Origin of the sequence: Listeria goaensis (assembly GCF_900186125.1) — a bacterium.
In the GTDB taxonomy this organism is placed as follows: domain Bacteria; phylum Bacillota; class Bacilli; order Lactobacillales; family Listeriaceae; genus Listeria; species Listeria goaensis.
Map to the genome: position 1 here is coordinate 1 of NZ_FYBQ01000016.1, position 47,270 is coordinate 47,270.

Below are 47,270 nucleotides of genomic sequence, written 5' to 3' on the forward strand. Positions count from 1 at the left end.
TTTCGCGAAAATAATACTGGGAAGCTTGAATCGCTTGCCCGTCTAAGAAATAATCCGCCGAATAACGAAAGGCGCTTGCTTGTACGGCTTGAATACGAGCACGCATGGTGGCATTGGCCTTTTGTAAGGCTTCTTGAAAGGCACGTACTTCGGCAATACTAATCCGGCTCATGAGGACAACGCCTTTCGAAGCTCGGCTTGTTGCGCCTCTAGCTCTCGTAAGGTCTGATAAGGTTCCCCGCCGCTTGCCTCCCGTAAGTCGCTGGCATGGGTCCGCAGTTCGCTTTCGCTAATTCGAATTTTAATCATGTTCATCACCTCTTGGTTGTTTTATAAATGCATCCATTTTCATTATAACACGTGGAAGTTATAATTTAGCAAATTGCATTCAAACTCAAAGAAACGAGACTGGGACATAAATGAAAAATAAGAAAAAATCCAGTAAAATCCATTTTCAAAAATGGCATAATTACTGGATTTTTTGCTTGTCTATTTTCCTTTTTTATGGAACAAAGTCTAACTATGCCCCAAACTCGTTTTCTCGCTTCTTTTAATTCTTCGAGCCGCTCAGCGCAATTCCTTCACTAAATTGTTTCTGGAATATTAAGAATGCAATGATGAGTGGAATAATCGCTAGGAATGAACCCGCCATAATGAGTGGATAATTCGTTGCATACTGCCCACTTAATGAAGCAAGTCCGGCGGAAAGCGTCATTTTATCGGTAGATGTGTTGACAATTAATGGCCAAAGTAGCGAATTCCAGCCATATAATAGTGCGAAAATTGCCAAGGACACTAAGGCAGAGCGCGAAAGCGGCAAAATAATGCTAAAGAAAACCCTGATGCGCGAGCAGCCATCAATAATGGCCGCCTCCTCAATTTCTTTTGGAATCGTCATGAAGAACTGCCGGAGTAAAAACGTTCCAAAGGCTGAAAACAATCCGGGAATAAATAGCGCCGGAATGGTGTTGAGTAAGTTCATGTTTTGGATAATCAAATATTGTGGAATAAGGAAAATTTGAGCAGGTACCATTAAAACCGACAAGATTAAAATAAATAGCGCATTTTTAAACGGGAAATTAATTCGCGCGAAGGCGTAGGCGGCCATGGCACAAAGGAAAACTTGGCCGATTGTAATGACTGCGGTCGAAACGAATGTATTTAAATAGAACTTCCCGAACGGAAAAATGACAAAGATGTCTTTATAATTGTGCCATTGCCATTCACTTGGGAAAATGGTCGGCGGAATGGCAATGGATTCTGCCGTCGTCTTTAGTGATGTCATAATCATCCAGAAAAAGGGGAAAACCATCATAAAGGCCCCGAGAATCAACAATAGATGGACAAGCCATTTTTTGGAATAGCGATTTTTAAGCACGTTTTCCACTCCTTTACTGGTAATGAACCCATTTTTTTTGTAGGCCAAAGTTAACTACGGTAATCACTAGCGTTAACATGAGTAGCACGACTGTAATTGCGGCACCATAACCTTTGTCATTCAAAATAAAGGCATTTTTGTAGAAAAGGTAGGCGAGTGATTGCACGTCTTGAAGTGCTGGATTTGTTTGGCTGTACATTAGGAAAATTAAATCATACACCTGAAGGGCTGAAATGAGAGATGTAATTAAATTGAAAAACATCGTTGGTGTTAAAAGCGGCAGTGTAATTTTGAAAAATTTGCGTATTGGTCCTGCCCCGTCCATTTCAGCGGCTTCATAAAATGTTGTTGGCACGCCTTGTAAGCCTGCTAAGTAAATCACGATGGATGTGCCGAGCGAACTCCAAACGCCAACAATGATGAGCGCTATCATCGCGGTATTCGAATCCGTTAGCCAAGCTGGGCCATCTATGCCAAATAGGCCTAGGAATTGGTTGATAATCCCGTATTGTGAATTGAACATCCACTTCCATATCATCGCGACGGCGGACGTCATGGTCACGGCGGGTAAGAAATAGATCATCCGGTAGGCCGTGACGCCTTTAATTTTATTGTTGAGTAGCGTCGCAATGAAAATGGAAATCGCCATTGCAATTGGTACTGTGAAAATAGCATACGTTAGCGTATTCTTTAGCGCTTTCAACACTTCTGGATCGGCAATCATTTTTTTATAATTAGCAAGGCCAGTAAAATTGTAGCCGCCAAACATGCCCCACTCCGTAAAGGAATAAAATACGCTTTGAACCATTGGTATCAAGTAAAAAATGAGTAGCCCCAAAAAAAGCGGACCAACAAAAAATAAGGCAGATAGCATATCTCTTTTCTTATATTTTTTCACAGAAAGTGTTTGTTTTGCCATGCTTATCAGTCCTTATTCATTATTTGTTTAATAGCGCGTTCGCTTTATCTGCGAGTTCTTTGCAGGCGGCTTCAATGCTCTCCTCACCTGTCCATGCTTTCGAGAGAACGTCACTTTCAATTGCGATGGCCGCGGAGCTGTTTTTTGTATTTGGTAGTGGCACCGCATAATCAACCGCTTCTGTGAAAACTTTTAAATTCTTATCCGGATAGGCATTAATCCATGCATCAGCTGCACCTTGGTACGCTGGAATAACAACGCCTGATTCGGCTACTTTTTCACTTGCTTCTTTTGTGGATAAAAATGCGACCCAGCGCTTGGCGGCATCTTCATTTTTTGTCCCTGCTGAAATGACATTCGCGAGTGAGTTGGAAGTTGTCGCGCGCGTCTTCCCTTTTGGAAGCGGAGCTACGTCAATGTTATCTTTTCCATATTTTTCCTTAAAAATAACGGGTACCATGTAAGAACCTTCGACCGACATTGCAACTCGGCCATTAAGGAGCAACTCGGACCCTGTTGTCCCTGCCATATCTTTTAGTGGGGTTGCTGAGCCATTTTTTGTAAAACTGTACCAAAAATCAACGCCATCAATGGTCGCTTGATCTGAAAAGCCTGATTTCTTTCCTTTATCCACAAATGGGCTTCCTTCATTTTGATAAATGGTGTCATAATAGCCGCCTTGCCAAGTGAGTGGCGCTGCTAAGCCATAAATATTCTCATCTGCTTTTGTAAGCTTTTTCGCTGCATCTTGCCACGTTGCCCATGTCCAAGTGTCGTCGGGATAGCTTATTCCTGCATCATCAAACATTTTTTTATTGTAAAAGAGAGCATTTGTATCAAAATCTTTTGGTACGCCGTATAATTTTCCGTCTTTTGAATAAGCTTTTAAGTATTGTTCAGGAATTTTATCTTTATCAAATTTCACATCGTCAACTGGCATTAAAACGCCGTTGTTAATGTAATCTGGCGCTCGTGGGATATTGACCCAAAATACATCTGGCGCATTTTTTCCCGTGATGGCCGTTTCCAGTTTAGTAAAATATTGTGCAAAGGGTGTAATTTCAAATTTCACCTTTACATCTGGATTTTCTTTTTCAAAATCTTTTGCAATTTCTTGATAAACGGGTGCTTGTTCTTTATCCCAAAGTGCATACGTGATGACTTTCTGATCACTTCCGCTGCCGTCGTCACTACTGCTTCCTCCTCCACACGCCACAAGTACTAGGCTTAAAAGTAATACAGCTAAAGCAACTGCCCAACTTTTTCTTTTCATGTTAAAATAACCCCTTTCCTTTTTGTTATGGTTGGTTAATATGTAATCCGCTTCACCTTGCGAAAGATGCGGCGGATAACTTCTCCTTCTAGGGCGTTAATTTACTTGCTCGATGTCCACATTTCCACTGCCATAATTTTTGCCGCCACCTCCGCCGCTGCCCCCACATGCTGCGAGTGTTGAACTTAGAAGCAACATCACTAACACAATTGTCCATCCTTTTCTTTTCATCTCAAAATCGCTCCTCTCATTTTTTATAACAAGCTAATATATAATCCATTGCCTGGCTCGCATCTCTTGAAAGTTGCAATGGGTTCTCCCTATACGGGGTTAATTCACACGTAAGAGGGCCGTCATAACCAATTGTTTGAAGGGACTCCATAAGTTTCGGCCAGTTCATGTCGCCTGCGAGTAAGCCTGTGAAACCATGAATATTGCCAATAACTTTTGAGAAATCTTTAATATGCACTTTTTGAATGCGGCTCCCTAAAATAGCAACCCACTGCTCTGGATAAGCAAATTGCAACACATTTCCAGCATCAAAATATACTTTTACATTCGGATCGCCAATTTCATCAATAAACCGCTTCATTTCCAGCGGACTAAGCAGAAATTTATTCCACACATTTTCCACGCCAATGACAACGCCTTTTTCCTTCGCATACGGGGCCAGTTCAAGGAGCGCTTCTTTTGCTCTCTCGTAGCAAGTCGCATAATCAGCGTCCTCTGTCACAACGCCGGGAACAATTAAAACCGTATCGCCACCTAGAATGTGGCATGCATCAATCATTTTTCTAGCAATCATTTTGCCTTTTTCCCGCACTTTCTCATCATTAGCATTTAAAGGATACGACCAATGAAGCGCTGTAGCCACGCTTGAAATCGGTAGCGCAAATTTCTCTGACAGATTTTTTAACCCCAAAAGTTCTTGTTCTGTCGTTTCAGTCGTTAAAATTTCTGTATCTACAAGGCCCAGTTCATCCGCGAAGTTCGCGTCGGCATGCGCATCCGCCATGTTTAGCTCGATTGTTTCAAAACCTGCTGCCTTTGCTTCTTGGAAAATTTCATTCCTCGTGAGCGTTGTTGGTAAACACCAACTATTGATTCCCTTCCTCATCTTATATCCTCCCAGTAAATCAGTTTCTCCTGTTCAATGGAAGCGTAAGCCATTTTTGTGAGCAGCACCGTGAATCTCCCTGCAGCGCCTGGTACTGGCGACGGTAAATCTTCATCAACCGCTTTTTTAAACGCTTCTAGCATGAGAAAATCCATATCTGTTTCATAATAGTCAAAATGAATTGGCTTTTCTTCCGTATAGCGAAGGCCCTTGCGGCCAAAGCCATCAACATGGACGTAACCATTTTCCGTGACTAGCGCAAGCGATGCATCGCCCCAAACGGGATAGGCTTCTGGACGGTTCCAAGATGTGTCTAAGCTCATGAAAACGCCGTCTTGAAAGCGGATATGAAGTAGCCCCGTATCTTCCACGGCAGCCCCTTCCGTCCAATTCTCACTTGTCGCAAAAACACTTTCAATTTTAGGTTGAAACAGCGCATAAACCATATCTGCCATATGAATGGTGTGGTCGATAATGGCACCGCCGCCTGACAATTCGGGTTCAGTAAACCAGCCGCCCGGATTTTTCCCATGATTCGTCGCATCAATTGCGAGCACGCGTCCGATGTTTCCGGCATCAACATTTGCTTTAAGCTCCTGCATTACCTTGGAGAAGCGAACGGGGTGTGCCACCATCAATTTGACTTTGGAACTTTCGCACGCAAGAATCATCTTGTCAGCTTCCGAAACGGATAGCGCCATCGGTTTTTCCACGATGACATGTTTCCCGTACATGGCTGATGCCACCGCATAATCAGCGTGAAACGCATTTTCCGAACAAATTAAAACTGTATCAATGTCGCTTTTTAGCAAACGATTTAACTCTTTAAATGCCGGCAATTTGTGGCGCTTGCAGAACTCCGCAAGCCGGCTGTTATTCCTATCAAACGCGCCAACAATTTCAACATCAAGCGTTCGCAAATGTTTCACGTAGCTCTCGGCATGCATGTGTGCCGTCCCAATAATGCCTATTTTCAAAACGACAACCTCCTTAAATCTATTACTTTTTCAGATAAAATCAGTTCAAACAACTGTCTTCCTTGCGCACTAGGCACCCTATGATCCTTGACGGATTCAGTATTTAAAAAGTTCGAATAAAAAGCATTTTCCGTAGTCGTGTCAAATTGGAACAGTCCCTCTAGGCCGGCAATTTCAAATTTCTTGATTTTCGATGAATTATGGCCACTAAAATCCAGCATGACATTAAAATGCGCCCGATTTCCCCACTTTCCCGTTACGAGAAAGACCGTTTTATCTTTACCGATACTCGAAAACATAATTTCAGCCTCGCCTTCTTGAATCCCCTTCATAAAAGCATAGACTTCTTCAATCCGTACTATCCGCGCCGTCTCTTCCGCAATTGGTTCCACTAGAAAATACCGAAAAAACGTAAGTTGCCCCAACTTCTTTGCCCTCGCAAGTTTCACTGCTAAACGCTCTTCGTTTTCCAACATCATCCCTCCACACGTATAATTTTATTTTCTTTAATGGCCTCTTCCGCTGCAATGACAAGCCTCGATACAGATGCACTGCTTCCCAAATTGGAACGCGGTTTTGCCCCACTTTCAATACACTTTAAGAAATCTAGCAACATTTCATCGTCACCACCGCCGTGGCCAGCCAGTTCTGGTACATGAATCATGGTTTGCTCCGAATTCAAGCGGTCGTTTATCACAATTTCATTTCGCTCATCATCGAAATATAGCTCTCCTTTTGTACCGAAAAACTGAAACTCGCGTCTGTAGAACGCCGAAAATTGGCATAATGAATAGGTCAATTTCGTATTATTCTGATAAAGAATTAAAAGCGCTTGATGGTCATCTACATTTACACTAGAATCAAATACGCAATCATCTGGCCAATCTTTTTGCCACTCGATATTTTTATATTTTTTTATGTTTAAGAGGCTTTCCTCGCAGCTCCATTTGATTTGACAAGTTTGGCAATGCAATTTTTTTTGTAAGGGCGCGCCAAATTTTTCCTTCGCTCCCCTTTCTCCAAAAACTTCTAATCCACCGAGCCCTGAAACTTGCACGGGTTCAGAGTTTATCAACCAGTTCAAAATATCTAAGCTGTGCGTTGCTTTTTGCAAAAGCAAGCTACCAGAACGCGCTTTATCGCGGTGCCAGTCGTGAAAAAAAGCATAGCCGCCGTAATGAATATGATCCGTGCCGTTCACGAGCCAAATGCGGCCAATCGTTCCCGCGGCAAGGATTTGCTTCACTTTATAATAAAGCGGCGCATATCTGAGGACGTAACCTACAAGAAAAACCCCTTGAAAACGCGCAAGTGCAGCTTCGATTTCTTTTACTTTTTCAAGGGACACTTCAAGTGGCTTTTCACATAAAATGTGCTTCCCAGCCTGCGCCGCTTTTATTACCAATTCTGCATGTGTGTCATCAGGCGTCGCGATAAAAACCGCCTCAACCTCTTTATTTTGGAGTAAATCTTCGTAATTTGTGTAGGCTTCCACATCGAAATCTTCAAATAGCACAAACTTTCTTTCGTCCGCATCTGAAATGGCCACAAGTTCAAAATCAGGATGTGGTATGATGGAATGCAAGACAAACTTGCTTCCGCGATTCCCGAGACCAACAACTCCAAATTTCACTCCCACATTTATCTTCCTTCCCCGTCTTCACGCAATTTTGTTTCGAGCGCCTGAATGGATCTGGCATATTCGCTCGGGCTAAGCCCAGTCTGTTTTTTGAAGCTGTTCGAAAAATAATGCACCGAATCGAAGCCTAGTTTTTGTGCAATTTGCGTAAAGGTATGATTGTTTTCTCGAATACATTTTTTCGCTTCTTCCATTTTTAACATTTTAAAAAAATTCATTACTGTGTAGCCTGTTTCTTTTTTAAAAATCGTTTTTAAGTACGTCTTGCTGAAAAAGAACGCTTGGCAAATGTCGTCTAAACAAAGATGCCCGTATAAATTGTCATTCATAAATTGAATAATGTCGTTTACAATTGATTTCTCAAACTTTTTTTTGGTTGCTATACTAATTCTTTTTTGATTAACATTGGTCGTTTCATCGCGAATCAAGCGGATTAAAAACTGCTCTAAATAAATGTACAGCATTTGCTCGGCGCCAATTCGCGGGTGATCCAGCCGCGTTTCTTTTAAATAAAGTCGACCTAGTTCGGGTTTAAATACACCTTTCGCTTCTTGTAACATTTTCGCAAGCAGTTCTCGCTCACCAGTTGCAAGACGCATGATTTTATTTTCAAAAAAATGCATTCCTTCTGAGCTGCAGACGAAGCTTACAACAAGAACATTCGGTGCAGTAATCCCGTTTGCCCATAAATTATGAAATTCATTTGGCTTATGGAAAATAATGTCGCCTTCTTTTAATTCATAACCTTCCTTATCTGCTGAAACTTCTAGCTCGCCTTTATCGACATAGACCATTTCCCAAAAATCATGTTTCTCCCCAGCATACAAATAGTTCTTAGAAAACTCGAAATAGTAAACGGTTACAATACTCTCCACATTAAGCAATCGCTTCATCGGCTCAAGTGTCATTAAGAAATCACTGTTTATCATTTCCAGAAGCCTCCCTTGGCTTAATTTGATTATTACAGGCAAAAAGCAATCTGAAAAGCCTCTTTTTAACATTTAGTCTTTTTTTATAAAATTTGTGTCTTTGATTCTAAATATCACAATATCACTTCCTGTGTAAGGTATTAGTACAATCACTTTCTTGTTTTAAAAAAGCAAGTTTGTGAAATACAAATCAAAACGGAGGCTTTATCATGCTAAAAGTTGGTCTTGTTGGGCTCGGTTTTATGGGGCACGCTCATTTGCAAAATTACATACGTCTAATGGATGAAGGGTTCCCAGTTGAACTTGTCGCAATTTGTGATGTTGATAAAACCAAACATAGCGGTGCACAAGTAGAAGGAAATCTGGAAGTTCACGGCAAACAAATTGACTTCTCAAAATTCCGTTTTTATTCCAGCTTAAAAGAAATGGCCGAAAAAGAAGACTTGGACTATGTAGATTTATGTTTACCTACCTATCTTCATGCGAGAGAATCAGTTCTTGCGATGTCGCTCGGCTTGCATGTTTTTTGCGAAAAACCAATGGCCATCTCAAAAGCTGCCTGCGAAGAAATGATTCAAGCTGCGAAAAAATATGACCGCAAACTAATGATTGGCCAAACGCTTCGTTTCTTCCCTAGCTATCAATATGTGAAAGAAACTATCGAGAGCGGTCGCTACGGCAAAGTTGTAAGCGCTTCATTCTTCAGGGGTGGCGGAACACCAAAATGGTCGTTTGAAAATTGGTTGCTGCAAAAAGATAAATCAGGTGGCTGCTTACTCGATCAGCATATCCATGATGTTGACACCATCAATTGGCTATTTGGCAAGCCCGAAGCTGTTTCCACAACTGGCAAAGTGATTTTCAAAGGGAGTGGCTACGATATCGTTTCCTCGAACTACCACTATGCCGACGGAAAAGTCGTAAACGCACAAGATGACTGGACAATAAACGGCGAGTTCGGCTTTGAAATGCGCTACCGCATTAACTTTGACACAGGAACAATTATTTTAGAAAACGGCATTTTAACAGACTACCCAGAAGAAGGGGAAAAGTTTCAGCCAGCCATTAATAAAGAAGACGGCTATTATTTAGAGATTAAACATTTCGCCGACGCACTTTTAAATGGTCGCGACCCTAGCCTAGCAGTCCCACTTGAAAGCGCAAAAGAAACGATTAGCATCGCAGAACATGAACAAGCTTCCGCGGATTTAGGCGGCGAAAAAATCTCATTGTAGCACACTAGACCAATATACGTATAATCTTATACATCGTTTCTCCACATTTTCTCCACAAACTATACCAATTCCCATTTTCAGTATACGGCAATAAAAAAAGGAAGCCAAGACTTTTGATTATCTTGGCTTCCTTTTATATATGTGTAAGTATATTTTCGGTCAGCTTTTGAAGTGCTAATTCAGCCTTTTCAGCAGAATCTTCAACCACTTGAAAATAAATTTTACATTTTGGTTCTGTTCCCGAAGGGCGAATAAATGCGCGTTCACCGTTTACAAAATCAAATTGCAACATATTCGTTTTTGGCAGCCCTAAATTGCCGCTTGCAAAATCAATTTTTTGTACGACATTTGGAAAAACGGTTTCTTTACGCAATCTTGTCAATAATTCATTCATTTTGTTTGTGCCATCTTCACCTTCAAAGGCCAAATTCGTTAGCGCTTCTTTATGATAACCAAATTCATCATAGAGCCTATCCAAAACGGTTAAGAGCGACATGTCTTTTTCTTTGAAATAAAGCGCCATTTCTGCTGTTAAAAGCGCCGCCTGAATCGCATCTTTATCGCGTACAAATGGCGCAACTAAATAGCCGTAGCTTTCTTCATAACCGAATAAAAAGTGTTCACCTGTTTTTTCAAAGCCAGCAATTTGTTCGCCGATAAATTTAAAGCCAGTTAGCGTTTCAACGTGCCGTGCGCCGTAATGGTCAGCCATTTTCCGTCCTAAATCGTTCGTCACAACGGTAGTCACCAGGACATCATTTTCGCTTACTTCGCCTTTTGCGGCAAGAAGATAGTGCAGCATGAGCGCCCCTAATTGGTTCCCCGTCAAAATTTTGTATTCGCCATCGTCCAAAACAGCTACACCAAGTCGGTCTGCATCAGGATCAGTCGCCAAAACAATATCAGCATTTTGTTCCTTCGCTTGTTTGAAAGCTAATTCAAAACTGGCTAATTCTTCTGGATTCGGCGAGACAACTGTCGGAAAACGGCCGTCTGGCTTGGCTTGTTCGGGGACTAGCGTGAGGTTTTTGAATCCGGCATTTTTAAGTCCTTCTGTAACGAGCTTTAGGCCGCTTCCGTGCAGCGGGGTATAAACGATTTTCAAGTGGCTTCCAAAATCCGTAATGAGATTTGGACGGTGCGTCACCACCTGAACGTTTTTTAAATACGCCTCGTCAATCGAATCCCCTACACATGAAATCAGTGGGCAATCGGCCGCTTCGACCGGTATCGCAAATAAATCTGCCTTTTCTTCCATAAACTGCATAATGCGATTCGCGGCTTCTAGCGTAATTTGGCAACCCGTTTCGTCGTACACCTTAAAGCCGTTGTAAGCTGCCGGGTTGTGACTTGCCGTTATCATAACGCCCGCTGCCGCTTGAAATTCGCGCACCATGAAGGAAAGTTCTGGCGTCGGTCGCAATTCTTCGGATAAAAAAACGGGGATATCTGATGCCGCTAAGACGCGGGCGGTTTCAAGAGCGAAATCACGCGAATGAATTCGCGAATCGAACGAAATCGCAACGCCTTTTTGCCGCCCGCCCGTTTCACGCAAATATTCTGCCAGTCCGCTTGCCGCGCGACGAATGGTATAAATATTAATCCGATTGGGCCCAGCCCCCATTTTACCGCGCATTCCACCCGTACCAAATTCTAGATTCCGATAAAACTGGTCGTGCAAGTCGCGACTTGTTTTCAAATCGTTTTCAAGTTCCGCTGGCAGTTTTGCGTTCTGCCATCTCGAAAGCTCTACTTCGCTAAACATGACGTCCGCTCCAGATGTTCTAACAAATCGCTAATTTTCATTTCACAGCCAGCCATCGAAGTATCTGCTACGCCGTAATACATTTTAAGCAGGTCGCCCTCCTGAATCGTGCCGCATGCAAAAACTACATCGCCGAAAAAGCCGTTCTTTTCATATTCCGCAACAGGTTCTAAGAATGGTTCTGTTGTTCGTTTTAAAACAATAGACGGGTCGTTTAAATCGAGTAGCGCCGCGCCCATAACATAACGGTGCCCTTTAGTTGCCCCGTGGTATAAAACAAGCCAGCCGGCCTCCGTTTTAATCGGCGTACAACCGCCTCCAACACGACCATCATCGTAACTATTTTGGCGAACACCAATCAGGCGTTTATGGTTCCCCCAGTTGACTAAATCTGGCGAAGAAGCTAACCAAATATCAAGCTCGCCGATATTTTTTGCACTGGGACGGTGCAACGCATAATAACTGCCGTTAATTTTCTCAGGAAAAAGAAGAACGTCTTTATTTTCAGGCGCAAAAATATTGCCTTTGTAGTCATACGTTTTGAAATCTTTTGTTGTGACTAGCGCATCGGCCACGCCGCATTCTGAAACCGCGCTAAAGGTGATGTAGTAAGTATCTTCCATCTGCATCACACGTGCATCTTCAATGCCAAACGTTTGATATTCATTAAACGGATATAAAAACGGCTCTTTGTCGAGCGTGAAATGATGCCCATCTTTACTGCGAGCAATTCGAATGTAGGAAATCGATGTTAAATAAATGAAACCGCCTAAATGATCTTTATGGCGAATCATACGTGGGTCATCAAAATTATAGGTTGGGTCATTTTTATCAAAAGAAACGCGCTCCAATTTTTGCTCCTGAACGTTAAAATAAGGCGCAACGACTTCATTTTCATGCGTCGCAATTGGTTTTTCAGCTACGCGAAGGAGAAGGAGTGTTTCATCTCCGTATTTCGCTACACCACCATTAAATGCACCGATAACTTCATAGCCATCATGATACGGTACAACATCAAGTGGTGTAATCAAAGGATTCTCTTCATAACGATAAATATTCATGTTTTATATTCCTACTTTCTTAAAAGGGTTATCAAGTTCTAAATACTGCGCACTAGCATCACTTATGCCAGCATATAAAATCGCGTTCTCATTTTGAAACACAAGACCACCACTAAAAACAACGTCGACTAAATCAGCGCGTTTAGCAGGACTTTCTATAAAATCTGACCGCTCCGCAATGATTTTCGGCCTGCAAATCGTATCGTCCTCCAGCCAAAAAACAAGCGGATAATAATGGCGATTATTTTCTTCATCAAAAAAAGCAATATGACCTAAAACGGCAATTTCACCCGTTTCAAGTTCGTAAATTTCGTTCGCGCCGCCCCAGTCCTCGTTGCTGAAATTGCCATTTAAAAGCGGCGCCGCTTCGATACGCGCTATCGTCAATTCATCTAACGAACGAATTCGCAACTGTCCAATTTTCCCACGACCGCCTTTTTCACCTTGCGGCCGTGTCAAAACCATAATTTCACCATTATGAAGCTGTTTCAAGCGCAAGTCTTTCATGCCATTTGGTCCTGAGAAAAACAAAGTCATTTCATTTAAAGCCTTTACGCTATAAAAATTCGTGCGCCAGCTCAGTTTTGTGGCATCTTCAGGACTTGGAAATGTTTCAACGCCGCCTAAAATGAGTTCCCCATCAATAAATGTCATAAATGGATCTTGAAGTTCAAGCTCCGTCGCGCCTTGAATCCGCTTGTACGTCGTCAAATCGATTTCTTCAAAAAAGGCAATGAACGACGCCTCACTATCGCGTTTTTCAACCCTCCCAGCAATCATTTTGCGCCCTTCGAGTTGAAACGGCGCGGTAATATTGTAAACATCAAATCCATCAACACCCAAAAATGTGATTTTTTTGCTATCGCCAACTTTTTTTGTTTTTCTGGATACTTCTAATAATTCACGTGCACTTTGCATTTTACGCCTCCAACTCTATCACTACGCCGCTAAACGGACTTACAATAAAATAATTTTCACTTTGCATCGCTTCGCCGAACGCCAATTTCCCACTCTTTTTAATAGAAAAATCCGTTTCGCCAAAGTTTGCCACAAATAAATAGCGCCCACGCACATATTGAATCGCGTCTTCCTCCAAAACAAGCTTTTTATACGCTTCCGTTTGAAAACCCGCTTGTCCTCGGAATTCCAGCAGACGTTTATAATAGCGGAACATCTCCAATTTATCCAAATCGGTTTCATTTCTTCCTAAAATCCAAGGTTTCCCTTCCGAAAATGACTTCCCGTCTGCAAACAGCATCGGACCACGCCCTACATCGCGCGTTTTTTGATTTGCCACCTCTAGCGCAGACTGCTCGCTCGCCCCGTCTTGAAGCGCCAAATGATAAGCTTGCATCCCTTGAATATCTCGCAATTCGTGAATGGCTCCAAAAACTTGGTTTCGCATGCCCACTTCCTCGCCATTATAAATAAACGGAATTCCCCGCGCCGTCAGCATGAGGAACGCCAAAAGCTTCGCCACACTTCTATTTTCATTCGCTAAGCGCGACATCAAGCGCCCCATATCGTGACTCCCAAAAAACAACGTTGGCAACCGCTCAGGAAGCACTTCTTCCATACGCACTAATTCATCAAAGATTTTCGTTACAGCCAATTTTTCAATGCTTCCGAAGTTAAAATTAAATGTAACGTCCAGCAAATCGTTTCGACTGTAGGACGCAATTTCGTTCAAGTCGTCCGAACTAATTTCACCAACCAAAAACACATCTGGCTTGCAAGCACGACAAAAGCTCGCTAGTTCTGCTATAACCGCCTGAACACCCGGCTGATTACGGTCAAACTTATGAATCATTTCGCCTAACTCGTCAAACGGGTTATCTGGAAACGTTGTGTCTACCGTTAAATTGTTAATCACATCAAACCTAAACCCAGCTACACCTTCCTCTAACCAAAACTGCAAAATTTGTTTCGCTTCTTGCATTACAGCCGGCTTCGTCCAATTTAAATCCACCTGCTCTTTCGCAAAACTATGATAATAATACGCATTTTGTTCGGCACTATACGTAAAAGCAGAACCACCAAAGAAGGACTCCCAATTGTTTGGCGCCTCCTTCCAAACATAGTATTCCGGATGCGCTTTAAACCAGCTATGATTAATCGCCGTATGATTCAAAACAATATCAATGATGACCGCCATACCATTTTGTTTGGCCGCCGTCATAAAATCGCGAAAGTCCGCCATTGTCCCGTAAATCGGGTCGACATTCATATAATCGGACACATCATAGCCATTATCAACTTGCATGGAAGGATAAAATGGCGTGAGCCAAAGTCCTGTCACACCGAGCTCCCGCAAATAAGGAAGTCGCTCTTTTAAACCAATAAAATCACCAAATCCGTCCGCATTCCCGTCACAAAATGACTTCATATAAACTTCATAAAACACACTTTTTTCAAACCAACGCATTGTCTTCCTCACTTTATTTCAATGTAAATTGCATGCCTTCTTGGAACTTTTTCGAGAAGCAGAGGAACAAAATAATAAGCGGAACAGTTAATAAAACAGAAGCCGCATACATTGGTCCTGGATACGTCCCGTAAGGTCCAAACATTTGGGAAATCAACACGTTTAATGTAACGGTTGAGTCGCTTTTTGAAACTAGCAAATCCCAAAGTAAATTCGTCCATCTATCCGTGAATAAAAATAGGAAAATAACGGTTGTGATAGATTTTGACATTGGCAGTACAATTCTAAAGAGAATTTTCAAGTCACTTGCTCCGTCTAAACGCGCCGCCTCAATGAGCGCATCTGGAATAGCTTTAAAGAAGTTTGTGTACATGAAAACGGCCCACAAACTAAGCGCAGTCGGAATAATCATTCCAGCGTAACTATCGAGCAAACCGACATTTGTAATCATTAAGAACTGTGGAATAAGTAAAATAATCGCTGGAAAGAACATTTGGAAGAGAATCGCATTATTAACAAAGTTTTTTCCCCGAAAATTGACTTTTGCAAGTGCATAGCCAACCGTCAAACCGAAGAGTAGCATGAGTCCTGTTGCGATAGTAGATACGATGACGGTGTTAATGAACGAATGAATCCACGGTGCTGGCGCCGCTGTTACTGCATCACCAAACAACCACTGCCACGAACGCAAGGAAAATTCTGTCGGAATGAGTTTTTTATCGACTTGATCCCATGCGGCAAACGAGTTAAGCACAAGGTAAATGAATGGATATACCATGATGAGCATAAGAAGCGTCGTTAAAATATAACGAATAATCTTCCCGCTTTTTCTATTACGTCCAACCATTTCGTTCACCCCATTTTTCTAAAAGTTTTTTAATAACGCCGATTGATGCAAACGTCACAACTGCCGCAATAAGCGAAATCGCTGACGCATAGCCAGATTTCAAGTTAATAAACGCTTGGTTGTAAATTTCCATCTGCCACGTATTGGTAGCAAAATTCGGTCCACCGCCTGTTAACTGGTAAACTTCTGTAAAAATACCAAAGCTCACACCAACAGCTAGGACAAGCACTGTAAAGAGTGCTGGATAGAGCATCGGTATGGTGACTTTCCAAAACGTGCGGAACCGACCGGAACCGTCCATTGCCGCTGCTTCATAAATTTCATCGTTAATACTCGCAAGCCCTGAAATTAAAATCAGCGCGTAGTACCCCGACATCTTCCAAGCAATCATTAATGAAATAATAAATAACGCTGACATCGGCGTTCCTAGCCAGTCAATATCCCAGCCAAGATTATTTCTTAAAAAGACATTTAACGGGCTGTTATAAGACAACAAACCTTTTACAATTAGGGATGTTACAACGCCAGAAGATAAATATGGCAGGAAAAAAGCAACTAAATAGAGGCCTTTAAACCGAGGTAATCCATTCACTAAGACGGCAACTAGCATTGATAAGATTAGCGCCATTGGAACAAACACAATCAAGAATTTATATGTGACGAAAAACGCTGCATGAACAGATGAACTCGTAAGCGCCTTTTTAAAATTATCAAGCCCAACAAAGTTTATGTCCGGGCTCATCATATTCCAATCCGTTAGCGAGAGCCAGATGGCCCACACTAACGGAATTAGAAAGAATATTGCGGTAAAGATGAGGTATGGGCTAGTAAAAAACCAGCCCAATTTATTATTTTTATTTTTCATCTTCAAGCACCTTATTAATTTGCTTACTCATATCGCTCCAAGCTTTCGCGCCTTTTTTCTCACCTTTTACAACTGGATTCCACGCTTCTTCTCCAATAACTTGTTGAATATCGTTGTAATCCGCGTTATCTATCGCTGGAATCGCATTTTTAACATTCGCTGCATATACTTCTAATTGCGGATTTTCTTTAAAGAACGCTTGGAATGTTTCGTTTTCCGTTGCATCGTCACGTGCTGGAATTAGGTTTGTTGTTTCAAGGAATTTCAAATCATTTTTGTCGTCACTATAAACGAATTTCAAGAAATCCATCGCTGCTTTTTGCTCTTCTTTTGTTGCACTTGCATAAAACACAATACCTTTTGCATCTGAATAAGTGGAAACATCTGTTGAATCTTTCATATTATCTGGCACAAGAGGTGTTGTAACTGTATAGTTTTCACCATATTTCAAGTCAGGATATTTTTCCTCCCAGTTTGGGAATGTCCAAGGTCCAAGATCCGTCATAATACTTGTTCCAGTTTCAAAAGGATCTGTTACTTCACCAGTCAACAGTAGTTTTTCGTTTGCTAGCGTACCCATGAAGTCAAGTAATCCTACGCCTGCTGTTTTATCGGCTACAAGTTTGTTATTTTCTACAAAAGCATTACCGTTCGATGCCGCGTTATAAAGCGGGAAGAAGTCGAACCAACGCATCCATGCAGTCGGATCGGACAAATCACCTTTTGCCCATAAAACTTGGTCAGGATATTTTGCTTTTAGTTTTTTCCCCACTTCAAGTGCTTCGCTATATGTTTTTGGCGGCTCTGAATAGCCAAGTTCTTTCAATGTATCTAAACGCCAACCGAATAAAATTGGGTTCGAGTATACAGGTAAGACGTATTGATTTTTATCCGAGAATGTCCAAGCTTTCATGCTTTCCGTCATATTTCTTTCTTTCACAACATCGTCATAGCCAGCCACTTTGTTAACAGGTAAAATCGCTTTACTGTCAGCTAATTGAGCCGCAAAACTACGGTTGATGTTTTCTGAAATGGTTGGAGCCGTTTTTGATGCGATAGCCGATTGGATAGTCGCTTCAGAAGACGGACTTTCTTTCATTTGAGTCACTTCTACTTTTACATCAGGATTTTCTTTTTCATAAGCTGTCGCCATTTCCTTCCAAAATTTCACTTGGGTAGGGTTTGGTGCTGCCCAAAAAGTTACTTTCGTTTTTCCATCATCATTGGCTTCGCTTCCACCTGATCCACAAGCGGCTAAAATCGAGCCCGCTGCCACGACACTAAGTGCTGCATAAACTAACTTTTTGAATTTCATTACTAACTCCTCCTACTTCAATAATTGTAAGCGTTTTATAAACAATTACATTATTGCATTACAATTTTGTAATGTCAACAATTACTTTTCTAATAAAACTTAATAAAAGTGCATAAAAACGATAAAATTTCAACACATATCAAAATCATTCATAAAAATACTTACAAAATTACATTCTCCTTTGCAAAAAAACTATTTTCTGGCTATAATAGAATTATTATGTCGTAAAAGAAGGAGCTTTTATGAAAAAAATTACGATGCAAGATATTGCTGATCGTCTTAACATTACGAAAAATTCTGTATCTCAGGCTCTCGGCAATAAAAACGGGGTAAGTGAAAAAACGAAACTAGCTGTTTTTAAAATGGCAGATGAACTAGGTTACCAATATAAGAAAGAAATTGCGCGCGAGGTCGTTAAAAAGAGATATGCTTTGCTTGCAAGTTCATTCGCGTTGGCGCAAAAGAGTTTTTTTGGGGAAATCATTGCGAGCATAAAAAATCAACTTTTAATTGAACAAGCTGAACTTTTTATTTTCCCAATTGGAGAAATCGAAGCTGAAAAAGGCATCTTGCCAATTGAGCTTGAAACCGAAGAGTGGTCGGGCGTTTTTCTACTTTCGCACATCAATACAGCCTATAGTTTGAAAGTCATAGAATTGAAACATCCCACCATCTTAATTGACCATCACCACCCGCACTTAAAAGCGGATGCAATTTTAACGCAAAATAAAGACGGCGCGTTTCTCGCCGTCGAACACCTTATCCAAAAACAACATGAAAAAATCGGTTTTCTAGGAGATATCCAGTTTTCTCCAAGCTATGCGGAGCGCTTCGAAGGTTATAAAATGGCACTCAAAACCGCAGAAATCCCCCTTAACCCTGCTTTTACAATCACGCGGATTAAAGAGGAACAAACTGCACTCTATAAAACGTTAGACCAGCTGGATGAGTTTCCAACCGCCTGGTTTTGCGTTAACTCAGGTCTCGGCTTTATTTTAAATACATACTTGCAGTCGAAAGGGTATACAATTCCACAAGACTTCTCTATTATTTGCTTTGATAACACCGAATTCACGGTTTTGAGCAATCCAAAACTGACAACGATGTGTACCAATCTAAGTGCAATGGGCGAAAAAGCCGTCGACCTCATGAACTGGCGTATTCGTCATTCAGAAAGCGAATTCGTCCAACTCTCCATTGCAACCGAGTTAATCGAACGCGATTCCGTGCAGATGTATACTAAAAAGAAAATCGCCCGAAAATAAAAAACAAGCATATATCCAGTAAAATCCATTTTTAGAAATGGCCTGATTACTAGATGTATGCTTGTTTATTTTACAAATTACTCGTCCTCTTCCACATGATGCGTCAAATGAAGCCGAATCGTCGCAAGCGTATAGCCGTAAAAATCATCGTCAAACTCTTCTTCCACGACGAAACCTTTACGCAAATAAAAATGGTACGCCGCGTCGTTTCCCCGCTCCACATTCACATACATCGGAAGTGGCAAATGAAACAGGCTCATACCCTCATCTAGGAGCCTCGTACCAAAGCCTTTTTGTTTTAAAGCTGGATCCAAATAAAACGCCGAAAGCTCGCTTTTGCCTTTGGCAAGTTCCACGAAATTCGCAAAGCCAATGACATCCCCTTCTTTTTCAATGACCGCAAAAGCCGTAGCGCCAATTCGATTTTTAAGCGTTTCCAAATTATAAAATTTATTTAAAAAATGATCTTGCACATCAACTGGAATAATATTTTCATACGTGTCGTGCCAAGATTTTTCTGCAATTTGCTGAATTGCTGCCGCATCTTCAAGCCTTGCCTTTCTAACGTTTACAGTCATTTTGAACACCCCTTTAAGATTTCGCTTCTCTTTCCATACCCTTTTTTTCTTGAAAAAAAACGCATTTAATGTTAACCTTTAAAAACAAAAGTTAACATTAAGGAGTGAACAATTTGCCTAATACAAAATTAAAATTTCTAATCGTAGACGCGCTTTTTGCCGTCATTATCGCGATTTTAGCTCAAATAGCTATTCCGCTTGGCCCCATTCCATTTACCGGCCAAACATTCGCAGTTGGGCTTGCCGCCACCATTCTAGGTGCCCGCCATGCCACAATTTCCGTCACCGTCTACATACTACTTGGCGCGTTTGGCATCCCGGTTTTCCAAGGAATGACAGCCGGACTTGGCATCATTCTAGGCGTCACCGGCGGATTTATTATTGGCTTCATCGGCAATGCCTTTTTGACCGGCTTTCTGCTCGACAAGTTTGGCTACACAAATTTGAATGCCGCCATCGCCAATATTCTCGGAGCTTTTGTGACGCTCCTGTTCGGCATGTTTTGGTTGCAAATTAGCGCAGGCATGACGCTTGGCGCCGCTTTTTTCACGGGCGTATTCCCGTTTATCATTCCAGGCATCATCAAAGCCGTTTTGGCCGGCTACATCGGACTTAAAATTCGCCGTCAGCTCATCAAAAGCAAACTCCTTCCTGACAACACGCCGAACACGAAGGAAACGCTCAACACTACACAGTCTAAATAATTCAAAATCCCCTTTTTCTCCCGTATAATAAAAATCAAATACTGAGAAAAGGGGACTCGGTTATGGTTTTAGAAAAAGGGACAAGAGAGGCGCAAAAGCCCAGTCTTGCAGAGGTTTTATATGAAGCGGATGCAGCACAACTTCCGTATTTGCGCTTAAGCATCAAGCGCGGGGAGAATATCCTCCTTGAAGGCGAAAATCACCCATATTTTTACATAGTGACAGAAGGCGTAGCCGCAATGAGCAAAAATACATGTAAAGAAGATAGCATTTTATCTTTTTGCGGGAAAGGGGAAGGCATCGGATTTCTCCACATCGAACCAGATGCGGTTTCACCCGTTACGTATACGGCCATTAGCGAAATGACTGTGCACCGTTTTCCGCGCGATTACGCGCATAGCCGCTTTAAACGCCACTCAGAGTTTTCTGCTTTTGCACAATTGAATCGCATCGTTCAGCCAATCTTGCTGCGGGAAGCCGAGGCGCAACTACCTTCCGACCAAAAAATCCTAGCCGCTTTAATTCGCATTGGCGCTCAATTTGGTCGAATGGAGGATGACGGCGCGTGCCTCATTCCCTATTTTTTCACCCAAAAGATTTTAGGAAACTACGCCAATTTAGCGCGCGCCTATGTGGCGACTAACTTGCGGAGACTCGAAGAAGAAGGCATCCTTACGCTCTCACCTAAACCGTGGCGAATTAATGAGTTCGCCGCTCGAAAAGCGCGCTTAATGCAAAAATTTAACCACGAAACCTTTTAGCTTCGTGGTTTTTTATTATGTCTTAGATCAGATTTTCTTATTTTTTAAATTTCCCGAAAACGCCTTTATTTTTCTTTTCAACGTAACAGCAAAGCTTGGAATTTGAATCTATGCTGTCAATCAACGTTTTCTTTTCAAAAGAATTACGCTTATTAGACAGCGCCTGACTTAAATCTTTCCATACACTTTGCGTTGAAGGTCCACTAAAAATAAATTTATTCGTTTCTACTTCTTTCGTGACATTTTCGCTAGGATGTACGAGATGCATCGAAGGCCTTTCCCAAAAAACACTTTCTTTCACGACTCTAGCTGGATTTCCTGCTACTACAGCGTTATTCGGCACAACAGACGTGACAATTGCATTAGCACCAACAATGCTGCCAGAACCAATTGTAGCTCCTTTTAACAACTTAACATCTTGTCCAATCCATACATGGTCCCCTATTAAAACCGATGCCGGTCTGTTTAACCGCTCCCCGCTTTCAATTTGATAGATGGGGTGTACATCAGACGTACGTATCCAACTTCCAAAAGAAAACATCGCATCTTTTCCAACGATAAGATTTTGATGTTCCGATATAATCGCATTTAAAACGCCATTAAAAGAAGCTCCTTCGTCGATAAACACTGTAGAACCTGCATGAATATTAAGATTTATCATAATTTGATTTTGAAGCGTTTTTTTAATATATACGACCGAATGATCTCCATGAAAAATAATTTTCGAATTTCTCAAAGTTACATTCTCATCTAAAATCAGCAAGTTGTCCTTCCCATTAAACACCACTTCTGAATTTTGAAACTGGACTTTTTCTTGATTTAAAAACACATTATTACTCTGTTCTTCTACATTTCCCTTGATCATTAACGCTCTCCCTTTAGCCCAAATTTTCGTAGTGAAAATTAAAACCCTCACTCCAAAATTGTATTCTTTTCCAACACTATCAGTATATCAATCTGTAGAATTTAAATCAAAACTTTCGTCACTTTTCACTACTAAATTGCTCATCAGAAACGACGCTCAAACCGTGGAGCTGCAAATAAGCCGCCGTCACACCAACACCTTTTTTTAATCCCCCTGAAAATGTGCCATCATAAATTTGACACGCACCGCAAGACGGACTTTTTTCCTTCAAAATAACTTGCTCGATTCCAAGCTCGCGGAGTTGCTCTAACGTTTTGCGTGCACCTTCTTTGTAAATTTCCGTCACATCTGCACCTAAATTATCCACTACTTTTGCCGTACCAGACCAGACGTCTTTACCGTCTCCGCCCACAATTTCAGCCGGATTTCTAGGCGTGGGAAGTCCACCAAGCATTTCTGGACAAAGCGAAATCGCAGCGCCACTCTCCACCAATTTTTTCAATGTTTCATTTTCCTTATGCGCCCCGTCGTAACGACAAGGAATGCCCGCAAGACATGCACTCACCATCTTCAAAGCTTTTCACCCCTTTTTTCACTACTTTTATTTTAACAAAAAAACGCCATGATTTCAGTTAAAGAAACCACAGCGTTTAGTTTTACAGATTTTGATATGCGACAGCAATTTGAGAACCAATTAAAGCGTTGTGCTTCACCAGTTCGATGTTGGCTTCGAGGCTTTTGCCAGCCGTCAGTTCTTTCACTTTAGCGAGCAAGAATGGCGTGACGTCCTTACCGTGAATGCCATTTTCCCGAGCCTCTTTCAAGGCCGTTTGAATGACTGCGTTAATTTCGTCAGCAGGCATTGCGTGCGCTTCCGGGATTGGATTAGCGATGACTGCGCCGCCGTCAATTTTCAAATCCCACTTCGCTTTCAAGCTTTCTGCGATAACTTTTGGTTCATCGGCACGGATAGTTAGTTCAATTTCGCTCGTGCGCGTATAGAACGCTGGTAGCACGTCCGTTGCGTATCCAATTACTGGAACCCCTTTTGTTTCTAAATATTCCATTGTTAAGCCTAGATCAAGAATCGATTTCGCGCCAGCACAAATGACTGCCACATTCGTTTTTGCTAACTCTTCAAGATCAGCCGATACATCCATCGTTGTTTCAGCACCGCGGTGAACGCCGCCAATTCCGCCGGTTACAAAAATCGCGATTTCAGCAAGTTCTGCACAAATCATAGTCGCTGCAACAGTTGTCGCCCCCAATTGTTTAGTGGCAACAAGATAGCCGATGTCTCGACGGGAAACTTTTGCCACATTATCACTTTTTGCAAAAAGTTCTAGCTCCGCATCTGAAAGCCCAATTTTAATTTGCCCATCCATAATTGCAATTGTGGCAGGTACAGCACCGTTTTCACGAATGATTTCTTCCACTTCGCGCGCCATTTCAACATTTTGTGGATATGGCATACCGTGTGAAATAATGGTCGATTCTAATGCCACAATAGGTTTTCCTGCTAATTTTGCTGCCTTCACTTCTTCTGAAAATGATAAATAGTTTTTCATTTGATTTCCTCCAAATCTTTTTGTAGTTCAGATGTCGACAAATTTTGCCGTACTGTAAATTCCGATAGCAATGTTTTATACGCATTGACACTCCCGGCAAGAACCGTTTCACGAAGCGTCTTCCCTTCAAGCCAAGCGTAAATGACAGCGGAACAAAAAGCGTCCCCAGCGCCTGTCACATCGCGAATCACAGGCGCCACAATTGCTGGTTCATGAATAATCCCTTCAGCTTGATTTCCTGCCATTGCACCGTGTTTCCCATTTGTGATAACGACGTTTTGAATCCCTGTATCTAGCCATTTCTGAACAGCTAAACGCCAATCTTCATCGTTTTCAATTTTCATTCCAAAATGCGTTTCGGTTTCATCACGGTTCGCGATTAACCAAGTAACTTGATGCAAATCTTCTGGAAGACGCGCCATTTTAGGTGAGGATACGGGAACTAAGACGAGTGGCACTTGACTTGTTTCCGCAAAGTTACCTAAATAGGCAAGCGACTCTTTCGGGCAATTCAAATCGGCGACAATCGCACTGGAACGCGCGAGCAGGGCTTCATTTTTGCGCAGTGCATCTGGCGTCAGATGTTCGTACGCTTCCATGTCAGCAAGCGCCACAAGCAAATCCCCATTTCCTTCCAAAACAGCCGTATAAGAACCCGTTGAAATACTTGGAAAGGCGGTGACGTAATCTAAATTCATATACGTATCGCTCGCCCGAACAATCGCTTCCCAGTCAGCATCAGCGCCGCATGCCGTAAGTAATATCACTTCTTTGCCGAGACGTCCTAGGTTTTCAGCAATGTTCCGTGCGACACCGCCTGCGCTCTGCGAAGACCGAACTGGATTCGACGTCCCAAGCTGCGACTTTTCTTTCATATAAAATTTACGGTCCACGTTCGCGCCGCCCACACAAATGATTTGCTTCGATTCGTTTAAAATGTATGCTTTGCCTAGAATGCGCCCTTTTCGAATCAGACCAGAAATTAAGTTAGCGACAGTCGGTCTTGAAAGGTCCAAAATGTCCGCAAGTTCTTGTTGTGAAATGTATGGGTTTTTGCGGATAGAATTAAAAATAATTTCTTCCTTTTCGTTCATTTTTTGATTTTCGTTTTCCACGGAGAACACCTCCATTTCTAAACTTTTGTTTATTTTTTAAACACATGTTTATAATAACAATAAAAGCGCTTTATTTCAAGAGAAAGAAATTTTTTTCGGATTTTTTTCATTTTCTGAAAACCCCTGCTATGATGGGATTGAATACACTAGTGAAACACCAATATTTTCCCTATCCCAAGTCGAAAGGATGATTTTATCCCGAATCTTCGTTACAATGGTAAACGTTAGTTTTATTTTGTTATGTGAAATAAAACCAATCAACTACGAGAGGAGAATTAAGTTTTGAGTAAAATTGAAGTTAAGAATCTGACGAAGATTTTTGGTAAAAAAACTTCGAAAGCTTCCACACTGCTTACAGAAGGCAAATCAAAAACAGAGATATTAAAAGAAACTGGTTCGACGATCGGTGTTAATCAAGCATCTTTTCAAGTCGAAGAAGGCGAAATCTTTGTTATCATGGGACTTTCCGGAAGTGGCAAGTCTACACTCGTTCGTCTTTTAAACCGGTTAATCGAACCTACCAGTGGTGAAATTTGGTTGGACGGAAAGGATTTATCCAAGCTTGATAAAAAAGAGCTGCGCAAAGTTCGTAGAAAAAGTATGAGCATGGTCTTTCAAAATTTCGGACTATTTCCGAATCGTACCATTCAAAGTAATGTAGAGTATGGCCTAGAAGTACAGAAAATTCCGAAAAATGATAGGGCTAAACAAGCGCAAGAAGCACTTGAATTAGTTGGCTTAGCCGGTTATGGCGCGCAGTATCCTTCCCAACTTTCTGGCGGAATGCAACAACGCGTTGGGTTAGCCAGAGCGCTTGCCAACAACCCTGACATTCTTTTGATGGACGAAGCTTTTTCCGCACTCGATCCACTTAACCGAAAAGATATGCAAGACCAATTACTAGATTTACAAGACACGATGCAAAAAACGATTATTTTTATTACGCATGATTTAGATGAAGCTTTGCGAATCGGCGATCATATTATGATTATGCGCGACGGCTCGGTCGTTCAAACGGGTACTCCTGAAGAAATTCTCGCACATCCTGCAAATACATATGTTGAGAAATTCATCGAAGACGTTGACCGTTCGAAAGTTTATACCGCAAGCCACGTCATGATACGTCCTGAAATCGTTCACGTTGAAAAAGACGGGCCACGTGTTGCGCTGCAAAGAATGCGTGAAACTGGCACTTCAAGTATTTTTGTCGTGAAAAAAGGACGGGAACTAGTCGGCATTGCCCATGCAACGGACGTTTCAAAACTTGTGAAGGAAAACATCTCTTCGCTTGAATCCGTTATTCAAACTGACGTGCCAACCACCGATCCAGACACACCATTAAACGATTTAATGGATTTAATTTCCACGACATCGATTCCAGTCGCTGTAACTGAAAATGGGCGACTCAAAGGCATTATTATTCGCGGCTCCGTTCTAGCCGCACTTTCTGGAAATGAGGTGAACGCTAATGCCTAACATTCCTACAATTCCACTCGCAAGCTGGATTGACAGTCTTGTTGATAGCTTAACGCAATTTGAAGGATTTTTTAACGTTATCACAAATATTATCGGCGGAATTGTTGACGCTTTTCAGTGGGTTTTCGACTTGCTGCCACCATACATTTTTATTATTTTAGTTCTCGCTTTAACCTATTGGCTAAACCGAAAAGGTAAGAAATGGGGGCTTATGACTTTCGAATTAGTCGGATTGCTGCTCATTTGGAACCTTGATTTTTGGCGAGACATGACACAGACGCTAACCCTCGTTTTAACCAGTAGCTTAATCGCTCTTGTTATTGGGGTTCCACTAGGGATTTGGATGTCTAAAAGCAACGTTGCTGAAGCATTTTTCAAGCCAGTGCTCGACTTCATGCAAACGATGCCGGCATTCGTTTACTTAATTCCAGCTGTTGCCTTTTTCGGCATCGGTATGGTGCCTGGCGTCGTCGCATCCGTTATTTTCGCCATGCCTCCTACTGTGCGCATGACAAACCTTGGGATTCGCCAAGTGTCGACTGAACTCGTAGAAGCTGCCGATTCGTTCGGCTCAACTGGTTTCCAAAAACTATTTAAAGTAGAGCTACCGATGGCCAAATCAACCATGATGGCAGGCATCAACCAAAGTATCATGCTCGCATTATCAATGGTCGTCATCGCCTCCATGATTGGCGCAATGGGGCTAGGAACGCGTGTCTACTTCGCTGTTGGACGTAATGACGCTGGAGGTGGTTTCGTTGCCGGAATCGCAATCGTCATCGTAGCCATCATTCTCGACCGTCTGACGCAAAGCTTTAATAAAAAATCAAAAATTGAAAACTAAGGAGGGCTACTATGTGGAAAAAATTAAGACTCGTGACATTGCTTAGTATCCTTTCGCTCCTTTTAGCTTCTTGTGGGACAGAACTTGCGCCTTATGATGCTTCAAAACCCCTCGGCGAGCAAATTAACTATACGATTACGGGAATTGATGCCGGCGCAGGAATTATGCTTTCCACGCAAAACGCAATTAAAGCGTACAACCTAGACGATTATAACTGGCAACTGCAAACGAGCTCCACCGCTGCCATGACATCCACACTCGAAAAAGCCATTAAAGATAAACGGCCAATCGTTGTGACCGGCTGGACGCCACACTGGATGTTCACAAAATTTGACCTTAAATTTTTAGAAGATCCAAAAAATGTTTTTGGTGATGCGGAAGATATTCATACAATTGTCCGTAAAGGTTTGAAGAAGGAAAAACCTTCTGCCTACGCGGTTTTAGATAAGTTTAATTGGACGCCTGAGGAAATGTCCGACGTCATGCTTGAAGTGAATGATGGCGCTGATCCCGAAAAGGCTGCTAAAAAATGGGTGAAAAACAATCCCGATAAAGTGGCCGAATGGACAGACGGCGTTCCAAAAGTAAGCGGTGATGACATCAAGCTAACGTATGTCGCTTGGGATTCCGAAATTGCCTCCACCAATGTCGTCGCCGAGGTTTTACGTAGCATCGGCTATAAGCCAACTATTCAAGCTATGGAAATCCAACCTATGTGGGCATCTGTTGCAACTGGCGCCGCTGATGGCATGGTCGCCGCCTGGTTACCAAACACAGCTGGCATTTACTATAAAGACTACAAATCAGACATTGAAGATTTAGGTGTCAATTTGAAGGGCGCCAAAGTTGGTCTGGCTGTCCCAACGTATATGAAAGACATTAACTCTATTGAAGATTTAAAAAAATAACGACTGTTAAAGCGGAAACCTCAGATTGTAACTTTATGCTAAACAAAATTCACCGCATAAAATCAGTCTGAGGTATTTTCCGGTTTATGGAAAATGCCTTTTTTCACTAAAACGACAAATTCTTGACACAATTCAACATCAAAATGAACTTTTCTCATCTAAAAAAGTATGCTATAATCACCGCAAATAGACAACAAATGCTGTAACAGAGCCATTTTGTATCCAATGTACAATTTATAGTGAGGAGTCATTTCTTATGAAAACCATCTACCAATTCCTTACAACTGACGTCCAGCTAGCCAAAGAATATACAAAAAAAGTTGTATTTGTCCCCGAAGAAGTTGCCTACTGTAACGAAAAATCCTGCATGCGAGACTATATTATTTTTATAACAAAAGGAATGGCCATTTTAGAGATTCATCATAAAGGAAAATGGAAATTTAATACTTTTCTAGTTCCAAATGATTGCGCCGGTATAGATAACCTCTTAACCCCCCAGACAGCCAACCTCTTACCCTCGAAATTCAAATTAATTGGTGCCACAGACGGTGAATTCCTTGTCATCGAAAAGGAATACTTCATCAATCATTTTTATGCAAATCCACAAATTTTTTCCGCCTTATATGAAAAGCTTTCGTTGCGATATATCTACACTTCTTTTAACTGTCGCGAAAAAAAAGCCATGCTACGCCAGCGAATGGCCGATTTACTTCTCGAGTTTATTATCTTATCTGAAGCAACCGTTGAACAAAACGCGGTGCTTTTCCCCTACCCTATTAGTGCTGAAATGCTTAGCACCTATTTAAAAGCCTCTTTAATAACGATACAAGAGGTGCTTCATGAACTCACTGAAAAACAGATTTTGCTTGAGACGGAAGAAGCTTTCCACATTACAAACTATCAAAAATTGCAACAATTATCAAAAATAACTTGCCTCTCAAAAGAGGTGTAAATCCAATGCCTCCTTTAGATTTAATTGCTTCACTGCTGAATGAAAATCACGGGAATAAATTGGAAGAAGTTTCTTTTTCACCAAACTTGGATATCAGCCAAAACCTTAATCGTCCTGACACACTTTTAGTTTTAACAGAAGGAATTGCTAAAGTCGAAGTAAGTCGAAAAAACAGTTGGGAATTTGAAACTTTAATAGCCGTAGGTGCTGTTTTCGGCATCGAACATTGTTTTTCAAACAGGAAATATGAGGATACTGCCAATTACCGGGCCATCGCTTTAACAGACGGTCAGGCATTTGAAATTCAAAAATATTTCTTTTTGCAATATATGTACACACACCCGGCACTCTTTCATTTCATCATTGAGGAACTGATTGTACGCTATAAGTTTCTCACTTTCAATTATCAAGAGAAAAAATCCCCTTTAAAACAAAGAGTGATTGATTTACTTATGGAATTTATTATTTTAACAAGGCAAGATCTTAAACAGCAGTACGTCACACTTCCTCTTTTTGACGAAAACATGGTGGCGAATCCTTTAAAATGTTCTACGCACCATATTGAAAATATTTTTAAGCGTTTAAGTAAGCAAAAGCTTATACTGAAAAGTGATGAAACTGGCATTGTGTTGGACTGCGAACGCTTAAAAAAACTTTCAACTTTTTCGTAAAAAAGCCTGAGCATTCCTCGGGGGGCTGAGGATATGCTCAGGGCATTCTTGTTGATTATTCCCAGGCACCACCAAGATCTGGGCTCTGACCTCTTACCCACCACTTGGCTTGATAAATCTTCCCGTTGTAGCTAACTCTTTCTCCAGCTGTATAAGCTTTTTGTGCATTCCACACTTGAACATGATCGCTAACTAATTGCCAAACGCTGTTATACTCTGGATTGTTCGCTCTCGTCCACCATTTTGCGCGATATGTTTTGCCATTATAGTTGACGACATCATTTTCAAAATAAATCTTGTTCGCTTGCCACACGTCATCTCCAACTACTGGCACGGGCGGAATTATTTCTCCTCCACCAATCACATTTACTGAAATCCCATTGCTTGCTTTCGAACGATTCCCTGCTGCATCAACCGCATAAACGGTATAATCGTAAGTTCCTTTTACTAAGTTAACATCCTCAAACATCGTTGAAGCTGTTGTTTTGACTTTTTTCCCATTTCGGTAAACTTCATATTGTGAGACTCTTACATTATCTGATGCCGCATTCCACATGAGTGAAACACTCGATTCTTTTTGTCCCATGACATGAAGATTAGCTGGTGCAGTTGGCGCGACAGTATCTACTGCTGGTACTTGAGTAGTACTTAGCGTTAATGGTTGGCTGACCGTTGATTTATTACCAGAAAAATCTTCTGCAACAACCGTATAGGTGTAAGCTTTTTCACTTTGTAAATTTTTATCTGTATAAGAAGTTCCAGCCGTTTCACCAACTTTTACGCCATTGCGATAAACCGTATATTTCGCCACACCAACATTATCCGTTGACGCTTTCCAACTAAAAGCAATACTATTTGCTGTTGCCATGGTTCGTTTCAACTGAGTTGGTTGAGTTGGCGCTTCTGAATCGCTGCTTGGTTTAGCATCGCCACTAATATTCGCATCAATCACTTGATAAAACGCATTGCCAGTATCTGCAATACTCCAGACACCTAAAATGACATAGTAACCAGAACGATCTGATGGAATATCAATCTGTTGACGAACTACTTTTTCAGGCTTCAAATTCCCGCCATCAATATGTTTAATTAATTCCAGTTCACTTCGAACTAAAGGCATATTCGGATTCCAGCCCTTTTTCGTAATATAATAATCCCAGCTAGATGTTGGATGCGGCGCAGTTAGTGTCCACTCCACCACAGTTGGTCCAGGATTAAGATTTACTTTATGCCATCGTGATGCAGTTTGCTCATCTAAAGGTGCATATTTCCCTGCCCCAGCAATAGTACCATCTACAGGTCCTCTACTTGGAAAACCTTTCGGACCTTCAACGCTTTGCGGTTCATATTGAACAGCTCCAACGTTGACATTTAGCCCTTTATTAGCTAAATATGCTCTACTTTCAGGTTTTGAAATATACCCATGAGCATCTGCATTTAATGTAAATCCTGCTGTTAAACACACACTAACTACACCCAAAAACACACCTAACTTCAATTTATTCTTCATAATTCTCCTCCTTTAAATTAAGTTTGAACCTGACACTAGGTTCATTCTCTAGCATACCGAGGCCAAACCAGATTGTCTGTAGATATTCTATGACGGATTTTTCTATCTTTTTCTAAAGAAAACGTTCTCATTTTTGTCACATTTTCTCAGTATCGCCAAATTATCAATGTCCCCCTTACAAAACCAATAACCTTTACAATTTTCCGTAATGGAGAACCTATTTAAACAAACTATCACAATTTGTTCACATAAAAAAAAAGAGAAGAAAAATTCTTCTCTTTTTAAACCATTCTAGTAAGCCGTCCACCCAGCATCCGCCGTTATAATTGTACCATTTACAAAACTTGAATCATCTGACCCAAGGAATAAAGCGACCTTCGCAATTTCAGAGGCCTCACCTACACGAGGGTTAATGTTCATTCCCGCCATTGCTCGTTCTTGACCAAAAGCACTCGGGTCATAAATGGAAGTCCCAATATTTGTATTCACCGCTCCAGGTGCGATAGCATTACAGCGAATATTTTTATTTGCATATTGGAAACCAATATTTTTAGTTAAACCAACAACAGCATGTTTAGACGCCGTATAGGCCGCTCCTGCCCTTGAACCGAACAATCCGCCTGCTGATGCAATATTCACAATAACACCGCCACCATTTTCTTCAAATAACGGAATAGCCTTTCGAGCCGCCCGCATTACACCCGTCGTATTAATAGATAAAACACGCTCCCAGAGGTCATCCGTCACTTCAGAAACGGGCACAAAATTATCCATGATTCCCGCATTATTTACCAAAATATCAAGCTTGCCGTATTTATCAACTGCTGCATCAATCATGCCATCAACATCTGCTTGTTTCATGACATTTGCCACAACCGCTAGCCCTTCACCACCACTCGCCACAATTTCGTCAACCGTCGCTTGCGCATTCTCCAAATTCAAATCTGCCACAACGATTTTCGCCCCTTCTTTTGCATAAAGCAGCGCAATTTGTTTCCCCATGCCTGACGCAGCCCCAGTGATGACAGCAACTTTTCCTTTTAATTTCCCCATTACTATTACCTCCTTGATTGCTTTCCAGCTAAAGTTTCTAGCTCTCCACTCAAGTATACAACTCATTGAAAGCGGATTCAATCAGTAACGAGAGTCATTATCGTTGCTTAAGCACCATTTTTCTGATATATGTTGAATAAGTAAACATTGGAGGGATAAAAATGGATAGACGTATCCAAAAAACGAAAAATGCCTTTTATCGTGCCTTCTTAGAATTACTAAAAACAAAAAATGTTCAGCAAATTACCATCACCGAGCTCGTCCAAGAAGCCGATGTCAATCGCTCTACCTTTTACAAGCACTATGGTGAAAAGGAGGATTTGCTACACGAATTAACAGAGTCTGTTTTAAACGATTTGCGCACCGCTTATGACGACCCTTATAAACAAAATAAAGCTTTTTCCACTAGAAATTTACAGCCGCACATGATTAAAATTTTTGATCACGTATATAGAAATCAATTATTTTATAGCCATGTCATCTCATCAAAAATAGGTCCCGGCTTTCAAAATCGTGTCTGTCATGTTATTCAAGACTTAGTTTTGCGCGATGCCACTAAATCCAACTTAGCCAACATCAATCCGCAAGTCCTCACAAGTTATCAGGCGCACGCCATTTTTGGCATCATCGTTTATTGGACAGAAAATCATTTTCAAGAAAGCGCGGACTATATGGCCCAACAGCTCTTCCTCATTTTAAAAGCACAGCACCAACTAGATACCGCGAAGTAACGCCAGTTCAGCATCTGAAAGAGGGCGATAGGCACCAAGCGCAAGCTGCTCATCAAGCGTTAAATCGCCCATTTTTTCTCGCTTTAAATACACCACTTTTTTCCCAACTGCTTCAAACATTTTTTTCACTTGATGAAATTTCCCTTCATAAATGGTCACCCGAACGTCTGACTGACCACCGTGTACGCGGATAATTTCAAGACTTGCAGGCATCGCTTGATAGCCATCCAAGAAAGTGACGCCCGTTTTAAATACTGCCGCATCTTCTGCCGTTACAACACCTTCTGTGCGCGCAAAATAAACCTTAGCAACATGTTTTTTGGGCGAAAGAAGCTCATGCGCCATCTGCCCATCTGTCGTTAAAATCAGCAAGCCTTCCGTATCTTTATCTAGCCGTCCAACCGGGAACAATCCTTGCCGCTTATCGTTTTCTGCCAGCAAATCAATAACCGTCTTACTCGCCTTGTCTTCCGTTGCACTTAAAACGCCCTGCGGTTTATTCAACATATAATAAAGCTGTTCCGCATACATAACAGCCTCTCCATTGACCGTCACAATATTTTTCGCTGACACAACTTGAAAAGCCCCATCACGTACCCGTTTTCCGTCCACAAGTACTTCCTCTTTTTTTAAAACATTTTTCACAATTTTCCTTGTCCCAAAACCAGCATGTGCAAGCAATTTATCTAGACGCATCTTTTTTCCTCCATCACGAACTTTAATCTTTCTTTCATTCTATCAATTTAACATCGCTAACGCCATAAAAAAACAGACCCCCAGTAGGAAGTCTGTTTCTAATCTTACACACTACAAACGTATCATCGCACACATGGTCAAGAACAGCATTGAAAACAGGAAAGGCATTATTTGCCAGACCGTGCGGGGAAGCGAGCAAGGACTTTGAAAAATGCCAGTTACTGGCACAACCTAAGCATTTCGTAATAAACTTTCTAGCTTTACCGCATACGCAGATTCGATTGCTTGACCAGCCAGTGTTTGTTTAAGCCGATACTCTTCTAATTTCAATTCTATTCGGACCAATTTTTCAAACGCATCGAGATTGTTGCAATCTTTAATTAAATCCTCTAGTTCCATAAAAAGCTCTTCAACTTGTTTAATATCATCTACAGAAGCTGGCTCAATATTTAGCTTTTCCATATGTCCTTCCTCCAATCGCTGCCTCTATCACTTTTATTTTACTCGAAAAAGGAGGGATTGAAACCTATTTTCGGAAAGTTTCACATTTTAGCCACATTTAAACCAGTTTCTTATTATATTTACAGATTAGCTATATGCCTCAGCTTCTGTAACTACATGAACCGCACCCCTTGCTGTTCCCGCAATTCCAAAAACAAGTGTTTCTAAAAGTGTAGTTTCCACAACTGAAGCACACATCATTTAATGCCACTATTCCTTCACAATTTTAATAATATCTTTATAAGCAATTTCCCGAACTGCTTTTTCTTTCGTTTTAAAATCCGCCTTCAAATAGACTTGGACACGGTCCTCCACATCAAGCGACGCCACGTTCAGCGCCCGTCCATCCTTCTCATTTTCAATTTTACTAATCGCATGAAGCTCCGTTTCACCTTGCAAATCGGTATCAAGAGAAGATAAGTCGCGCACAAAAACACTCGTATTTTCCCCCGTATGAGCCCGACTAATCACCCCGTCAAGCATCACATATGTATCCGCAGGTTCCGCATTTCCGCAGCCCGCTAAAAAAAGCAGTATAACTAGCCAACCAAATTTTTTCATTGCAAGCTCCTTCACCCATTATTTTGTTCCATTATACATGAAAAGAGGCCAGGACATAATCCCAGCCTCTCTCTAACATTTTATTCCAATACAAATTGATTATGATAAAGTTCCGCGTAGAAGCCTTTTTGTTGCAGTAAACCTTCATGCGTACCTTCCTCAATGACTTCACCTTGGTGCAAGACAACAATATGATCGGCGTCTAAAATGGTTTTCAGCCTGTGTGCGATAACAAAACTCGTCCGACCGGAAATAACATTATCCATCGCCTTTTGAATTTTGCTCTCCGTAACCGTATCAACGTTACTTGTCGCCTCATCCAAAATAAGCAAGCTTGGGTTTGTTAAAATCGTTCGGGCAATGCTGATTAATTGTTTCTGACCAACACTAAAGATGTTGTTTTCATCACTAATTTCCGTATCATAACCTTTTTCAAGTGTCATAATAAAATCGTGAATATTGGCTTGTTTCGCAGCCGATACCACATCATCGCGGTGTGCTTCCGGTTTCCCAAAAGAAATGTTTTCGTGAATCGTACCGCTAAACAGAACAGAGTCTTGCAAGACGATTCCGACTTGTTTTCTGAGTGATTTCAGCTCAATGTCGCGAATATCTTTACCATCAAATTCAATCTCGCCGCTATCCACATTATAAAAGCGATTTAGCAAGTTCATGATAGTTGTTTTACCCGAACCAGTTGGCCCAACAACTGCCACCATTTTGCCTTTATCAAGCGTAATGTTGACATTTTTTAGAACCGGTTTTTCTGGATCATAACCAAAGTTCACGTTTTTAAGCGCAACTTGTGTATTGATACCATCAATTTTGCTCACATTTGGACGCTCAAACTCATCTTTTTCATTGAATACTTCACTCACACGACGCGCCCCAGTAATTGCAAGTTGTAACATGCTATACTGCGAGGAAATCTGCGTAAGTGGCATATAAAACTGTTGCGAATACTGCACGAACATTACGATTAAACCAAGTGCAACAGAACGTTCAAGGCTACCGTTTAAAGCTAAATATCCACCGAAGAAGATGACAATCGCCGTATTTAAAAGCGAAATACCTTGCATCACGGGGAAAAGTAAGCCTGAATAGACTTGTCCTTTATATGTTGCATTTTTAACCGTATTGTTGTGCTTCACAAAACCTTCAATCGTTTCTTCTTCGAGGCCATTTGTGATAATCACTTTTTGACCAGAAATTTTTTCATCGATATAGGCGTTTAGATGCCCCAAACTATCTTGTTGTAAGTCCACATATCTACGCGCCTTGCGAATAATAATCGCCGCAATGATAATCGCAAACGGTGAAGCAATTAGCGTCACAAGCGCCAACTCAACGTTTTGATTGAACATCATAATGATAACGCCGATCATTAAGGCCAGGTTAGATAAAACTTGAACGATCGCCTGATTAAGCGTATTTGAGATGTTATCCATATCACTTGTAAAACGGCTTAGCATCTCCCCATCATTATGACGGTCGAAAAAGCGAATCGAAAGTTTTTCCATTTTGCGGAACAAACCAATACGCATCCGGTTCGTTGCCTTACCAGAAACACCAGTCATAATAATGCTTTGAATAAATGTCGCTACAGAAGTTAACACATAAAACAGAAGTAGCATCCATAAAATATGATGGAACTCTGATTTATCATCAACACCCGTAGTAAATAGTTTTACAGCATAATTGGCAAGCTCTTGAATCGCATCACCAATAAATTGCGGCGCCTTAACTTGCAAATAAGTTGCACCAATAACCGCTAGGATGATAACAGAAAGTTGTAATTTATACGCGCGAAGATAGTGCCAGAAGAATTTTGTAATTTGTTTAAACTCACTCATTTCCCCACGCATCCTTTCCTTTTTGAGTTTCATAGATTTCTTGATAAATCGGGCTTATCTCAAGCAATTCTTTGTGCGAACCAACCGAAACAAGTTTACCCCCATCTAAAACTAAGATTTTATCCGCATGAATAACAGAAGAAATCTTTTGTGCAATAATAAATGTCGTTGTATCATCAAGCTCTTTGTTAAGCGCCTCTTTCACGAGTTTTTCAGAGCGAGCATCGAGCGCACTCGTACTGTCATCTAAAATCAAGATTTTCGGATCCCCGATAACACCGCGTGAAATCGATAAGCGTTGTTTTTGTCCGCCAGAAAAGTTATTCCCGCGTTCTTCCACAATCGCTTCATAAATTTTATCTTGACGTTCAATGAACTCTTTCGCCTGTGCAATTGATGTCGCTTTTTCCATATCATTGTCATTCGCATCTTTTTTACCATGGCGCAGGTTGTCAGAAATCGTACCTGAGAATAAAATCGCACGTTGCAACACTAACGAAACCGTTTTGCGTAGCGTATTTTTATTCACATGTACTAAGTTCTTTCCACCGATTAAAATCTCTCCTTCAGATGGGTCATAAAGTCGTGGAATTAGCTGCGCAAGCGTCGATTTACCAGCACCAGTAGCCCCAACAATCCCGACCATCTCGCCAGGAGCCGCCTTAAAGGAAATATCGCTTAACGCGTTTTGGTCATCTCCTTCGTAACGGAAACTTACATTTTTAAATTCGACACTACCAGATAAGTCTTCATCTGACGCATCTTCATCATATTTAATATCTGCATCTGTATTTAAAACTTCACTAATACGTCCAAGCGAAATGAACGCACGAGAAGCCATCATCGTAAGCATACCTCCGATAATGATTGCCATCATAATTTGCATTAAGTAGTTCATAAATGAAGCAATTGCCCCGATTACAGTTGGGTCGTCTTTTACCATATCCCCAACAAAATAAATCGAAACAACGACTGCCAAGTTCGAAACGAGCATAAACGCTGGAATCATAACAGAAAACAGTGTTCCTACAATAATTGTATGCCTTGTTAGCTTATCACTCGTATCTGAAAATCTTTTAAGTTCGTTATCTTCTTGGACAAAACTTTTGACCACACGCATCCCCGCTAAGTTTTCCTTAGCAATTGCGTTCACCTTATCTAGGAAAGCTTGGATTTTTGCAAAATGTTTCCCCATTGCCCCGAATGTAATCATAACGATTAATACTACGAGCACAACAAGTAAAATAATAACCCACCAAAGTGCAGGTAATGTCACTAACGCCAAAATAAAACTTCCGATAAACATGATCGGAATACGCGTTAAAGATTGAAGTGACATCATCACTAAATTTTGAACTTGTGTAATATCATTGGTTTGTCTGACAACTAAATTACCAGTCGAAAAACGTTCGATATTGCTAAATGAAAATGTTTGAACTTTTCGAAAGCTACTCTCTCGGATGTCAGCCCCCACGCCTTGGGCAATTTTTGCTGATAAAACCGTGTTTAAAATACCTGCGATTAAACCAACGATAGCAACTACCACAAGAACAATACCGATTGACGTTATTTCATCCATTTTGTCTTCCATAATTGCATCGAGCACTTGTTGCAATAATTTAGGCTGCCAGAGTTGTGACGCTACCATAATGGCCACAAACAGCGTGGATAAAATCGTCTGCATTCGATATTTCTTCAAATGTTGAAATAAAATCTTCATTGTAAACCTCCCTGAAAAAGAATAAGACGAACACTTATTCTACTCGATAATAAAATCTTTTTCAACCCTCATTTGATTTATTTGTGAAAAATCAGTCTGTAGAATGAGAAAAACAGCTTTTAACATTTTAAAATCTCTAATTTAGCGCAGTTTTCTGACACGTTCACAAACTTGCTGCCGAAAATGACAAAAATGTAAGTAAAATAATCTACTTTTGTCACCTCGTTCGAATGTTCCAATCGCACAATTGCCTTATGATACTAATATAGACAAGCTATTAGGAGGAATTTTTCATGACAAACAATGTCGTACATGTAGAACATATTGAAAAAATCTACGGTAAAAAAAATCAAAATCAATCCATCGCATTAAAAGATATTTCTTTTTCGATGAGAAAAGGGGAGTTTATAGGTATCATGGGGCCATCTGGTTCAGGCAAAACAACCCTTCTGAACGTCCTCTCCACACTAGACCGCCCAACAAATGGGAAAGTCGAAATTGCTGGAGTCGATATTACCCAAATGAAAAACGACCAATTATCCGATTTTCGTGCTCAATCACTCGGATTTATTTTTCAGGATTTCAACTTACTTGAAAATTTAACGCTCTATGAAAACATTGCACTTCCCCTCTCTTTGCAAGACGTAAAACCGAAAAAAATCCGTGAGCGCGTACAAATTGTTGCCCGCCAGCTTGGCATCTCTGATATTTTACACAAATATCCTGCTGAAGTATCCGGTGGTCAAAAACAACGTACCGCAGCCGCTCGCGCTCTTGTGCATGAACCAGCGATTTTGTTAGGCGATGAGCCAACAGGTGCGCTAGATTCTAAAAATGCTTTAAGCTTACTCGAAACAATGACGGAATTAAATGAGGAACAAGATGTTTCCATTTTAATGGTCACCCATGACCCACAAAGCGCTAGTTTTTGCGAACGCATCTTGTTCATTCAAGATGGCGTGCTTTACAAAGAGTTAAATCGCGCAGGTAGCCGAAGTGACTTCTATAAAGAAATACTAGACGTGCTCGCAACTTTCGGACAAAATCGGGGTGACAGCGATGATATTTAAGCTCGCCTTATCGAGCATGCGTAGTCGAGCGAAAGACTATGCTGTACTTTTACTCGGTTTAATTATGTCCATTTCCATTTTTTACATGTTTGAAACACTTGCCTTAAATAAAGCCTTTATTCAAGAAAACGCGATGATTAATGCCGTCAGTTTTGTTTTCCAGGCGGGATCCGTTTTGCTCGCCATCATCACAATTGCCTACGTGCTTTACGCAAACTCATTTTTGTTTTCCTTACGCCAAAAAGAATTCGGCATGTACATGACACTTGGCGCTAAAAAACGCAAAATTTCACTGATTATGTTCATTGAAACGATGTTCATCGGCATCATTTCCTTACTGATTGGAACGGCGCTAGGTACAGGCCTTGCCGCCCTAATTGGTCAAGCTTTGATGAAACAACTAGAATTTCATTCGAGCACGTATGCACCATTTTATCTCCCGTCGCTCATTGTCACTTGTATCTTTTTTGCTGCCCTCTTTATTTTGTCGGCATTTGCAAATTTGATTCAAATTTCAAAAGTGACCGTTTTAGATTTAGTCCACGGCGATGCCAAATCAGAAAAAATTATTATCCGTAAAAAAGCCATCGTTTTAAAAGCTATCATTTCGATTATCCTACTCGCAATTGGTTACTACTGCATGATAGATATTAAGCAAACGCAATATATCGGAATTATAGTGGCACTATTTACCATTACATTAGGCACTTATTTGTTTTTCGCAACCTTCCTGCCATTAATCATTCAAAAACGCCGCGAAAAACAAATTTTAAAAAGCAAACGACTGAACTCATTTACGTATGCGCAGTTAAATTTCCGTGTAAGTCAACTAACACGCGTTTTAGCAACCGTAGCAATGCTTATCGCGCTTGGCGTGGGCGCCATCTCAGTTGGATTCGCCTTTCAAAATAATGGGCCGCTACTCGCTGACCGAATGGATGCGTATGATTTAAAAATCGTCAATCCAACTCCGGCAGAGAAAGCTGTCATGAAAGAAATCGATTTCAAAGAAAAAACCACATATGCTTATAAACAAAAAAACGATACTGTCTATTTCAATGTCAGCGAACTTAATAAAAAACCAATTTTAGCACAAAACTATTCGCTAGATGGTGAAAGTGAAACGAAGCGTTTAAAAGAATACTCGGACGCGAATCAAAACGCTTGGGACACTGCCTTATCTTTAGCTTTCCCGCAAACTGAAACGCAGAATCAAACTTTCAAAATCGTGTCTGCCGCTGATTTTTCTAATGTGGACGGCGACCTTGGCACAGTTTATTTTGGAAAAACAACGAACTTTGTTTCGCATCTCGATGAATTAAAGAAAATGGACGAATTGGAGAGTGCTCGCTACGGAAAAGAGATTACAAGCAGCAAATATAGCTCTTATAAAATGTACAACTCGTTTGCGAGTGGAACAGTGTTTATGGGCTTCTTCCTCGGTTTTGCTTTCCTTACAATGATGGCGAGCTGTCTAATGTTTAAAATTTTGACTGGCGCTACTCAAGATATTCGCCGCTATGAAATGCTTGAAAAAATCGGTGTGCGTCGGCGCCTCTTAAAACAGTCCATTTACAAGGAAATGTTTCTTATCTTCTTATTCCCAGGCATCATCGGCTTTATTCATGTTGCGCTAGGCATGGAAATGTTCTCTTTCCTTCTCATCAACCCGTATTATCATTTTTATGTTCCCGTGTTACTTTTCCTAGCGATTTACTGTATTTATTATTTCATTACCGTGACACTTTATAAAGGAATCGTTTTGAAAAAAGCTAGTTTGGATTGAAAATAAGCGACTGAGGTATAATTGTTAGCTGAACATAAAACCAGGGTAGAAAATCTTTTCCGATTCTCTACCCTGGTTTTGCTAATGAACAGACGATATTATTATGTAATCCAGTAGCCACTTGAACACTACTGAATTTTTGTTTAAACCTCATTAATTTACCCATCTCTTTTTGGACTAGATGAATAAAAGCATTCCCCTTCTTTTATTAATTAAATATCCTTGCATCATCCCAACAAAAAAACAAGCTTCCTCACACCAAAAGTGCTCAGGAAGCTTATTTTTATTTCTCGCAAACAAGTTGCCACGTTGGACCGAAGCGGTCTGTCACCCATGCCACTTTGCTGTAAATTCCCATCTCTTCTGGGCCCATCATAACTGTTCCACCGGCTTTTAGTCCCTCGAATAAGCGATTGAACTCTTCTTCATTTCGCGTTTCAATGAAAATCGAAGTTGCCCATGAAAAGTCAACGGCGTATTTCTTTTCCATGTCCATCGCCATGAATTTTTGATCGCCAATCTCGAATACTATCGTATAAACCTTGCCCAGCTCTCCCGGCTCACCTTCTTCAAAATAACGAGTTGATACGATTTTTGCTTCATCAAACAAGTCCACATAAAATTGAACCGCTTCTTCCGCTTGCCCACTAAACGTCAAGAACATACTAATTTGCGTTTTGTCTAGCATTCTCATCAACCTTTCCGTTTTCGTACATTTTAATACACTTTCAGCCCACTTACAAATGTTTGAATTACTTGAATGTCGCGCAAATCGTTCGTCGCCACTTCAAACGGGTTGGTTGCTAGAACTGTGAAATCTGCGGCAAATCCTGGCGCAATTTTTCCCCGAGAAAAAGGTTTATAGCTAGCTTTTGCACTGCCGGTTGTGTAGAGTGAAATCGCTTCGTACACAGTCAGCGCCTCATCTGGAAAGTAGCGTTTACCGTTTAAGTCGCTTGTCGCAGTGCGTGTAACTGCGGCATGAATTCCGTAAAAAGGATTGGGAACTTCAATTGGCGCATCGCTTCCTCCCGCTAGTGCAAAGCCGTTTTCTAGAAGTGTCTTCCAAGCAAATGCTCGTTTGGGATAATTCTCGCCTAAAACGTCAAGCGCCCACGGCAAGTCGCTCGCCATAAACTGCGGCTGAACATCAAACAAAAGTGGCATTCCTTCTGCTTCTGCAATGAGCTCATCTGTTAACCACGGCGTGTGAATCATTCGGTCGTGCAAGCCACTTTTCGGCGGATATTTTTTCAGCACACGAACCACCTCTTGAAATGCCGCATCACCTAGAATATGAATCGCCACCGGAAGCCCCAGTTCGCGCGCTTTCTTGACGATTGCCACAAACTCCTCGTCCGAATGAATCTTCAACCCGTGATTGCTTGCGTCGTCCGCATAGCCATTCGCCATATATGCCGTTCTCGACCCCACAGTGCCGTCAAAAAAGATTTTCACAGCGTCCAGCTCCACAAAAGGATTTCCGTCCATGAAAAGCTCTTTTTCCTGCTTAAACGCAGCTAGTTCCGCGTGATGAATTAAAAGTTGCGCGCGAAATGGAAATTCTGCATTAATTGTATCGCGAAAAGCGCCGAGCGTTCCCTTAAAGCCATCAAAATAGTGCAAATCCTCTGAATGGGCCCCTGTAATTCCTTTTTTCCACAAATCACAAATCGCCAGTTCAAGCCACATTTTCATTTCAGCGGTAGTTGGAATTGGAAACGCCTGAATCGCCAAATTCGTTGCGTTATCTTTTAGAATGCCCGTCAATTCGCCATTTTCATCTGTGTCAATTTCACCGCCACCTTCAAACTTTGCGTCTTTAGACAAAGAAATAGCTTCCATTAATGCGTGATTAACCGTCACGCTATGGTAATCGATGCGTCTTACGAGTAGTGGTGTCTCGCTGATAGAATCCAAATCAGCGGCTGTGAGTAGCGTTTTGTCGTCCGTCCATTTATTTTCATCATATCCCTCTACAAAAAGCCATTCGGTTTCCGAAAGCTCGGCCAGACGCTGCTTAATCTTTTCCAAAGCTTGCTTCTTCGTTGTTGTTTCGTTTAAGTTCAACCGCGCTAGAGCTTGTCCGTACCAAAGCAGATGAATATGTGAGTCGACAAAGCCTGGAAAAACAGTTGCCCCGTTCAAATTGATGCGCTCTGCCTCTAAATGCGCCGCGGGGTCGACATCAATCGCCCGAATTGTAGCCCCATCAATTAAAACATTCCGCACAAATTCGCCTTCTTTTCCCATCGTATAAAAGCGAGCATTCTCAAGCAATTTCATGCATTTCCACCTCGGTTTCCACATCATTTAAATTCGCCTTTTTCTGAGTAAGTGCTTGTAGTGTTATCGTGACAAACGCAAGGAGTAGCAAACTGAAAATCCCTATAAACAAGGCTGTTATGCCGCCAAATTTCGTGACTACAACAGCTCCCAAAAACGGCGCTAGCATTCGTGCGGCTGTTGCCATTCCGTTCACTAATCCTTGATATAACCCCGCGCTCCCTTTTGGTGCTAGTTGATAGGCAATCGTCGGAATTGCTGGCCATGCGAACATTTCACCAAGCGTCAGGAAAATCATTCCTAGTACAAATCCGCTGTATACAGTTGCTTGCATTGCAAATACAAACGATAGCGCAAATAGCAAAATACCGATATAAACTTGAAGCAATAAATGCTTTTTGAAACGATGAATAAGCGGAATTAAAATCAACTGACCGAGAACGATTAATGCCCCGTTTAAACTCCAAAGTTTCCCGTACTCGGATGCCGACACACCAACATCTGCTGTCATATAGGTAGATAAATTAGACTGCCACTGTACATGTGGCAACTGGCAAAACAGATACGTCAAAAGTAGCAAACCCATTGAAATGAGACCCCATTTTGTCGCTTTCTCACGCGTTCCACCACGTTTTCGGTGCTTTGTTTCCGCACCCAATTTTTCGGACTTCCAATCTATTTTTCTAAAAAAGATAAAGAAGAAAAGTGCATAAAAAATCGCGAAAAGAAATGCACCTAAATAAACTTGTCCCATACCGCGCTCCGCCAAGAATCCGGCTAGAAACGGTCCAACCGCAACACCAATATTTTGAGCTACATAAATGGCATTAAATCCAGTGCGCCCGCCGCTCGGATGTGTCAAACCCGCCGCCGCGTATAGCCCTGCAAACACCATTCCCATGGCAACACCCACAAGCCAAAGATTCCAAACAAAATAAGGATAGCTATGAAATGTCATCAAAAGAAACGTCCCCACAACTAAAATACAAGTTCCAATCATAAGCGAAATATACCCCGTTAACCGGTCAAAAATAATTCCGCCAACAACACTCGCCACCATTCCCACAAAAGAATTCACAAGCAACACAAGCGATGCATCCATGTCCGACATGCCAAGTTCTGTCGTCATATACACCATATTAAATGGCCAAATAAAGGATAGTCCTGTATACAAAAGAACCATCCCAACTATTACAATCCATAAATCACGAGGTAACCATCTGCTCAAAAAACTCGCTCCCTTTCTAAAAACAAATCACAAACATTAGTATAGCTCACAACTTATCTTTTGTAAAAAAGAAAAAAACAGCCGGGCGTACCCAAACTGCATTTTTCCTATAGCGCTTTATGATAAAACTTCGAATCCACATCCAAAATATCAAAATCAGCTGGTAAATCCGCTTTTGAAATCTCGATATAGTCATTCTTTTCGTAAAACCGGTGTGCGGCCTTAAATTTATCCGTCGTTCCTAAAAAAATATGTGACTTGCCGTTTTGCGCACAAAATTCTTCAAGCGTTTCTAAAAGGCGCTGCCCCGTTTGATATTCTTTTCCTCGATAATTTTCATCCGTAAAAAGCTTGCGAATGGTTGCGTTTGGCCCGTCGATAAACCATGTAGCAATCGTGCCTACAACAGTGTCTCCATCACGCGCAATCCAAAATCCCCCGTCAGCGTAGAAGTTCCCAATATCCATCAAATCTGGCTGATCCGAAAGCGAAATCGGCACATTAAACTCTTTCTGCTGAATGCGCAAAATCAATGCGACAACCTCTTCATGGTAACGTTCCGTATATTTTTCAATCTTCATATCAATTCCTCCTTTGAAAGCAATTTTTCAATCACGCTCATCGCTTCAACCAAATCCCGCATCTCCTGATCCGTCAATTTCTGCGTCATTTCGCTAAGCGCCAAGTTCGCAAGCGCCACAAATTTCTCAATCTCCGCCTGCCCCTTTTCCGTAATAAAAAGTGCAAAGTGTCGTTTATCACCAGCAAGCTGCTGTTTTTGAATCAGCCCCGAAAGTTCAAATCTCTTCACAATGCGACTCATGTACCCTCGGTCAACCCCAATCGCATCGCCAATCTCAGAAGCCGTCTTCCCATTCTCAAAATCAATTTGTTGCAAAACCCTCACTTCAGTCAGCGGATAAGGATTATGATAGATTTTCTGGTCAAGTTTTCCTAATATGCTAGCATAAAAGCGATTAAATCGCCGAATCTCACTAATTTGATCCATCCAATTCCCCTTCTTTCATTTTTATTAGTATAAAACATATAGTTGACAAAATCAACTATATGTTTTAAAAAAAGCATTCAAACTGAATGCTCCTATCTATTCCTCTGTCATACAAACTGTTTCCCATTCTTCCTTTTCAAGCAAAATCCAACTACGATTTCGAATTTCAATGCGCTTTTCTTTAACTAAATCATTTTTAATTTTGATAAAATATTCCCGACTTACATTGCTATATTTTGCGAGCTTTGACTGATTACAAGCTATCGGAATATAAATTTCCTGATCATTTTCAACCCCAACATCCAAAGCAATTTGATATAAAACTGCCTCAATTCGTTCTCTGCCTGGCAACCGATATCTCTCAAGCGATTCAGTCATCCGCTTCATCGTATCGCAAACAATTTCATCCGTATACTTCTCACGCTCAATCTCCATTAGAAAACTTTTTCCCCTTGAAAAAAATTGAAACCATTCATGCTGAGAATCAAGACGAAAAATACTCCCTTGCTTTAAAACTTTTATTAAAGTCCCATTGGATTCCTGCACAAGGTATCCTTCTACAACTAAAAAAACACCTTCACCCTGAATCTGCTGGTTTCCAGTAAAAGCTATAACCTCTTTTTTTGGTATGTACATTTAATCTCCTCCAGATTCTATCACTCTATTCCTAATAAGGAAAAAAGTTAGCTGTTTGGCTGACAGCTAACTTCCAATGGGATTGCGGCAACTAAAAGCAATCAGATTCGTATAGGTGCCTGGTGAGCAAATACAATCTTTTTAGAAGTCACAATGTGATAACTCTATAATAACACACTTTTCTTGTGTTAAATTTGTCTATTTGTACATTTTTAGCCTTAAATTGTGACCATTTTTCTACAATTTTCCATTCTAGAAAATTCAATTAATTTATTTAGCAATGTTATAATAAAAACTGCAACGAAAACAACGTAATTAAACGTTAATTTTAACGCATATCTAAAAAAGAAAACCCCCAAAACCTATACAGGTTTGGGAGTGCTTGGATACCGGCGGCCGGGGTCGAACCGGCACGACCTTGCGGTCACTGGATTTTGAGTCCAGCGCGTCTGCCAATTCCGCCACGCCGGCATAATGTTTGAATAAACTTATTATAAAATTTTTGAAAGAAAAAAGCAATGGAGGCGCCAACCGGATTTGAACCGGTGATAAAGGTTTTGCAGACCTCTGCCTTACCACTTGGCTATGGCGCCTTAAAAAAGAAAAAAGCGGAAGACGGGGTTCGAACCCGCGACCCCCACCTTGGCAAGGTGATGTTCTACCACTGAACTACTTCCGCAAAAACTGGGCTAGCTGGATTCGAACCAGCGCATGACGGAATCAAAATCCGTTGCCTTACCGCTTGGCTATAGCCCATCAATAAAATTAAAGGGCGGATGATGGGAATCGAACCCACGAATGTCGGAACCACAATCCGATGCGTTAACCACTTCGCCACACCCGCCATAATTCAATTATAAAGTTTTATGTTATGGCAGGGGCAGTAGGAATCGAACCCACACTGGAGGTTTTGGAGACCTCTGTTCTACCGTTAAACTATGCCCCTATCAAAAAAATAATGGTGGAGGGGAGTGGATTCGAACCACCGAACCCGAAGGAGCGGATTTACAGTCCGCCGCGTTTAGCCACTTCGCTACCCCTCCGTATTAAAATAAAAGTGGCTTGGGACAGAATCGAACTGCCGACACCTTGAGCTTCAATCAAGTGCTCTACCAACTGAGCTACCAAGCCAAATGGCGGTCCCGACGGGATTTGAACCCGCGATCTCCTGCGTGACA

At 41.3% G+C, this 47,270-nt stretch carries 46 protein-coding genes and 8 tRNA genes; 12 read left to right on the forward strand and 42 right to left on the reverse strand.

Going from position 1 to position 47,270, the window contains the following annotated elements; translation table 11 throughout:
• Positions 1–550: 550 nt before the first annotated feature.
• From CFT42_RS13565 to CFT42_RS13600, 9 genes are all read right to left on the reverse strand, one after another.
• Entirely contained in the window at positions 551–1,378 is an 828-nt protein-coding gene (locus tag CFT42_RS13565) for a carbohydrate ABC transporter permease (RefSeq protein WP_088816401.1), read from the reverse strand.
• Between the two features lie 13 nt (positions 1,379–1,391).
• Entirely contained in the window at positions 1,392–2,297 is a 906-nt protein-coding gene (locus tag CFT42_RS13570; RefSeq protein WP_088816402.1) for a carbohydrate ABC transporter permease, read from the reverse strand.
• Between the two features lie 19 nt (positions 2,298–2,316).
• On the reverse strand, positions 2,317–3,570 hold the full coding sequence (locus CFT42_RS13575) for an ABC transporter substrate-binding protein (protein ID WP_088816403.1): 1,254 nt from the start codon (positions 3,568–3,570) through the stop codon (positions 2,317–2,319).
• Between the two features lie 96 nt (positions 3,571–3,666).
• The gene (locus CFT42_RS15070) at positions 3,667–3,801 is read right to left on the reverse strand and encodes a hypothetical protein (RefSeq protein ID WP_255378443.1); all 135 of its coding nucleotides are present in this window, start codon (positions 3,799–3,801) and stop codon (positions 3,667–3,669) included.
• 16 nt (positions 3,802–3,817) lie between these two features.
• Positions 3,818–4,687 (reverse strand): sugar phosphate isomerase/epimerase family protein, encoded by an 870-nt coding sequence (locus CFT42_RS13580; protein WP_088809400.1) that lies wholly within the window; start codon positions 4,685–4,687, stop codon positions 3,818–3,820.
• Complete coding sequence (locus CFT42_RS13585) at positions 4,684–5,664, reverse strand: Gfo/Idh/MocA family protein (RefSeq protein ID WP_088809401.1); 981 nt, start codon at positions 5,662–5,664, stop codon at positions 4,684–4,686. Before CFT42_RS13585 ends, CFT42_RS13580 begins: the two co-directional genes overlap by 4 nt.
• Positions 5,661–6,140, reverse strand: coding sequence for a hypothetical protein (locus CFT42_RS13590; RefSeq protein WP_240310420.1), 480 nt, complete (start codon positions 6,138–6,140; stop codon positions 5,661–5,663). Before CFT42_RS13590 ends, CFT42_RS13585 begins: the two co-directional genes overlap by 4 nt.
• The gene (locus tag CFT42_RS13595; RefSeq protein ID WP_244169978.1) at positions 6,140–7,297 is read right to left on the reverse strand and encodes a Gfo/Idh/MocA family protein; all 1,158 of its coding nucleotides are present in this window, start codon (positions 7,295–7,297) and stop codon (positions 6,140–6,142) included. The genes CFT42_RS13590 and CFT42_RS13595 overlap by 1 nt, the downstream gene beginning before the upstream one ends.
• Positions 7,298–7,305: 8 nt before the next feature.
• On the reverse strand, positions 7,306–8,232 hold the full coding sequence (locus CFT42_RS13600) for an AraC family transcriptional regulator (protein ID WP_088816421.1): 927 nt from the start codon (positions 8,230–8,232) through the stop codon (positions 7,306–7,308).
• A 209-nt stretch (positions 8,233–8,441) separates the two neighbouring features.
• On the opposite strand from CFT42_RS13600, the gene CFT42_RS13610 reads away from it, so the two are divergent.
• Positions 8,442–9,467 carry a Gfo/Idh/MocA family protein gene (locus CFT42_RS13610; protein ID WP_088809404.1) on the forward strand — a complete coding sequence of 342 codons (1,026 nt, stop codon included), beginning with the start codon at positions 8,442–8,444 and terminating at the stop codon, positions 9,465–9,467.
• A 133-nt stretch (positions 9,468–9,600) separates the two neighbouring features.
• Here the strand turns inward: CFT42_RS13610 and CFT42_RS13615 are convergent, their stop codons facing one another.
• From CFT42_RS13615 to CFT42_RS13645, 7 genes are read right to left on the reverse strand one after another with little or no spacing between them, the layout of a single operon-like run.
• Positions 9,601–11,232, reverse strand: a complete 1,632-nt coding sequence (locus CFT42_RS13615; RefSeq protein WP_088816405.1) for a phospho-sugar mutase — start codon at positions 11,230–11,232, stop codon at positions 9,601–9,603.
• On the reverse strand, positions 11,217–12,293 hold the full coding sequence (locus CFT42_RS13620; protein WP_088809406.1) for a BtaManbiosPhlase: 1,077 nt from the start codon (positions 12,291–12,293) through the stop codon (positions 11,217–11,219). The genes CFT42_RS13615 and CFT42_RS13620 overlap by 16 nt, the downstream gene beginning before the upstream one ends.
• A gap of 3 nt (positions 12,294–12,296) precedes the next feature.
• Complete coding sequence (locus tag CFT42_RS13625; RefSeq protein ID WP_088809407.1) at positions 12,297–13,211, reverse strand: DUF1861 family protein; 915 nt, start codon at positions 13,209–13,211, stop codon at positions 12,297–12,299.
• Position 13,212: 1 nt separating this feature from the next.
• Positions 13,213–14,718 carry an alpha-amylase family glycosyl hydrolase gene (locus tag CFT42_RS13630; protein ID WP_088816406.1) on the reverse strand — a complete coding sequence of 502 codons (1,506 nt, stop codon included), beginning with the start codon at positions 14,716–14,718 and terminating at the stop codon, positions 13,213–13,215.
• 13 nt (positions 14,719–14,731) lie between these two features.
• Positions 14,732–15,565, reverse strand: a complete 834-nt coding sequence (locus CFT42_RS13635; RefSeq protein ID WP_088809409.1) for a carbohydrate ABC transporter permease — start codon at positions 15,563–15,565, stop codon at positions 14,732–14,734.
• Positions 15,552–16,430: a carbohydrate ABC transporter permease gene (locus CFT42_RS13640; RefSeq protein ID WP_088816407.1), complete on the reverse strand. Its 879-nt coding sequence runs from the start codon at positions 16,428–16,430 to the stop codon at positions 15,552–15,554. Before CFT42_RS13640 ends, CFT42_RS13635 begins: the two co-directional genes overlap by 14 nt.
• Positions 16,420–17,745 (reverse strand): ABC transporter substrate-binding protein, encoded by a 1,326-nt coding sequence (locus CFT42_RS13645; protein ID WP_088816408.1) that lies wholly within the window; start codon positions 17,743–17,745, stop codon positions 16,420–16,422. Before CFT42_RS13645 ends, CFT42_RS13640 begins: the two co-directional genes overlap by 11 nt.
• Before the next feature lie 242 nt (positions 17,746–17,987).
• Here CFT42_RS13645 and CFT42_RS13650 point away from each other — a divergent pair, with 242 nt between their 5' ends.
• Positions 17,988–19,010: a substrate-binding domain-containing protein gene (locus tag CFT42_RS13650; protein ID WP_088816409.1), complete on the forward strand. Its 1,023-nt coding sequence runs from the start codon at positions 17,988–17,990 to the stop codon at positions 19,008–19,010.
• Between the two features lie 77 nt (positions 19,011–19,087).
• Here CFT42_RS13650 and CFT42_RS13655 read toward each other — a convergent pair whose 3' ends face one another.
• Positions 19,088–19,588: a GNAT family N-acetyltransferase gene (locus CFT42_RS13655; protein WP_088809413.1), complete on the reverse strand. Its 501-nt coding sequence runs from the start codon at positions 19,586–19,588 to the stop codon at positions 19,088–19,090.
• A 113-nt stretch (positions 19,589–19,701) separates the two neighbouring features.
• Between CFT42_RS13655 and CFT42_RS13660 the strand changes: the two genes are divergently transcribed.
• Positions 19,702–20,292: a biotin transporter BioY gene (locus tag CFT42_RS13660; RefSeq protein ID WP_088809414.1), complete on the forward strand. Its 591-nt coding sequence runs from the start codon at positions 19,702–19,704 to the stop codon at positions 20,290–20,292.
• A gap of 62 nt (positions 20,293–20,354) precedes the next feature.
• Positions 20,355–21,053: a Crp/Fnr family transcriptional regulator gene (locus tag CFT42_RS13665; protein WP_088816410.1), complete on the forward strand. Its 699-nt coding sequence runs from the start codon at positions 20,355–20,357 to the stop codon at positions 21,051–21,053.
• 37 nt (positions 21,054–21,090) lie between these two features.
• On the opposite strand, the gene CFT42_RS13670 is transcribed toward CFT42_RS13665, so the two are convergent.
• The 4 genes from CFT42_RS13670 to CFT42_RS13685 all read right to left on the reverse strand — a co-directional run bounded on the left by CFT42_RS13670 (position 21,091) and on the right by CFT42_RS13685 (position 24,601).
• Complete coding sequence (locus CFT42_RS13670; protein WP_088809416.1) at positions 21,091–21,918, reverse strand: acyltransferase; 828 nt, start codon at positions 21,916–21,918, stop codon at positions 21,091–21,093.
• A 118-nt stretch (positions 21,919–22,036) separates the two neighbouring features.
• The gene (locus CFT42_RS13675) at positions 22,037–22,492 is read right to left on the reverse strand and encodes a 2-thiouracil desulfurase family protein (protein ID WP_088809417.1); all 456 of its coding nucleotides are present in this window, start codon (positions 22,490–22,492) and stop codon (positions 22,037–22,039) included.
• Between the two features lie 82 nt (positions 22,493–22,574).
• Positions 22,575–23,486, reverse strand: coding sequence for a pseudouridine-5'-phosphate glycosidase (locus tag CFT42_RS13680; protein WP_088809418.1), 912 nt, complete (start codon positions 23,484–23,486; stop codon positions 22,575–22,577).
• On the reverse strand, positions 23,483–24,601 hold the full coding sequence (locus tag CFT42_RS13685; RefSeq protein WP_088816411.1) for a carbohydrate kinase: 1,119 nt from the start codon (positions 24,599–24,601) through the stop codon (positions 23,483–23,485). The genes CFT42_RS13680 and CFT42_RS13685 overlap by 4 nt, the downstream gene beginning before the upstream one ends.
• A 282-nt stretch (positions 24,602–24,883) precedes the next feature.
• Between CFT42_RS13685 and CFT42_RS13690 the strand changes: the two genes are divergently transcribed.
• The 5 genes from CFT42_RS13690 to CFT42_RS13710 all read left to right on the forward strand — a co-directional run bounded on the left by CFT42_RS13690 (position 24,884) and on the right by CFT42_RS13710 (position 29,452).
• The gene (locus CFT42_RS13690) at positions 24,884–26,077 is read left to right on the forward strand and encodes a quaternary amine ABC transporter ATP-binding protein (protein ID WP_088816412.1); all 1,194 of its coding nucleotides are present in this window, start codon (positions 24,884–24,886) and stop codon (positions 26,075–26,077) included.
• On the forward strand, positions 26,070–26,921 hold the full coding sequence (locus CFT42_RS13695) for an ABC transporter permease (RefSeq protein ID WP_088809421.1): 852 nt from the start codon (positions 26,070–26,072) through the stop codon (positions 26,919–26,921). The genes CFT42_RS13690 and CFT42_RS13695 overlap by 8 nt, the downstream gene beginning before the upstream one ends.
• 11 nt (positions 26,922–26,932) lie before the next feature.
• The gene (locus CFT42_RS13700; protein WP_088816413.1) at positions 26,933–27,829 is read left to right on the forward strand and encodes a glycine betaine ABC transporter substrate-binding protein; all 897 of its coding nucleotides are present in this window, start codon (positions 26,933–26,935) and stop codon (positions 27,827–27,829) included.
• A gap of 256 nt (positions 27,830–28,085) precedes the next feature.
• Positions 28,086–28,781, forward strand: coding sequence for a cyclic nucleotide-binding domain-containing protein (locus CFT42_RS13705; protein WP_088809423.1), 696 nt, complete (start codon positions 28,086–28,088; stop codon positions 28,779–28,781).
• Between the two features lie 5 nt (positions 28,782–28,786).
• The gene (locus CFT42_RS13710) at positions 28,787–29,452 is read left to right on the forward strand and encodes a Crp/Fnr family transcriptional regulator (RefSeq protein WP_088816414.1); all 666 of its coding nucleotides are present in this window, start codon (positions 28,787–28,789) and stop codon (positions 29,450–29,452) included.
• 55 nt (positions 29,453–29,507) lie between these two features.
• Here CFT42_RS13710 and CFT42_RS13715 read toward each other — a convergent pair whose 3' ends face one another.
• Together CFT42_RS13715 and CFT42_RS13720 are read right to left on the reverse strand one after the other, a co-directional pair.
• Positions 29,508–30,962, reverse strand: coding sequence for a lytic polysaccharide monooxygenase (locus CFT42_RS13715; RefSeq protein WP_088816415.1), 1,455 nt, complete (start codon positions 30,960–30,962; stop codon positions 29,508–29,510).
• A 291-nt stretch (positions 30,963–31,253) separates the two neighbouring features.
• The gene (locus CFT42_RS13720) at positions 31,254–32,015 is read right to left on the reverse strand and encodes an SDR family oxidoreductase (RefSeq protein WP_088809426.1); all 762 of its coding nucleotides are present in this window, start codon (positions 32,013–32,015) and stop codon (positions 31,254–31,256) included.
• Between the two features lie 161 nt (positions 32,016–32,176).
• Between CFT42_RS13720 and CFT42_RS13725 the strand changes: the two genes are divergently transcribed.
• Complete coding sequence (locus CFT42_RS13725; RefSeq protein ID WP_088809427.1) at positions 32,177–32,746, forward strand: TetR/AcrR family transcriptional regulator; 570 nt, start codon at positions 32,177–32,179, stop codon at positions 32,744–32,746.
• On the opposite strand, the gene CFT42_RS13730 is transcribed toward CFT42_RS13725, so the two are convergent.
• The 5 genes from CFT42_RS13730 to CFT42_RS13750 all read right to left on the reverse strand — a co-directional run bounded on the left by CFT42_RS13730 (position 32,729) and on the right by CFT42_RS13750 (position 38,077).
• On the reverse strand, positions 32,729–33,442 hold the full coding sequence (locus CFT42_RS13730; RefSeq protein ID WP_088816416.1) for a 16S rRNA pseudouridine(516) synthase: 714 nt from the start codon (positions 33,440–33,442) through the stop codon (positions 32,729–32,731). The two genes, CFT42_RS13725 and CFT42_RS13730, sit on opposite strands and share 18 nt — an antisense overlap.
• Before the next feature lie 231 nt (positions 33,443–33,673).
• Complete coding sequence (locus tag CFT42_RS13735) at positions 33,674–33,904, reverse strand: hypothetical protein (RefSeq protein WP_088809429.1); 231 nt, start codon at positions 33,902–33,904, stop codon at positions 33,674–33,676.
• A 249-nt stretch (positions 33,905–34,153) separates the two neighbouring features.
• A complete protein-coding gene (locus CFT42_RS13740) occupies positions 34,154–34,504 on the reverse strand; it encodes a hypothetical protein (RefSeq protein ID WP_088809430.1) in 351 nt (116 codons plus the stop codon).
• Positions 34,505–34,584: 80 nt separating this feature from the next.
• A complete protein-coding gene (locus CFT42_RS13745; protein ID WP_088809431.1) occupies positions 34,585–36,357 on the reverse strand; it encodes an ABC transporter ATP-binding protein in 1,773 nt (590 codons plus the stop codon).
• Positions 36,350–38,077 (reverse strand): ABC transporter ATP-binding protein, encoded by a 1,728-nt coding sequence (locus tag CFT42_RS13750; RefSeq protein WP_088816417.1) that lies wholly within the window; start codon positions 38,075–38,077, stop codon positions 36,350–36,352. Before CFT42_RS13750 ends, CFT42_RS13745 begins: the two co-directional genes overlap by 8 nt.
• 293 nt (positions 38,078–38,370) lie before the next feature.
• Here CFT42_RS13750 and CFT42_RS13755 point away from each other — a divergent pair, with 293 nt between their 5' ends.
• Together CFT42_RS13755 and CFT42_RS13760 are read left to right on the forward strand one after the other, a co-directional pair.
• The gene (locus tag CFT42_RS13755) at positions 38,371–39,147 is read left to right on the forward strand and encodes an ABC transporter ATP-binding protein (RefSeq protein ID WP_088809433.1); all 777 of its coding nucleotides are present in this window, start codon (positions 38,371–38,373) and stop codon (positions 39,145–39,147) included.
• On the forward strand, positions 39,137–40,933 hold the full coding sequence (locus CFT42_RS13760; protein WP_088816418.1) for an ABC transporter permease: 1,797 nt from the start codon (positions 39,137–39,139) through the stop codon (positions 40,931–40,933). The genes CFT42_RS13755 and CFT42_RS13760 overlap by 11 nt, the downstream gene beginning before the upstream one ends.
• Positions 40,934–41,216: 283 nt before the next feature.
• Here the strand turns inward: CFT42_RS13760 and CFT42_RS13765 are convergent, their stop codons facing one another.
• The 14 genes from CFT42_RS13765 to CFT42_RS13830 form a co-directional block, all read right to left on the reverse strand.
• A complete protein-coding gene (locus tag CFT42_RS13765; RefSeq protein ID WP_088816419.1) occupies positions 41,217–41,621 on the reverse strand; it encodes a VOC family protein in 405 nt (134 codons plus the stop codon).
• A 29-nt stretch (positions 41,622–41,650) separates the two neighbouring features.
• Positions 41,651–43,219, reverse strand: a complete 1,569-nt coding sequence (locus CFT42_RS13770) for an amidohydrolase (protein ID WP_088816420.1) — start codon at positions 43,217–43,219, stop codon at positions 41,651–41,653.
• Entirely contained in the window at positions 43,206–44,447 is a 1,242-nt protein-coding gene (locus CFT42_RS13775) for an MDR family MFS transporter (protein ID WP_088811079.1), read from the reverse strand. The genes CFT42_RS13770 and CFT42_RS13775 overlap by 14 nt, the downstream gene beginning before the upstream one ends.
• Before the next feature lie 107 nt (positions 44,448–44,554).
• Positions 44,555–45,028, reverse strand: coding sequence for a GNAT family N-acetyltransferase (locus tag CFT42_RS13780; RefSeq protein WP_088811080.1), 474 nt, complete (start codon positions 45,026–45,028; stop codon positions 44,555–44,557).
• A complete protein-coding gene (locus CFT42_RS13785; protein ID WP_088811081.1) occupies positions 45,025–45,456 on the reverse strand; it encodes a MarR family winged helix-turn-helix transcriptional regulator in 432 nt (143 codons plus the stop codon). The genes CFT42_RS13780 and CFT42_RS13785 overlap by 4 nt, the downstream gene beginning before the upstream one ends.
• A 96-nt stretch (positions 45,457–45,552) precedes the next feature.
• Positions 45,553–46,092, reverse strand: coding sequence for a cyclic nucleotide-binding domain-containing protein (locus CFT42_RS13790; RefSeq protein ID WP_088811082.1), 540 nt, complete (start codon positions 46,090–46,092; stop codon positions 45,553–45,555).
• Positions 46,093–46,479: 387 nt separating this feature from the next.
• Positions 46,480–46,563: transfer RNA gene (locus tag CFT42_RS13795), tRNA-Leu, on the reverse strand.
• 48 nt (positions 46,564–46,611) lie between these two features.
• Positions 46,612–46,685 (reverse strand) — tRNA-Cys (locus CFT42_RS13800).
• 14 nt (positions 46,686–46,699) lie between these two features.
• Positions 46,700–46,771: transfer RNA gene (locus CFT42_RS13805), tRNA-Gly, on the reverse strand.
• 5 nt (positions 46,772–46,776) lie between these two features.
• Positions 46,777–46,848, reverse strand: a tRNA-Gln gene (locus CFT42_RS13810).
• A gap of 15 nt (positions 46,849–46,863) precedes the next feature.
• Positions 46,864–46,936, reverse strand: a tRNA-His gene (locus CFT42_RS13815).
• A gap of 28 nt (positions 46,937–46,964) precedes the next feature.
• Positions 46,965–47,038: transfer RNA gene (locus tag CFT42_RS13820), tRNA-Trp, on the reverse strand.
• Between the two features lie 13 nt (positions 47,039–47,051).
• Positions 47,052–47,135, reverse strand: a tRNA-Tyr gene (locus tag CFT42_RS13825).
• A 15-nt stretch (positions 47,136–47,150) separates the two neighbouring features.
• Positions 47,151–47,223: transfer RNA gene (locus CFT42_RS13830), tRNA-Phe, on the reverse strand.
• Between the last annotated feature and the right edge of the window lie 47 nt (positions 47,224–47,270).

Bases quoted from the DNA above. Each gene is read 5' to 3' on its own strand.
- CFT42_RS13625 (WP_088809407.1), bottom strand. From the start codon at position 13,211: ATGCAAAGTGCACGTGAATTATTAGAAGTATCCAGAAAAACAAAAAAA.
- CFT42_RS13630 (WP_088816406.1), bottom strand. From the start codon at position 14,718: ATGCGTTGGTTTGAAAAAAGTGTGTTTTATGAAGTTTATATGAAGTCA.
- CFT42_RS13740 (WP_088809430.1), bottom strand. From the start codon at position 34,504: ATGAAAAAATTTGGTTGGCTAGTTATACTGCTTTTTTTAGCGGGCTGC.
- CFT42_RS15070 (WP_255378443.1), bottom strand. From the start codon at position 3,801: ATGAAAAGAAAAGGATGGACAATTGTGTTAGTGATGTTGCTTCTAAGT.
- CFT42_RS13645 (WP_088816408.1), bottom strand. From the start codon at position 17,745: ATGAAATTCAAAAAGTTAGTTTATGCAGCACTTAGTGTCGTGGCAGCG.
- CFT42_RS13765 (WP_088816419.1), bottom strand. From the start codon at position 41,621: ATGCTAGACAAAACGCAAATTAGTATGTTCTTGACGTTTAGTGGGCAA.
- CFT42_RS13680 (WP_088809418.1), bottom strand. From the start codon at position 23,486: ATGAAAAACTATTTATCATTTTCAGAAGAAGTGAAGGCAGCAAAATTA.
- CFT42_RS13600 (WP_088816421.1), bottom strand. From the start codon at position 8,232: ATGATAAACAGTGATTTCTTAATGACACTTGAGCCGATGAAGCGATTG.
- CFT42_RS13570 (WP_088816402.1), bottom strand. From the start codon at position 2,297: ATGGCAAAACAAACACTTTCTGTGAAAAAATATAAGAAAAGAGATATG.
- CFT42_RS13735 (WP_088809429.1), bottom strand. From the start codon at position 33,904: ATGGAAAAGCTAAATATTGAGCCAGCTTCTGTAGATGATATTAAACAA.
- CFT42_RS13705 (WP_088809423.1), top strand. From the start codon at position 28,086: ATGAAAACCATCTACCAATTCCTTACAACTGACGTCCAGCTAGCCAAA.
- CFT42_RS13590 (WP_240310420.1), bottom strand. From the start codon at position 6,140: ATGTTGGAAAACGAAGAGCGTTTAGCAGTGAAACTTGCGAGGGCAAAG.
- CFT42_RS13760 (WP_088816418.1), top strand. From the start codon at position 39,137: ATGATATTTAAGCTCGCCTTATCGAGCATGCGTAGTCGAGCGAAAGAC.
- CFT42_RS13695 (WP_088809421.1), top strand. From the start codon at position 26,070: ATGCCTAACATTCCTACAATTCCACTCGCAAGCTGGATTGACAGTCTT.
- CFT42_RS13665 (WP_088816410.1), top strand. From the start codon at position 20,355: ATGGTTTTAGAAAAAGGGACAAGAGAGGCGCAAAAGCCCAGTCTTGCA.
- CFT42_RS13750 (WP_088816417.1), bottom strand. From the start codon at position 38,077: ATGAAGATTTTATTTCAACATTTGAAGAAATATCGAATGCAGACGATT.
- CFT42_RS13785 (WP_088811081.1), bottom strand. From the start codon at position 45,456: ATGGATCAAATTAGTGAGATTCGGCGATTTAATCGCTTTTATGCTAGC.
- CFT42_RS13615 (WP_088816405.1), bottom strand. From the start codon at position 11,232: ATGTTTAGCGAAGTAGAGCTTTCGAGATGGCAGAACGCAAAACTGCCA.
- CFT42_RS13655 (WP_088809413.1), bottom strand. From the start codon at position 19,588: ATGACTGTAAACGTTAGAAAGGCAAGGCTTGAAGATGCGGCAGCAATT.
- CFT42_RS13755 (WP_088809433.1), top strand. From the start codon at position 38,371: ATGACAAACAATGTCGTACATGTAGAACATATTGAAAAAATCTACGGT.
- CFT42_RS13710 (WP_088816414.1), top strand. From the start codon at position 28,787: ATGCCTCCTTTAGATTTAATTGCTTCACTGCTGAATGAAAATCACGGG.
- CFT42_RS13770 (WP_088816420.1), bottom strand. From the start codon at position 43,219: ATGAAATTGCTTGAGAATGCTCGCTTTTATACGATGGGAAAAGAAGGC.
- CFT42_RS13610 (WP_088809404.1), top strand. From the start codon at position 8,442: ATGCTAAAAGTTGGTCTTGTTGGGCTCGGTTTTATGGGGCACGCTCAT.
- CFT42_RS13745 (WP_088809431.1), bottom strand. From the start codon at position 36,357: ATGAGTGAGTTTAAACAAATTACAAAATTCTTCTGGCACTATCTTCGC.
- CFT42_RS13575 (WP_088816403.1), bottom strand. From the start codon at position 3,570: ATGAAAAGAAAAAGTTGGGCAGTTGCTTTAGCTGTATTACTTTTAAGC.
- CFT42_RS13730 (WP_088816416.1), bottom strand. From the start codon at position 33,442: ATGCGTCTAGATAAATTGCTTGCACATGCTGGTTTTGGGACAAGGAAA.
- CFT42_RS13780 (WP_088811080.1), bottom strand. From the start codon at position 45,028: ATGAAGATTGAAAAATATACGGAACGTTACCATGAAGAGGTTGTCGCA.
- CFT42_RS13720 (WP_088809426.1), bottom strand. From the start codon at position 32,015: ATGGGGAAATTAAAAGGAAAAGTTGCTGTCATCACTGGGGCTGCGTCA.
- CFT42_RS13635 (WP_088809409.1), bottom strand. From the start codon at position 15,565: ATGGTTGGACGTAATAGAAAAAGCGGGAAGATTATTCGTTATATTTTA.
- CFT42_RS13650 (WP_088816409.1), top strand. From the start codon at position 17,988: ATGAAAAAAATTACGATGCAAGATATTGCTGATCGTCTTAACATTACG.
- CFT42_RS13580 (WP_088809400.1), bottom strand. From the start codon at position 4,687: ATGAGGAAGGGAATCAATAGTTGGTGTTTACCAACAACGCTCACGAGG.
- CFT42_RS13700 (WP_088816413.1), top strand. From the start codon at position 26,933: ATGTGGAAAAAATTAAGACTCGTGACATTGCTTAGTATCCTTTCGCTC.
- CFT42_RS13790 (WP_088811082.1), bottom strand. From the start codon at position 46,092: ATGTACATACCAAAAAAAGAGGTTATAGCTTTTACTGGAAACCAGCAG.
- CFT42_RS13670 (WP_088809416.1), bottom strand. From the start codon at position 21,918: ATGATCAAGGGAAATGTAGAAGAACAGAGTAATAATGTGTTTTTAAAT.
- CFT42_RS13725 (WP_088809427.1), top strand. From the start codon at position 32,177: ATGGATAGACGTATCCAAAAAACGAAAAATGCCTTTTATCGTGCCTTC.
- CFT42_RS13715 (WP_088816415.1), bottom strand. From the start codon at position 30,962: ATGAAGAATAAATTGAAGTTAGGTGTGTTTTTGGGTGTAGTTAGTGTG.
- CFT42_RS13640 (WP_088816407.1), bottom strand. From the start codon at position 16,430: ATGAAAAATAAAAATAATAAATTGGGCTGGTTTTTTACTAGCCCATAC.
- CFT42_RS13620 (WP_088809406.1), bottom strand. From the start codon at position 12,293: ATGAATATTTATCGTTATGAAGAGAATCCTTTGATTACACCACTTGAT.